The sequence below is a fragment of the Paenibacillus chartarius genome, assembly GCF_042432825.1.
GTDB lineage: Bacteria > Bacillota > Bacilli > Paenibacillales > NBRC-103111 > Gordoniibacillus > Gordoniibacillus chartarius.
Genome location: NZ_JBHLWN010000121.1, coordinates 1 through 57671, shown reverse-complemented (window position 1 = coordinate 57671; position 57671 = coordinate 1). Strand labels below are relative to the sequence as shown.

Annotated in this window: 52 protein-coding genes (1 of these 52 running past the window's edge); 3 read left to right on the top strand and 49 right to left on the bottom strand. The window is 55.3% G+C overall.

Translation table 11 applies throughout. The annotated features are described in order from the left end of the window. From ACFFK0_RS29195 to ACFFK0_RS28995, 41 genes are all read right to left on the bottom strand, one after another. A protein-coding gene (locus ACFFK0_RS29195) for a helix-turn-helix domain-containing protein (protein ID WP_377474698.1) crosses the window boundary here: on the bottom strand, window positions 1-271 show its 5' portion. 65 nt of this gene lie to the left of the window's left edge; 271 of the gene's 336 nt are visible here — the first part of the coding sequence; it begins with the start codon at window positions 269-271; the stop codon falls past the left edge of the window. Further along, window positions 268-1434: a DegT/DnrJ/EryC1/StrS family aminotransferase gene (locus ACFFK0_RS29190; protein ID WP_377474696.1), complete on the bottom strand. Its 1167-nt coding sequence runs from the start codon at window positions 1432-1434 to the stop codon at window positions 268-270. Before ACFFK0_RS29190 ends, ACFFK0_RS29195 begins: the two co-directional genes overlap by 4 nt. 42 nt (window positions 1435-1476) lie before the next feature. After that, on the bottom strand, window positions 1477-2328 hold the full coding sequence (locus ACFFK0_RS29185; protein ID WP_377474694.1) for a metallophosphoesterase: 852 nt from the start codon (window positions 2326-2328) through the stop codon (window positions 1477-1479). Between the two features lie 4 nt (window positions 2329-2332). Beyond that, complete coding sequence (locus ACFFK0_RS29180; RefSeq protein ID WP_377474692.1) at window positions 2333-2965, bottom strand: acetyltransferase; 633 nt, start codon at window positions 2963-2965, stop codon at window positions 2333-2335. 18 nt (window positions 2966-2983) lie between these two features. After that, complete coding sequence (locus tag ACFFK0_RS29175; protein ID WP_377474793.1) at window positions 2984-3583, bottom strand: sugar transferase; 600 nt, start codon at window positions 3581-3583, stop codon at window positions 2984-2986. A 21-nt stretch (window positions 3584-3604) separates the two neighbouring features. Then, window positions 3605-4672 (bottom strand): EpsG family protein, encoded by a 1068-nt coding sequence (locus tag ACFFK0_RS29170; RefSeq protein WP_377474690.1) that lies wholly within the window; start codon window positions 4670-4672, stop codon window positions 3605-3607. Continuing rightward, window positions 4669-5565 (bottom strand): glycosyltransferase family A protein, encoded by an 897-nt coding sequence (locus ACFFK0_RS29165; protein ID WP_377474688.1) that lies wholly within the window; start codon window positions 5563-5565, stop codon window positions 4669-4671. Before ACFFK0_RS29165 ends, ACFFK0_RS29170 begins: the two co-directional genes overlap by 4 nt. 14 nt (window positions 5566-5579) lie before the next feature. Further along, the gene (locus tag ACFFK0_RS29160) at window positions 5580-6653 is read right to left on the bottom strand and encodes a glycosyltransferase family 1 protein (protein ID WP_377474686.1); all 1074 of its coding nucleotides are present in this window, start codon (window positions 6651-6653) and stop codon (window positions 5580-5582) included. A gap of 47 nt (window positions 6654-6700) precedes the next feature. Next, complete coding sequence (locus ACFFK0_RS29155) at window positions 6701-7768, bottom strand: glycosyltransferase (RefSeq protein WP_377474684.1); 1068 nt, start codon at window positions 7766-7768, stop codon at window positions 6701-6703. Then, complete coding sequence (locus ACFFK0_RS29150) at window positions 7731-8897, bottom strand: glycosyltransferase family 4 protein (protein ID WP_377474682.1); 1167 nt, start codon at window positions 8895-8897, stop codon at window positions 7731-7733. The genes ACFFK0_RS29155 and ACFFK0_RS29150 overlap by 38 nt, the downstream gene beginning before the upstream one ends. Beyond that, window positions 8897-9778: a UTP--glucose-1-phosphate uridylyltransferase GalU gene (gene galU / locus ACFFK0_RS29145; RefSeq protein WP_377474680.1), complete on the bottom strand. Its 882-nt coding sequence runs from the start codon at window positions 9776-9778 to the stop codon at window positions 8897-8899. Before galU ends, ACFFK0_RS29150 begins: the two co-directional genes overlap by 1 nt. Before the next feature lie 48 nt (window positions 9779-9826). After that, window positions 9827-11650, bottom strand: a complete 1824-nt coding sequence (locus ACFFK0_RS29140) for a polysaccharide biosynthesis protein (protein WP_377474678.1) — start codon at window positions 11648-11650, stop codon at window positions 9827-9829. A 282-nt stretch (window positions 11651-11932) separates the two neighbouring features. Continuing rightward, window positions 11933-13498: a lipopolysaccharide biosynthesis protein gene (locus ACFFK0_RS29135; protein ID WP_377474676.1), complete on the bottom strand. Its 1566-nt coding sequence runs from the start codon at window positions 13496-13498 to the stop codon at window positions 11933-11935. Between the two features lie 24 nt (window positions 13499-13522). Next, window positions 13523-14029: an acyltransferase gene (locus ACFFK0_RS29130; protein ID WP_377474674.1), complete on the bottom strand. Its 507-nt coding sequence runs from the start codon at window positions 14027-14029 to the stop codon at window positions 13523-13525. A 104-nt stretch (window positions 14030-14133) separates the two neighbouring features. Continuing rightward, the gene (locus tag ACFFK0_RS29125; RefSeq protein WP_377474672.1) at window positions 14134-15321 is read right to left on the bottom strand and encodes a glycoside hydrolase family 88 protein; all 1188 of its coding nucleotides are present in this window, start codon (window positions 15319-15321) and stop codon (window positions 14134-14136) included. Window positions 15322-15357: 36 nt separating this feature from the next. Further along, complete coding sequence (locus tag ACFFK0_RS29120) at window positions 15358-16548, bottom strand: glycosyltransferase (RefSeq protein WP_377474670.1); 1191 nt, start codon at window positions 16546-16548, stop codon at window positions 15358-15360. A 10-nt stretch (window positions 16549-16558) separates the two neighbouring features. Beyond that, entirely contained in the window at window positions 16559-17761 is a 1203-nt protein-coding gene (locus ACFFK0_RS29115; protein WP_377474668.1) for a glycosyltransferase, read from the bottom strand. 13 nt (window positions 17762-17774) lie between these two features. Continuing rightward, window positions 17775-18941 carry a polysaccharide pyruvyl transferase family protein gene (locus ACFFK0_RS29110; protein ID WP_377474666.1) on the bottom strand — a complete coding sequence of 389 codons (1167 nt, stop codon included), beginning with the start codon at window positions 18939-18941 and terminating at the stop codon, window positions 17775-17777. 17 nt (window positions 18942-18958) lie between these two features. Continuing rightward, window positions 18959-19990 (bottom strand): glycosyltransferase, encoded by a 1032-nt coding sequence (locus tag ACFFK0_RS29105; RefSeq protein WP_377474664.1) that lies wholly within the window; start codon window positions 19988-19990, stop codon window positions 18959-18961. Then, window positions 19987-21192 carry a glycosyltransferase gene (locus tag ACFFK0_RS29100; RefSeq protein WP_377474662.1) on the bottom strand — a complete coding sequence of 402 codons (1206 nt, stop codon included), beginning with the start codon at window positions 21190-21192 and terminating at the stop codon, window positions 19987-19989. Before ACFFK0_RS29100 ends, ACFFK0_RS29105 begins: the two co-directional genes overlap by 4 nt. Window positions 21193-21202: 10 nt before the next feature. After that, a complete protein-coding gene (locus ACFFK0_RS29095; RefSeq protein ID WP_377474660.1) occupies window positions 21203-21934 on the bottom strand; it encodes a glycosyltransferase family 32 protein in 732 nt (243 codons plus the stop codon). 69 nt (window positions 21935-22003) lie between these two features. After that, window positions 22004-23839 carry an ABC transporter ATP-binding protein gene (locus tag ACFFK0_RS29090; protein WP_377474658.1) on the bottom strand — a complete coding sequence of 612 codons (1836 nt, stop codon included), beginning with the start codon at window positions 23837-23839 and terminating at the stop codon, window positions 22004-22006. Continuing rightward, window positions 23836-25038 carry a nucleotidyltransferase domain-containing protein gene (locus tag ACFFK0_RS29085; RefSeq protein ID WP_377474656.1) on the bottom strand — a complete coding sequence of 401 codons (1203 nt, stop codon included), beginning with the start codon at window positions 25036-25038 and terminating at the stop codon, window positions 23836-23838. Before ACFFK0_RS29085 ends, ACFFK0_RS29090 begins: the two co-directional genes overlap by 4 nt. Before the next feature lie 14 nt (window positions 25039-25052). Then, window positions 25053-25508, bottom strand: a complete 456-nt coding sequence (locus ACFFK0_RS29080) for a lasso peptide biosynthesis B2 protein (protein WP_377474654.1) — start codon at window positions 25506-25508, stop codon at window positions 25053-25055. Between the two features lies 1 nt (window position 25509). After that, window positions 25510-25803 (bottom strand): lasso peptide biosynthesis PqqD family chaperone, encoded by a 294-nt coding sequence (locus tag ACFFK0_RS29075; RefSeq protein ID WP_377474652.1) that lies wholly within the window; start codon window positions 25801-25803, stop codon window positions 25510-25512. Beyond that, on the bottom strand, window positions 25796-26746 hold the full coding sequence (locus ACFFK0_RS29070) for a phosphoenolpyruvate carboxykinase (ATP) (protein ID WP_377474650.1): 951 nt from the start codon (window positions 26744-26746) through the stop codon (window positions 25796-25798). Before ACFFK0_RS29070 ends, ACFFK0_RS29075 begins: the two co-directional genes overlap by 8 nt. A gap of 93 nt (window positions 26747-26839) precedes the next feature. Next, the gene (locus tag ACFFK0_RS29065) at window positions 26840-26983 is read right to left on the bottom strand and encodes a paeninodin family lasso peptide (protein ID WP_377474648.1); all 144 of its coding nucleotides are present in this window, start codon (window positions 26981-26983) and stop codon (window positions 26840-26842) included. 17 nt (window positions 26984-27000) lie between these two features. After that, entirely contained in the window at window positions 27001-28953 is a 1953-nt protein-coding gene (locus tag ACFFK0_RS29060) for an asparagine synthase-related protein (RefSeq protein WP_377474646.1), read from the bottom strand. Window positions 28954-29101: 148 nt separating this feature from the next. Continuing rightward, window positions 29102-30097, bottom strand: coding sequence for a nucleotidyltransferase domain-containing protein (locus ACFFK0_RS29055; protein ID WP_377474644.1), 996 nt, complete (start codon window positions 30095-30097; stop codon window positions 29102-29104). 17 nt (window positions 30098-30114) lie between these two features. Beyond that, window positions 30115-31971, bottom strand: coding sequence for an ABC transporter ATP-binding protein (locus ACFFK0_RS29050; protein WP_377474642.1), 1857 nt, complete (start codon window positions 31969-31971; stop codon window positions 30115-30117). Continuing rightward, on the bottom strand, window positions 31968-32525 hold the full coding sequence (locus ACFFK0_RS29045) for a S24/S26 family peptidase (RefSeq protein WP_377474641.1): 558 nt from the start codon (window positions 32523-32525) through the stop codon (window positions 31968-31970). The genes ACFFK0_RS29050 and ACFFK0_RS29045 overlap by 4 nt, the downstream gene beginning before the upstream one ends. Beyond that, window positions 32422-32694, bottom strand: coding sequence for a PqqD family protein (locus ACFFK0_RS29040; RefSeq protein ID WP_377474639.1), 273 nt, complete (start codon window positions 32692-32694; stop codon window positions 32422-32424). Before ACFFK0_RS29040 ends, ACFFK0_RS29045 begins: the two co-directional genes overlap by 104 nt. Continuing rightward, window positions 32694-33479 carry a hypothetical protein gene (locus ACFFK0_RS29035; RefSeq protein WP_377474637.1) on the bottom strand — a complete coding sequence of 262 codons (786 nt, stop codon included), beginning with the start codon at window positions 33477-33479 and terminating at the stop codon, window positions 32694-32696. Before ACFFK0_RS29035 ends, ACFFK0_RS29040 begins: the two co-directional genes overlap by 1 nt. A gap of 94 nt (window positions 33480-33573) precedes the next feature. Then, window positions 33574-33753 carry a hypothetical protein gene (locus ACFFK0_RS29030; RefSeq protein WP_377474635.1) on the bottom strand — a complete coding sequence of 60 codons (180 nt, stop codon included), beginning with the start codon at window positions 33751-33753 and terminating at the stop codon, window positions 33574-33576. A gap of 69 nt (window positions 33754-33822) precedes the next feature. Beyond that, window positions 33823-35553, bottom strand: coding sequence for a hypothetical protein (locus tag ACFFK0_RS29025; protein ID WP_377474633.1), 1731 nt, complete (start codon window positions 35551-35553; stop codon window positions 33823-33825). Window positions 35554-35594: 41 nt separating this feature from the next. Next, entirely contained in the window at window positions 35595-36869 is a 1275-nt protein-coding gene (locus tag ACFFK0_RS29020; RefSeq protein ID WP_377474631.1) for an efflux RND transporter periplasmic adaptor subunit, read from the bottom strand. Window positions 36870-36904: 35 nt separating this feature from the next. Next, window positions 36905-37570, bottom strand: a complete 666-nt coding sequence (locus ACFFK0_RS29015) for a CpsD/CapB family tyrosine-protein kinase (RefSeq protein ID WP_377474629.1) — start codon at window positions 37568-37570, stop codon at window positions 36905-36907. After that, window positions 37554-38315, bottom strand: a complete 762-nt coding sequence (locus tag ACFFK0_RS29010; RefSeq protein WP_377474627.1) for a YveK family protein — start codon at window positions 38313-38315, stop codon at window positions 37554-37556. Before ACFFK0_RS29010 ends, ACFFK0_RS29015 begins: the two co-directional genes overlap by 17 nt. A gap of 160 nt (window positions 38316-38475) precedes the next feature. Further along, window positions 38476-38820, bottom strand: coding sequence for a hypothetical protein (locus tag ACFFK0_RS29005; RefSeq protein WP_377474625.1), 345 nt, complete (start codon window positions 38818-38820; stop codon window positions 38476-38478). A gap of 1264 nt (window positions 38821-40084) precedes the next feature. Further along, complete coding sequence (locus ACFFK0_RS29000; RefSeq protein WP_377474623.1) at window positions 40085-40633, bottom strand: hypothetical protein; 549 nt, start codon at window positions 40631-40633, stop codon at window positions 40085-40087. A gap of 33 nt (window positions 40634-40666) precedes the next feature. Then, window positions 40667-44548, bottom strand: coding sequence for a glycoside hydrolase family 44 protein (locus ACFFK0_RS28995; protein ID WP_377474621.1), 3882 nt, complete (start codon window positions 44546-44548; stop codon window positions 40667-40669). A 252-nt stretch (window positions 44549-44800) separates the two neighbouring features. On the opposite strand from ACFFK0_RS28995, the gene ACFFK0_RS28990 reads away from it, so the two are divergent. From ACFFK0_RS28990 to ACFFK0_RS28980, 3 genes are all read left to right on the top strand, one after another. Next, window positions 44801-45460 (top strand): response regulator, encoded by a 660-nt coding sequence (locus ACFFK0_RS28990; protein WP_377474619.1) that lies wholly within the window; start codon window positions 44801-44803, stop codon window positions 45458-45460. Between the two features lie 231 nt (window positions 45461-45691). Beyond that, the gene (locus ACFFK0_RS28985) at window positions 45692-46312 is read left to right on the top strand and encodes a PdaC/RsiV family protein (protein WP_377474617.1); all 621 of its coding nucleotides are present in this window, start codon (window positions 45692-45694) and stop codon (window positions 46310-46312) included. 1054 nt (window positions 46313-47366) lie between these two features. Further along, entirely contained in the window at window positions 47367-47801 is a 435-nt protein-coding gene (locus ACFFK0_RS28980; protein WP_377474615.1) for a VOC family protein, read from the top strand. Window positions 47802-47872: 71 nt separating this feature from the next. Here the strand turns inward: ACFFK0_RS28980 and ACFFK0_RS28975 are convergent, their stop codons facing one another. The 8 genes from ACFFK0_RS28975 to ACFFK0_RS28940 form a co-directional block, all read right to left on the bottom strand. Then, window positions 47873-48298 (bottom strand): SRPBCC family protein, encoded by a 426-nt coding sequence (locus ACFFK0_RS28975; protein ID WP_377474613.1) that lies wholly within the window; start codon window positions 48296-48298, stop codon window positions 47873-47875. Window positions 48299-48375: 77 nt separating this feature from the next. Beyond that, window positions 48376-49332, bottom strand: coding sequence for a sigma-70 family RNA polymerase sigma factor (locus ACFFK0_RS28970; protein WP_377474611.1), 957 nt, complete (start codon window positions 49330-49332; stop codon window positions 48376-48378). Window positions 49333-49596: 264 nt separating this feature from the next. Next, the gene (locus ACFFK0_RS28965) at window positions 49597-51267 is read right to left on the bottom strand and encodes an extracellular solute-binding protein (protein ID WP_377474609.1); all 1671 of its coding nucleotides are present in this window, start codon (window positions 51265-51267) and stop codon (window positions 49597-49599) included. A gap of 14 nt (window positions 51268-51281) precedes the next feature. Further along, window positions 51282-52397: a response regulator gene (locus ACFFK0_RS28960; RefSeq protein WP_377474607.1), complete on the bottom strand. Its 1116-nt coding sequence runs from the start codon at window positions 52395-52397 to the stop codon at window positions 51282-51284. After that, on the bottom strand, window positions 52397-54184 hold the full coding sequence (locus tag ACFFK0_RS28955) for a sensor histidine kinase (protein ID WP_377474605.1): 1788 nt from the start codon (window positions 54182-54184) through the stop codon (window positions 52397-52399). Before ACFFK0_RS28955 ends, ACFFK0_RS28960 begins: the two co-directional genes overlap by 1 nt. Before the next feature lie 126 nt (window positions 54185-54310). Further along, the gene (locus tag ACFFK0_RS28950) at window positions 54311-55240 is read right to left on the bottom strand and encodes a manganese-dependent inorganic pyrophosphatase (RefSeq protein ID WP_377474602.1); all 930 of its coding nucleotides are present in this window, start codon (window positions 55238-55240) and stop codon (window positions 54311-54313) included. An 82-nt stretch (window positions 55241-55322) separates the two neighbouring features. Beyond that, window positions 55323-56855: an MDR family MFS transporter gene (locus ACFFK0_RS28945; protein ID WP_377474600.1), complete on the bottom strand. Its 1533-nt coding sequence runs from the start codon at window positions 56853-56855 to the stop codon at window positions 55323-55325. Window positions 56856-56873: 18 nt separating this feature from the next. Further along, a complete protein-coding gene (locus ACFFK0_RS28940; RefSeq protein ID WP_377474598.1) occupies window positions 56874-57500 on the bottom strand; it encodes a TetR/AcrR family transcriptional regulator in 627 nt (208 codons plus the stop codon). Window positions 57501-57671: the final 171 nt, after the last annotated feature.

Sequence of the window (57671 nt, the reverse complement as noted above, 5' to 3'; positions counted from 1 at the left end):
CAATGCCGCAGGAGACGGCTTCCATGATAAGCTGCCGCCACTCCGGGTCGAGCTCTTGCTCGGCAGGCTCGGCCCCTTCCTGATCGAGAAACCGTTCCATCGGAACCTTCAGAACCGATGCGATCTTCTCAAGAAATTGAATGGAAGGATTTTTCTGCACGTCCCGCTCCAGGGAGCTGATGTATGACTTCGCTACGCCGGCCCGCTCCGCCAGCTCTGACAAGGATAGCCCCTTTTCCTTGCGCAGCTGCTGTACACGATATCCGATCATGAGGATCTTCCCTTGCGAATCAGATTGGTCATGCACTCGATGACTCGAGCCTGGTCTTCCTCCGTCATGTTCGAGCCCGAAGGAAGGCAGATGCCCGTGTGGAACAGCGTATCGGACACGCTGTCCCGCTCGGCATGCGCGTAATAAGCGGCTCGCTCGAAGAGCGGCTGCAGGTGCAGCGGCTTCCATACCGGCCGGGCTTCAATGTTCTCTGCAGCCAGAGCATCGAGCAGCGCCGCAACGGATACGCCCGCTTCCCGCTCGTCGATCGTCGCTGCCGTCAGCCAGCGGTTCGAGCTCGTTCCCTCCAGCTCCGGCATCATGCGAACGCCCGGCAGCCCCCCCAGCTGCTCACGATACGTTTCAAAAATCGCTCTGCGCGCCTTCACCCGTTCATCCAGCACCTGCAGCTGCGCCCGCCCGATACCGGCAAGCACATTGCTCATCCGGTAATTGTAGCCCAGCTGGCTATGCTGATAATGAGGCGCCGGATCTCTTGCCTGCGTTGCGTAGAAGCGGGCGGTCTTCATCGCTTCGGCATCGTCCGAGACAAGCATGCCGCCGCCCGATGTCGTGATGATTTTGTTCCCGTTGAAGGAGTAGATGCCGTATTGCCCGAAGGTCCCGCTCGCCCGTCCCTTGTAGGTTGAGCCCAGCGACTCCGCGGCATCCTCCAGCATAGGAACGCCATACTGGTCACACAGTGCCGTAATCTCGTCCATCTTGGCGCTCTGCCCGTACAGGTTGACGACGATAACCGCTTTCGGCAGGCGTCCGCTTGCCTTGGCATCTGCCAAAGCGCGCTCCAGCGCCTGCGGCGACATGTTCCAGGTGTCGGGCTCGGAATCGATAAACACCGGAACGGCTCCCTGGTATACAATTGGATTCGCAGAGGCGACGAACGTCAAGCTCGAGCAAAATACGATGTCTCCCGCGCCTACCCCCATGAGCCGAAGCGCCAAATGAATCGCCGCCGTACCGGAGCTGACCGCAGCGGCCGCCTTCACGCCGACATAGGCCGCGAACTCCGCCTCAAACGCGTCGACATGCGGTCCCAGCGGCGCGATCCAGTTGGTCGCGAATGCTTCTGCTACGTAGTCTTGCTCCCGTCCGCTCATATGCGGAGACGAGAGATATATTTTGGATTTTACCGCTGTTGTCATAGACACACACCCTTCACGCCGATCGGCGGTATTTATGTACCCTTACATGAGATGAAACAATGTAACCTCCGGCCGGCAAAACATCCGAATCGGCAGGAAGCTCGTCCCGATGCCCCGATTCACGTAGAGCGGCATCTTCCTGTCGCCGACGCTATACAACCCGTCCGTATATTTCTTGCCGAGCTCCGGCGTGAAGAACGGCTGCGAGAACGGCTTCCGGATCTGCCCTCCGTGGGAATGGCCCGAGAATTGCGCGTTAACGCCGTATGTGGCGCTGATGTCGGCCAAATCCGGCTCATGGGCGAGCAGCAGCACGCAATCGTTCGCCGCCTTCCCTTCCAGCGTCTTCTTCATATCGAAGCGGCCGAACATGTACTCATCCGTTCCCGCGATGCATATCCGCTGCCCCTGCTCCTCAACGAAACCGTTCGCATTAATCAGCACGCGGAAGCCCGCTTGCCGGAGCAGCTCGATCGCCTCCTGCCTGGCCGCGTAGTCGTGGTTGCCGAGCACCGCCCATTTCCCTCCGCGCGGCGTATGCAGCTCCTGCAACGCAGGGAGCACCTTGGACGACGGCGTGTTCAGCCATTCCCGGTCGATCAAATCGCCGGTAAAGAACACGATGTCGGGGTTATGCCCGTTAATGATCCGAACCACATTGCGGAAATGCTCCCCGTCATAATGAAAGCCGAAATGCGTGTCGCTGAACTGTACGATGCGCCAGCCCTTGAACGGCTCCGGCAGCCCCCGCACCGGCAGCTTCAGCTCGCGGGTATGAACCCAGAACCGTTCCAGCCCTGCATCCAGCGCCCCCAGCGCACCTGCGCTCAGCAAGCCTAATCCGGCCCGCTTCAGAAATGTTCTGCGGCTGAATCGAATCTTCTCTTCGGCCATTGCGTTAAGCCGGCGCCTTGGCGATCACTTTGGCCGGCGTGCCGACCGCCGTGCAGTATGCCGGGATCGGCGAAATGACCGTTGCCCCCGCACCGACAACCGCCCATTCCCCTACCGACATGCCCGGAATGACCGTCGCCCCTGCACCGAGCATCGCCCCTTCGCCGATACGTACGTCCCCGGTTAACGTAGCTCTTGGAGCAATATGGACGTAATCCCCTGTCCTGTTGTCGTGCTCGACGATCGCCGCCGTATTGATGATCGCGTGATGGCCGATCGAGGCGTCCGCTTGAACGACGGCGTGGGCCATAACCACCGTCCCTGGCCCGATCGAGGCGCTCGGGCTGATGACCGCCGTTTCATGCGCGAGCGTCACATACGATTCGTTCGGCAAATTAAGTCTCGCAACCAGCTTCTTGCGAATCGCGTTGTTGCCGATAGCGATAATGAATTTGATCCCGTTGAAGCGCTCAATGAGCCCATCCGCCGCCGAGACCGGTCCGCACCAGACGCCGTTCTGTTCGGCAACCTCCGCAAACCTGTCGTCCAGCAGCGCCCGCACCTGATACCCCTTCGAGGCGATCATGTCACAAATCACTTTGCTGTGTCCGCCCGCTCCGACTACGGCGATATCCAAGGGCGCCGCCTCCTTTCCTTAGCCGCTAAGCTTCGTACCCGTAAATTTTTCCATCGTAACATGATTGGTCTGACTAACCCCTTCGGATTTCAGCACCTTGGCGAAGGTGAGGAACAAAATCTTCAGGTCCAGCAGAAAGCTCCGGTTCTCCACGTACCAGACGTCGAGCTTGAACTTCTCCTCCCAGGAAATCGCGTTGCGCCCGTTGATTTGCGCCCAGCCGGTAATGCCCGGCCGTACGTTGTGGCGCTTCGCCTGCTCCTCGCTGTACAGCGGCAAATATTCCATCAGCAGCGGCCTTGGGCCGACCAGGCTAATATCGCCGCGGATCACGTTGATCAGCTGCGGCAGCTCATCCAGGCTCAGCTTGCGCAGCAGCTTGCCGAACGGCGTCAGCCGGACATGATCGGGCAGCAGGGCGCCCTCGCGGTCTCTGGCATCCGTCATACTGCGGAATTTATATAAATAGAACGGCTTTCCGTGCAAGCCAGGACGCTGCTGCTTGAACAGCACCGGCGAGCCGAGCTTCGTCCGCACCAGCACTGCGGTTACCAATATGACGGGGGACAACAGCAGCAGGGCCGGAATCGAGACCACCAGATCGAACAGACGCTTCATCATGAATCCCTCCCCGCGGCGTCATAGTTTAATATAATCGCTTGTGTACCTGATATTGAGACTGATGACGTTCTCATAGTAGTAGTAGAACAAATAGCAGAGCATAATGGCGTAATAGACGAGCTTGCGGTCGCGCGGTACGAACACCTGCAGCAGCCAAGGAATCAGAATCAGGCTGTATAAGCCGAAATAAATGCTGAATCTGGCGAAAATCCACTGCTGCGTCGCGATCAGCATGACAACCACATTGATCAGACACAAATTCACGACATAATCGCTCTGGGGGAAAATTTGCCGCAGCTTCTCTCTCCCCAAGTAAGCCAGCACAAGCGGCGCCGCCGTCACGATCACCCGCAGCCCGTTCGCACCGTTCGTCTCCAAGTTCTGGTACTCGCTGTACTTCGTGTCTTGAATGGCGGAGAAGAGTATATCGGACAACGTCCCGTAACCAAATACGAACAAGACGGCCAGCGCCAAAATCAGATACGTTTGGTACGTCCATGCCTGCCGTCTGACGACAAAATAAATCGGAATGAGCATCAGCGCGGATTGATGGATCGTCGACGCGAAGAGCACGACAAGCATATAAGACTTCCACTTGCCCTCGAACAAAAACTTCGATGCTGCGAACAAGAAGGAAGCGGCCAGAAACTGGCGAATCCCGTTCATGGAGACGAGATATTGACCGCTGGTTATGTATAAAAAAACACTGAGCTCAAAAAGCCTCGCATACTTGTAAAGAACGACGATGATCAGCACATTCGTAACCATCGCCACAAAGAAGATGAGCAGCTGCGGGTCATCCGAAATTTGCTGAAGCGCCATCTGCAGCAGGTTAAAGCCGAAATCCTCGCCGAACATGGCGGTGAGCAGCGTATAGTGCTCCAGCCGGTACGAATACATGTAGAAATACGTATCACCGATGCCGTTGCGCAAGCCCGAGACAAGCACCATAATTGCAATGACCAGGAACGCAAACGGTTTGTTCGGCGTAATCGGCAGCGGGCCGAGCGGACGCGGAGCCGCCGTCATTCTCGCCAGCAGCCCCAGCACAAATGTCATAGCAATCGTCAGCCAAAATACCGTCATCCGGTCATCGCCTTATTTTTGCGTTCGACATACAGATACAGAAGCACGCCAAGCGGTGTCGCCAGTACCGTCGTCAGCTTGCACGGCGATTCCAGCACGTAGCGGTAATTCCTGACGAGCATCGAGCTCGACACGTAATGGATCGCTTCCCGGAACCGCTCCTTATAAGAGACGGCATGCTTCATCGCCACCTTGCGGAAGAACGCGAAGCCTCTCGGGTTCCGCTTGTACTGCCGGAACATGTTCAGACTTGAACCGTCGGCCAGGTACTCTACATGGCAGAGCACCTCGTTCATGATCAGCAGCGGATATCGCTGGTCGATCAGCACATATTTGTAGCTGAGCGGACAATATTTTTCTCCGGGAAAGATCGGATACGGCGGGCATTCGCTCGTCAGCTTCGTCCGGTAAACCAGCTTCTTGTCGCCCTTCACACCGTGCTTTGCGTACAAGTCGGTCAGCGACGACGCCTTCAGCTGCTCCGGCATGCGCGTGCCGATGACTTCTCCTTGAAACGTGGCGTCGAGGCCGACGATTCCCGCGTAGTCGCCGCCGCCGTGCCGCTTCCAGAACGAAACGATCTTCTCCACGGCATCGTCCGTCATATAATCGTCGGAATCGATGCAGACGTTCAGCTCCGTATCGATCCGCTCATAGGCCGCGTTATGGGCCCCGTGCATACCTTGATTCGCCTGGTAATGATAACGGATATTCACGAGCCCTTCGGCGATCCACGAGTCAACGAGCTCCTTCGTATTGTCCGTGGAACCGTCATCGATGATGAGCCATACGAAGTCTTTGCTCGTTTGCCGTACAAGGCTTTGATAGCAAAGATGCAGTGTATAAGCCCGGTTATAGGTAGGTGTGAACACGGTTAAGGTTGGAACACCCATAATGACCTCCGGTGTTACATACTTTTGGCTTGCAAATAATAATCGGTCAGCCAAGCCGCCATCGTCTGCGTATCGTAGCCGCGCGCCTGCAGCTGCCCGGACGTATCCGCGTGTTCGGTGGAGCAGCTGACAATGTGCTCGGCCCACACGGCGGGAGAATCGTTCAAGCCGAGGAACTTTACTCTGCCGGTAACGTCGGTTTCCCGCGTAATCGTGTCGGACACGATACACTGCAGCCCCGCCGCCTGGGCTTCGACCAGCACAACCGGCAGCCCTTCGAAGAGCGAAGGAAACAGGAACACATCCATCGCCTGCATGAGCTGCGGGATGTCGCTTCTCACGCCGAGGAAGCGGACGCTGTCCTGCAAGCCGAGCTGGCGAACCTTGCTTTCCATCGCCGGACGCAAATCCCCGTCACCCGCCAACAGCAGCACGGTGTTCGGATCCTTCTGCCGAACCGCCTGGAAAATATCGATCAGGAACGAGTGATTCTTCTGCTTATTGAATCTTCCGATATGGCCTATAACACGGCGGTCTTCGATACCGAGCTCCGCCCGGAGCGCCTCCCGCACCGCTTCATCGAATTGAAACTCTTTTACGTTAACCGCATTGTTCAGCACCTTCACCTGCTTCCGCGCCGACCTCTCGCGTCCGAACAGCCATTCTCCCGCTTTCTCCGAGCAAGCAAAATATTCGCTCGGCTGCCCTTTCATCGCATAACGGGCGTATAGACGAAACGGGAGCTTCCAATCGACGCCCAAATCGCTGAGGTGACTGTGCGCGATGCGGCACGGCACTCCCGCTTTCTTGGCGGCACGCAGGACGAAGGAGCTGTTCTCGTTGATGTGGGAATGAACGACGCGGTATTCGGGGTGCTCGCGGAAGAATGCATCCAGCAGCCTGAAATATCTCCGGTAATTCCCGGGCCGAATTTGCGGCATCCGGTAAATACGTCCTCCGAGACGCTCGATCTCCCGATCGTAATGCCCCTCGGCAGAGCGGTGCACCATGAAATCGAATTGGACTCGGCTGCGGTCCGACTGCCGGTAATAATTCATGAGCATCGTTTCGAGCCCGCCGCGGTTCATATGGGTCACGACCTGCAATACGCGAATCGGTTCCAGTGTAATCGCTCCTATCTAGCCATTCTTCTCAGCCGGTCCATGGCTACCAGCAACAAGTAAAACGCCGGTACAACCCGCAGCTTGGCGCTTCCGTAAAACACTTTCCACACGATGGAAAAATGCTTCATATCCAGCTGGCGAAACGCACGCCGGACGGCCGGATCATGGAGTATGGTATGAAGCTTACGCAGCTTACCCGGCACGGAGGCAGTATTCCCCGGACTGATCGTGTTCAGGCCCAGTCCCAGCACGTTCAGGCAGATCCGGTTGCTCAGCGCCCTGTCGTAATCGGCATTCCGCTCGAGGCTTCTCAAGAAGCCATCGATCATCGTGTAAAGCACGGACCACTGCTGCTGCAAATTCGGCTTGTAGCCGGACGTGACCGAAGCTTCGTTCGCTCTCCAGTAGTGGTAGAGAGGCCGGTTCACAAATACGAAGCCCCGGGCGTGACCGAAGGCGTGAATGTTAAACAAGGAGTCCTCATTCGTTCCGATCACGCGAAGATCGACAAATTCCAGCTTATGGCTCTTGATCAAGTCGCTGCGGTACAGCTTCGACCACACGGTGCCCCATGCGTCAAGCAGCTCGGGATTGCCGATCTCCTCCCCAAGCGGACCGACCAGTCTTCGCATTAGCTTCGACTGTACATCGCCTTGACGGTAACTGACCTTCTCGGGCAGGTGAAAGTCTTTCACCTTCGCGTGCGTGCCGAACTCTCTCGTATACCCGCACATCGCGATATCCGCGTCTTCCATCCTGGCTTCCTTCAGAAGGGTTTCATACATTTCCTGCTCTACCCAATCGTCCGGGTCGACGAAGCCGATGTAGCGTCCCCGGGCCGCCGAGATCCCGTCGTTGCGAGCCGCCGAGACGCCGCCGTTCGGCTTGTTGATGACGACCAGCCGCCCATCCTTAGCGGCGTATTGCTCTAGTATAGCTGCAGATCCATCGGTAGAGCCGTCGTTAACGGCGATAATCTCTAGGTTCGTTAAGCTTTGTGCCAGTAAGCTATCCAAGCATCGGCTCAAATAGCGCTCCATATTATAAATGGGCACGATGATACTGACTTCTGGAATCATCCGGCTCCCCCAGTAAACATCGGGTATATATTTCCGTCATTTCCGCACGAACGCGGTTCAAGCTATAGCGCTCGACTCGCCGGAGACTCTCGTCGCCCATGCGCTTTCGCTGCTGCGCCGACATGGCCAGCTCCTTCAGCCGGCCGGCCATGAGAATATGATCTCCCGGCGCAACGAGATAGCCGTTGACACCGTCTCGAACGAGCTCGTCATGGCCTCGATTGTGTGTCGCTACAACGGGCAGACCGCAGCTCATCGCTTCCATAATGTTGACCGGCAAGCCTTCCCGCAGGCTGGACGCAACCGCAATATCGCACAACGGCAATAGCTCGTCGATATCGGTGCGGTAGCCCAGAAATTCGACTTGCTCCGCAATTCCAAGCTGCTTCGCCAGCGTCTTGGCCGTTTCCTGAAGCGGCCCTACTCCCGCCAGCAGCAGCTTGGCATGCGGAAGCTCCTGCTTGACCTGAGACAGAGCCTGCAGGAGCAGCTGCTGGTTTTTGTTCTTATTGAATTCGGCGGCATAGAACATGAGGACGTCATCCGGCGCATACCCTCTTGCCGCTCTCGCTTCCAGCTTCCGCTCCGGAGTAAGCGGCTTGAAGCGGTCCGTATTGACGCCGACACCGTGAACGTGTTCGATTCGCACAGCGCCGAAGCGATCGTCCACCGCCCTCCGATAATCCTCGGCGTTAATCGTCAGCAGCCGGTCCGTGAAGCGGGCGAGCAGCTTCTCGATCGGGTAGTATACCAGCCAGTTGGGCAGCGGCGCTCCCTTGCAGAAATGGAATCCATGCGCCGTATACAGCACCTTCGTCCCTTTCCGCCTTGCCGCTCGAGCCGCCAGCCGTGCGAGAACGCCGCCTACGGGCGTATGGCAGTGCACGATGTCGTACTGCTGCTCGTTCATGATCGACTTCAGCTCGCGGTACGCCTTGACATTGTGCAGGCGGAATGGGGAACGGTGGAACGGCAGATCGAACTTCCGGTCCGTATACGGCAGCTCCAGATTGCCCCGGGCAGCAACGTGTACTTCCCAGCCTTGCTCCTGAAACCATTGCATATGCGGCAGATGGAACGCCCGGAAGTGATAGTCCACCGTCGCCACGAACAATACTTTCCTCGGCATTACTGTCGAACCGCCATTTTGCTCACGACGCTCTCCATATACTCGAGCAGGCTATCCCGCAAATCCTCGCGCTGCAGCGCGAACTCGATCGTCGTTTGGATAAAGCCCATCTTCTCGCCAACATCGTAACGAGTGCCTTCGAATTCACAAGCGTATACCGCTTCCCGGCGGTTCAGCTCCGCGATCGCGTCTGTCAGCTGGATCTCGCCGCCTGCACCCGGCTGCTGGCTTGCGAGCACGTCGAAAATACGCGGACTTAAGATATAGCGGCCCATAATGGCAAGGTTGGACGGCGCCGCTTCCAGCTTCGGCTTCTCCACCAAATTCGTGACGTTATGAAGGCGCTCGTCGATCTTCTTCCCGGCCACGATACCGTAACGGGACACTTCCTCGTCCGGCACATGCTTAACTCCGATAATCGAAGCTCTGTAGCGGTCGTATTGCTCGATCATCTGCATGAGGCACGGCTTCTTGGCCGTCACGATGTCATCGCCCAGCAATACGGCGAACGGCTCGTCGCCGATGAACTTGCGCGCGCACCAGATCGCATGGCCGAGGCCGCGCGGCTCCTTCTGCCGGATATAGTGAACGTCGACCATGTTGGAGGACTTCTGCACCTCGCTCAGCAGCTCGAACTTCTTCTTCTCCAGCAAGTTTTGCTCCAGCTCGAAGGAATTGTCGAAGTGGTCCTCGATCGATCGTTTCCCTTTGCCCGTTACGATAATAATATCTTCAATGCCCGATTCGACTGCTTCCTCCACAATGTATTGAATGGTCGGCTTATCGACGATCGGCAGCATTTCCTTCGGCATCGCCTTTGTCGCCGGCAGGAACCGGGTGCCCAAGCCTGCAGCGGGGATAATGGCCTTTCTTACTTTCATGCTCGTATTCGCTCCTCTGATCTGGTTGGTCTCGTCCTCGTCCTAGCCTTAGCCTGCGGTCACAAGCTCGGTGTGCCCCACTCTTCCGTTCGCAACATCCAGCAGCTTCTTGCGAAGCGTGTGGATATCGAGCCCCTCATAGGTCTGAATAATTTCCTCGATCTCCGCGATATACAAATCGGACGTCTTGCCGATATAAATTTTCGGGAACACCTGCTTCTTGTGCACCTCGTCTTCGCCGAGCAGCTCCTCGTACAGCTTCTCGCCGGGACGCATGCCGGTGAATTCGATACCGATATCCTCCACCGTGTGTCCGGACAGCTTAATCAGGTTGCGCGCCAAATCGACGATTTTGACCGGCTCGCCCATATCCAGCACGAAGATTTCTCCGCCTCGCGCCAGCGCCCCGGCCTGAATTACGAGCCTGGAAGCTTCGGGAATCGTCATGAAATAACGCACCATGTCCGGATGCGTCACCGTCACCGGCCCGCCCTTCTGGATTTGCGCCTTGAAGCGCGGGATGACGCTGCCCCTGCTGCCCAGCACGTTGCCGAATCGAACGGCTACGAACGTCGTGGAGCTGATCGTGTCCATATGCTGAATGAACATTTCGGCGAGGCGCTTTGTCGCGCCCATGACGCTCGTCGGGTTCACCGCTTTGTCGGTCGAAATCATGACGAACTTGCCGACGCCGGCACGGCTTGCCGCCCGGGCCACGTTCATCGTCCCCATCACATTGTTCTTGACCGCTTCCTCCGGGTTCCGCTGCATGAGCGGCACGTGCTTATGCGCAGCGGCGTGATAGACGACATGCGGCTTGTGGAATTCCATCACGTCGATCATTTTCTTCGCATCCTGGATATCCGCAATTTCGGTATAGAACTTAATGCCGGTGTGGGCGAACAGCTCTTTCAATTCGATCTCGGCCGAGAAAATGCTGTTCTCCCCATGTCCGAGCAGCACGAGCTTCTCCGGATTAAATTTGGAGATCTGGCGGCATATTTCGGAACCGATCGAACCGCCCGCACCGGTTACCAGAATTACCTTTCCCTCCACGTACTGGGAGATGCTCGTAATATCCAGCTCCACCGGCTCGCGTCCGAGCAAATCCTCAACCTGCACGTCGCGAAATTGGCTTACGGATACTTTGCCGGTGACCAAATCTTCGAGCATCGGCAGGATTTTCGTCTTGGCCTTCGTCTTCGCGCACTCTTGGAAAATGGTGTTCAGCTGCCGTTTGCGCAGCGATGGAATCGCAATCACGATGTTGTCGATGTTCAGCTCCTCCGCGGCCTTCTCGATGCGATGAATACCGCCGACGACGGGAATGCCGAGGATATCGAGATTTTGCTTCTGCGGGCTGTCGTCAATGAAAGCGACCGGCTGCAGCTCGGAATCCGTGTTCTGCAGCAGCTGGCGGGCCACCATCATCCCCGCCGATCCCGCACCGATAATCAGCGTACGTTTCTTGGAATTGTCCTGTTTGATCACATTATCCCGAAACAGCCGCCAGCATAATCTCGAACCGCCGATGAGCAGCATATGGAGCATCCATGTCACGGCGAGCAGCCGCAGAAATGCCGTCTGTACCATCAGGATTTGGACGACGCCGGTGATCAGAATCGAGAACGTGACCGCCTTCAGAATGATGATCAGCTCTCCGACACTGGCATATTCCCAAGCCTTCTTGTACAGCTTGTAATAGAGAGCAAAAGCGTGATGACTTACGAGCAGCACCAGCGAGCTAACGATGATCGGGACCGTGAACACATCTATGGTTGCGTTGACAAAGAAGCTGCTGACGAACACGGCAGTAAGTACAATAAACGAGTCCAGGAAAACGAGAAACGAATACCTCTGCCTAAACGTCACAAAAGCTCATCCTTCCGATAAGGAGATGGAACCGTCCTATTCATTCTTTATAAAGAACGGCTGGGCAAAAAAAGAAACACTTGCAGTTGTATATAAAGCTATCTAGTACGAAATTTGCGCAAAACAAAGCGGTTATAGGCGCACAGTTTTTAGTCCCGTTTGCCTTTACCAACAATTGTAGTTCTTTATAGAGAACATGTCAATACACGATGATAGCGACTCGGGCAGCGGGTGGGGGGGCAGGGAAGATAAACCTCCTGTTCCCTGCTGTGCTGCCCCCAGTCAGGCGTTCTCCGCTTTCTTATTGACGCCCGCTCTTCTGAATTTTCCGAGCATCGTCTCCACAATTCCTTTGGCAACCGTCCATATGTAAGCGAACTCCGCCGTCTTATGGAATATCGCAACAAAAATAGCATTCGGTATGACTATAGCGAGGATTACGATGATGGCCAAATGAGGCACTTCTCCCAGACCGGCAGGTATGAGCGAGCATACATATTTCGTAACGGCGCAAACAGTAAGGCCGATGAGAGCGTAAAGCACATATGTTTTCACATACTTTAGGAAAGGCTTATGAAACACTTTCTTATACACCAAATACGGTGTTCTCCATATCGGTACTAGCACCGCACTAATTAATGTCCCCAGGAACACCCCTGCAATTCCCCAGACCTGCACGAGCCAAACGGAAAACCCAAGATTGATGGCCGCCTGAACCAAAGGAGCGTAGCGGTCCTCGTGGAAGATACCTGCTGTATTCTTAACCGTGGAAATTGCATTTCTCATACCTCTTTCGAAAAATACGATCATAATCACGATAAGAACGGAATTTTCCATCAAGAACGACGGTCCGAGCCACAATTTTATGAAAGGTTCCGTTACGACGTATAGGAAAATCGTGAAAAATCCATATAACCAAAAATTCACTAGCCAGTAAACCTTGTAAACGGAAAATATTTTCTCGGCACTTTCGCTGGCGACTAAATTCCCGATACTATGGTAGATATTGTTAAATACCTGATTGATAAACGTACGGCATATTTCGATTAACATATTATAGTTTGAATATAGCCCTACGGCAGCCACACTTACAAATGAGGAAATAATGATGTTGTCTGTCCCAAATATAAGATAAGTTCCGATATTCTGCAAGACAATGGCTTTTACATTTTTGATGATGTCTTGCTTCACTAACGGGTCCAACACACTTTTAGTTTTGTCCCTTAGGAAGGGGTACATACGGTTTACGACGACAGCAACAATCGCACTATTAATGAGTGTAATGACACAGTCAGTAACTAGATATAAAATGTAGTTATTCGTATAATACAATATTCCAATTTTCAATAACAAAGACAAGATAGAGGAAACCGAAAAGATTGCAGTGGCAATATAACCTTTTTGATTCACATTAAGAAACGAGCTCTTGTACTGGAACAAATACGGAATGACAGTATTAATAAGGAAAATGAAGTAAATGAGGTGCAAACCTTCTACGTGTGTATCTTTAACGAACAAATGGAGAAAGGGCATCAAAGCCAAACCCAGTACAAAAACAACGGCCGCTATGACCGCATACGCCCTTTTATATAAACGCATTAAAGCATTAATCTTCTGTATATCGTTATCGGCAACAGGCTTAAATAAACTATATATAATGCTTGATCCGATTCCGGCCTCTGCCAGAGTTAACATAGCAAGTACACTCGTAAATAGGCCGTTGACCCCTAAGTATTCAATACCGAGAGTTTGAATAAATACCGTTCTTGAAAAAAAGCTTAATAGGGTAATGATGATCTGGTTGCCTAATCCTACTGAAATATTGATGATTGAGTTTTTTACTCTCATGCAAGTTCTCCGGGAATGTAATATCTATTCATCATAACCATAGTCATGTTCAAGGTCATTTCGAATTTTTTCGATCTGTTCCCTTGTCTTATAGGGCCAATAAGTGTCATATACCGGCTTTGTCTTTAAATTTTCTCTATGTTTCTCCATATAGTCGGAAGTCTTACCAATAATTCTTGCAGGGTTTCCAGCAACGATGGAATTGTCCGGAATATCTCTGGTGACAATGGACCCGGCAGCTACAATAACATCATTTCCTATGCGTACATTACAAAGGACAACACTGTTATACCCGATAAATACTCTATCCCCTATCTTGACCTTTCCGATCTTTGATTTTCCGAATTGCAGCTTTGTACTTGCGTCATGCGCAAGAATTGTGCTGTTCGTGATCGTTACATCATCGCCGATTTCCACTAGCCAGCAGTGGCCATAATCGATGTGGCTGTTAAAGAAATTGAAGTTCTTCCCAACAATGAGTCCTCGCTCTTTCAGAATATCCAGTTCGGTCTTCGGATTCAGCTTATTCATGATTCGTGCCTTTATAGATCTAAATATTCTCTCAAGCATGTCCTCACCTACTTATTTTCTTTTGATCATATTTCATACTACCTCTCAGGAAGTTCTTCAGTTTTCTAACCAACTAAATCTCCCCCTAAATCGACGTTCGAATTCATCAACCGCATACAAAACCCTTGCGTGAACGGCATAATGCCAAACAGCATCGCATAAACGCCGATATCCTTCGTGTCGCCTTGGGAAAAGTCGACTGCGCCGCTGCGCCTTGTAACCTTCATTAAATAGTGTACCGCCCGTTCGGCATGCCGGCGGCATTCGCCGGCGATCCCCTCCACCCGGGAAGCCTCCAGCAGATACCAGCCCAGCACCGCGGTAGCGGACGAATCGGCCCGTGCTTCCGCGCGGGTCACCGTCCAGTTCCAATTGCCGCCAGGCTGCTGGTACCGCATGGCTGCACTAGCAAACCGTGCAACGCTCGTCTCCAGCAATGACTTATATTTATGTCCTGCAGGGAGCTCCTTCCAAGCATCCATCAGACCTAGCGCATACCAGGCGAGGCCGCGGCCCCAGCCATACAGCCCGAGCGGCGCTTTATCTTCGGTTCTGTAGGCATGGCACGGGATAAAATGCTCCTGCAGCATGCCGTGCTCTTCATAGGCTTGAATTTGTTGGACGGCCAGCTCGATGCATTCCGGCTTTCCGTATCGCAGACCGTATGCAACGAGGAACGGGCAAATAAATCCGATCGTATCGACATAACGGTACTGCTGCATAAACTTACGATAGGCTACGGTTCCATCCGCTCCGATGTGGTCCTGGATTAAGTGCCAGGTGGCGTCCAAGGCCGGTTTGTAGGTGTCCGGGTTCGTTCCTTGAAGCTTCATAACGGCGTAGGCGACAATGGCCGAATCCACGTGAGCCGGGGCTTGCCGCCATTGTCCTTCGGAGTTGAAGGTTCGATTCAAATAATTACGGATTTCCTTTGCAGTCCGCTCATCTCCAGGCCCACCGGAAGACAAGCCGAGAAGCAGCGCCGCTTCCTGCCAGTGCTGGATCGTCGAGCTGGAATAATGCCCTTTCCACATGTCGATAGCGATCAGCCTGGTATTGTCGGTTACCTTCATCTTGGGTGTCCGGTTCAGCCAAGCCAGCCCGACATTCACGATGGCCTCCTTCCATCGCCGCTTATCCTCGAAGCGGCCGATCTTGATTCTCCCGAGCCAGTCGCCGGCGATCGGAATGGCATCAATAAGCAATAGGACGATAACGATACTTAACGCAATCCAGCCAATAACATGAATCATCGGGCTCTTCCTCTCTCCGCTCCGTACGCTACCTGTTTATCCAACCCATTCGTACAGCTTGTCAATTTCCGCTTCCGTCCCCAGCTTCTCGGACTGCAATTGCCGCACAAGCTTATTTCTAAGCGCTTCGTCATCGACGACCTTTCGAATCCCTTCCGACAAAGCGGTTGCGTTCATGTCTACGATATATCCGTTCTTCTCGTGCTCAATTTGATCGTGTACGGTGCTGTAATTGGTGACTACGATCGGTTTATGGAGAATTTTCGCCTCGTCCAGCGCGATCGATTTGCCTTCAAACCGGGACGGTTGAACATAGACGTCTGCCTGGCGCAGGAACGGATAAGGATTCTCTCGTATACCGAGTAAAACAAAAACATCCTGCAGCTGATGACGTGCGATCTGCTCCTCCAATTGGGCGCGATTCTCGCCCTCCCCAATCACATACCAGGTTACCGGGTATCCGTCACGTATGAGTTCCTTGCAGGCCTCTACCGCCATGTCGAAGCCCTTCTGTTCCACGAGTCTGCCCACGGATACGAGATTCACCCGATCCTTGGACATGAGCTTGGCATCGGAATCCGACTCGGCCAATTGATGAATCATTGCGGGCGATACGATATTGTACATCACATCGATTTTATTCTTCTGCGCCGGAAACCGGTTCTTGAGCACCTGAGCGCATTGATCGGATACCGTTACGATGCGGTCCAATTGCTTGAAGTAAGGCAAGTCGCGTTCTGCATCCATGCCCAGTTTGTCGTAATCGTTATGAATAAATCCGATTTTCACACTTGCATCGATCTTATCGACACAGTAATAGATCGGGTTCTTTTCCAAGTAAGCAATTGCAGCGTCATACTTTTTCTTGACAGGCTTCATTGCGCGGGATATGTGCGGCCATACACGCTGGTCGCAGACTGCACGATTCGTTTCCGTTTTAAATATGTAACCGAATGCTGCGCGGGACACAACGGTCCCTATCTTTCCTCTCTTCAAGCACTCCGTTAAAGCCTGTTTAAGGGACATATCGAAGTAAGCGTACTCCGGCGGCTCCTCCAGCAGGCGGACCTGCTTCGGAAGGTTTGCAAAGAACAATCCATGATGTTTGAAAAGAAACAAGTCGACTTCATAGCGGTCGTAGTCAATCGTTTCGAGCAAGGAGACCAACGCCTTCTCTGCGCCGCCGCAATCCAGGTTATTCATAATAAAGAGCAGTTTCTTTCTCACATCAAACCACCTATTGAATGATTTCGTACAGCTTCCGTATCTCCTCTTCGGTACCTAACTGCTGTTTGCTTAAGTTCAGCGTCAGCTGCTCTTGAATTCGCCGATCGCGGATGAGCGCTTCGAGCCCTTCGCACAGCCCCTCTTCGTTCATGGCAACGATCATCCCATCGACACCGTCTTGGATTTGGTCCTTAGCCGTTTCGAAGCTCGTGACAACGATCGGCTTCAGGAGAATTTTCGCTTCGTCCAGCGCGATCGATTTCCCTTCATATCTGGAAGGCTGCACGTAAATATCCGCTGCCTGAATATACGGGTACGGGTTTTCCTTCGTACCCAGCAGGTGAAAATGCTCTGTCAAGCCGCTGCTTTCAATGAGCATCTCCAGCTTCTGTCGTTCCTGTCCGTCGCCAAGCACATACCATTGTACAGCTGCGCCCCGTTCGACGAGCAAACGGCAAGCCCCGATAGCCAGATCGATTCCCTTCTCATCGCTCAATCGGGCCACGCTAACAATCTTCGTGAGCGAACGGTCTCTCGCCATCTCCGCCGCCTCCCCCGCTTGGGCCAACCGTCTGACCGTAACGGGGGATACGATGTTGTAGATCACCTTAACCTTATGTTTGAAATCCGCAAAATGGCTTTCCAAAGACCTTGCACATTCCTCGGATACGGTCACGATATGATCCAGCTGCTGGAAATAGGGGTAGTCAAAATGCTGATCCATCCCCGACGTCCCGTAATTCGTATGAATCCATCCGATCTTCTTCTTCGCTTTGACTTTATCGACGACGAAGTATACCGACGACTTCTCCAAATAGCCGATCGCGGCGTCGTATTGGGTTCCAAGCACCTCTAGGCTTCTCGCAAAATATTTCCATGTCCGCTGCTCCGACCGGGCGCGCTGATGCCGCATGGTGCGGTTCTTCAGGCTGAACATAAGACGGGAGTAAGCCAGCGTGAGCCGGCCCTGCTTGATGAACGACCCGATGGAACGAGGCAATCCGCTGCAAAAAGTCCGATGAGACTCCGGCAAATCCAGAAGCCGAACCTCCTCCGGCAATGATGCGAGAAAGAGCCCGCTTCGGTTAAACAAAACCAAATCCACTTGATACCGGTCATAATCAATTTGCGATAATAGATTCATCAAGCTCTTCTCGCCGCCGCCCGCCGTCAAGCTCGGTATGACGAACAACAAATGGATTTTACGGTTCATGGCTAATCCCATCTCAGTGCGTATTTGTTAACTCGCTCAAATACTCGACTGCTTTATAAGACATGCTTTGAATTTGCGGAACGGCCTCCCGCAACCGAGCCTGAATCGACTCTTCTTCACGAACCATTTCGCCGAATTTGCCGATCAGCTTGCTCGAGCTTGAAATTTCGTCGATCCCGAGCACCAGCTTCTCTTCTCCGAACAAATCCTTCGCAATCCCCTTCGACTTGATGCTGTACCCGAGTACCATTGTCGGAACGTAATTGGAGTACGCCGCAATCGTTGCATGCGTTCTCGCGCCGATGAAAAAGCGCATGCGGGCGATATAGCCTTTATATTGGATGGCGTTCAAATTATTCGGCAGCAGGATGACCCGGCCGGTATGCTTGAACTCTTCGTAATAACGGGACAGCACCTCCGAATCGTCGTTGCCGGCCTCGATGACGTGTGGTGTCAGCGCAATCGTCATGTTCGACGTATCCAGAATGTGGCGAATTAAATCGCCTACAGCCTGCTGTGAGTCCTTGTTTCTTTTCCACACTAAAGGGCTGAAGTTGAGGCCCACGGTATTGCCTTCCTGCCAGCCTTCCGGCAGCGGCAGCTCTTCCTTGCTCATCGTGAAGGCCGGGTCGGCTACAAGACGCACGTTCGTCAGTCCCTTGCTCCGCAGCAGCTCGTACGTCAGCGTTTCCCGCGCCAAAATCAGATCGAACAGCCGCAAGTCAGCCAGCTTGCGCTCCGAGAGATCCTCCGGTCCGATCGAACAGCCCCATAGAACAAGCTTCTTGCCCTGTGACTTGACCCTGCGGTCGATTTCGTACCAGCCGGGCTGTTCGCCGTAGCAGTAATTATCGCCGCCGATGGACATGCATACGTCGACTTGCGGGATGCGCTCAATGATTTTGCCGTGGATTTTGCCGAGCGCATACGTTTCGTCTTGAAACAGCTTTACCTTGAACGAAGAGATCAACCAGTCCATCGAATAAGGCTTGATGGAATTCGGAGAGCCGTCGAAGATGCCGTCTAACTGTCCCAGCATCCGGTCTGTCTCCGGCTTGCCGGAAGCCAGAAATACTTTCGCTCCGCTTATCTTTTCCTTAATTAGCGCCGTGGAAGAACGGACGATCGCCTCACAGCCCCGATTCAAGCTGCCGTCGTGGGCGAACATTAATATTTTCATCACTGTGAACCCCCTCGTTATTTGCTTCTGAATCTGCTATAAGCTGTAAGTACAACAAGCCCGTACGTCCACTTTCGCTCCATCAGCTTCAGGATCCAGCGGTCATACCGCCCCAGATTACCGGCCATCGCTTCCAGATAATTCGGAAGCGCTTCTTTGACAGCGTCGTGATTCAACATGTTCCTGACATAGGCGTACCTGCTGCCGAAGCTGATTTCGGCGGATGGTGCCAGGTACGTATGGATATACGACTTCACACTGTGAATCAGTCTTATCGACTTCAGCCGCCGGATGTGCGAATGATCGACGCGATCGCCGATCCAGCCGGATACATCCTGCCGGTATACCTCCAGAGCCCGCCCAAAATAATCTTTGCTCAGCAGATTGCGCGTCGCACTTCCGGCCACTTCCCGGTAATAATACCCTGTGTAGTCAACATATAACGCCGAATCCGCCCCAGCCAGAAATGCCATAGTAAACATGCCATCCTCGCCTAAGGCGACGTTCTTCGGGAATGCCGCGCCCGTTCGAAGAATGACCGAGCGCTTGAACAGCTTCGTACACACCGTATTCAAATCATCGCTCTTCAGAAAATACGGCAGCAGCTCCCGATCGATGAAATCGCTCCCGAGCACCGTATTGACCGGAAACGGATATCGTGTCACGACAAGATGCCTGCCCATCTCGCTTCGGAAATTGGAGAAGGCGACATCGCAATCGGTCTGCTTGGCCGATGAATATAACACCTCGAACATATCCGGCTCAACCGTGTCATCGGCATCGACGAAACCGACGTATTCGCCCGTCGCCCTCTCTAGCCCGTGATTCCGCGCCATGCTGACACCTTGATTGCTTTGGTCGATCAGCAGGATTCTGGAGTCCAGTTCCTTCCACCGATCGATGATCGCCTTACTGCCGTCCGTAGACCCGTCATTGACGAAAATAAATTCGCAAGCCTGCAGCGTCTGCTTCCGCAGCGATTCGATACAAGCTTCCAAATACGGCCCGGCATTGTACACCGGGATAATTACACTCACTTTGACTGTCATCGCTGGTCTCCCATTAATCGATACAGCTTCGTCAATTCCTCGCTGTTGCCGTGGTCCCGGCGGTTCAGGCAAGCTGTCAGCTCATTTCTCAGCCGCTCGTCTTCGTACAGCCTTTCAATACCTGCGGCGATCCCTTCCACGCTAAGCTCGCAAATCACGCCGTCAACGCCATCCTCGACCTGGCTCGCCGCCGTCGTGTAATTGGTGATGAGAATCGGCCTGCCGAGAATTTTCGCTTCCGTTACCGTAACGGCTTTTCCTTCGTAGCGCGAAGGCTGTACGTATAAGTCGCACGCCCCGATATACGGATACGGATTCGTCTTCTTCCCGAGCAAAATAAAGCTGTCCTCCAGTCCATACTGCGCAATAAGCTCCCGTATGCCCGCTTCATCCCCGCCGTAACCGACCACGTACCAGGCGAGCTTGCCGGCGAAGCCGCGGTCGTAAAGAAGCTTCATGGCGTGTACGGCTTGATCGATGCCCTTGGCATTCGACAAGCGGGCGACGGTGACGAGCTTGAAGCGCGGATCACGGGAGATGGCGTCTTCGACAGGCTGGCGGGCCATGCTTCTCACGAACTCCGGTGAAGTGATATTTTCCATTACCGTGACCTTGCGCTCCAACGGTCCGTACTTGGCCAGGAACGACGTCCTGCAAGCTTCCGACACGGCGACGATGTGATCGAATTTGTCCCATACTTTCAGATCCAGCGCTACATCGGTCTCCACCGTAGAATAATCGGTATGGATCCAGGCTATTTTCTTCTTGGCGCGTACTTTCTCGGCAACGAAATCATGCGGCCACAAATAGCTGATCGCAATTTCGTATTCCGTCTCATGCTTGGGGAGAACCGGCAGAGCGTATCGCCACATGAGCTGCATCTGATAGTAGCCCGGCTCCGCCAAGCCTTTTCTCTTCCCCATGTAAGTGGCGGCCAGCTTGGAGACGATCCGCGAAATGGCAATACCGTATTTGCGCTCCCGGACGACCTCACCGACCGACATGCGGAACGTCGCATAAGCGGCGTTCTCTCCCAAGAGCTTTACTTCGGACGGAATCATGCTCATGAAATCGCCTTGATGCCGGTACAGCATCAAATCAACCGCATAAGCCCCGTAGTCGAAATTTTCTAACATACTGATCAAGCTTCGTTCTACACCGCCGACTTCCATATCGTAGGATGCGATTAGTATTCGTTTCATCGTTCCGCTCCTAAGCCTTCGTTACCCATTTGCGCAGCCGCGCGATATTGTCGCCGCCGATCACGAGAGCCGCCGCTTTCTTGATGCTGCTCTTGAGCCGGACGCTGGGCGGAAGCCAGCTCTTATGGAAATGATGCATCGCATAGGTGTTCTCGGTAATGAGCTTGCGGTGATTGATATAATCGTAAGGGGAAAAGTACGTTTGCGGATAAAAGGCGCCGATGCCTTCGAGCTCCTGGTATTGTCCGTTGAGCAGCAGCCCGTGTCCTTCCAAAATGCGCGAGATCATCGCTACATTCGTCAGATCGTTGTGGCTGCCGTCCTCCTTCAGAAAGCTGATGCACTCGTAAGAGTCGACGAACTGCTTCATCAGCCGGTTGCCCGGTGCGCAGCCGATCGTGGAGGTGGCGATAAAGTCGGCCTGCTCGAATCCCCAAAACGATTCGTGATGCAACAGATCGTCGAAGGGCTTGAACACCTCCACGTCCGTGTCCAGGTAGATCCCGCCTTGGCTGCACAAGGCATGCGCCCTCGCATAGTCGCTCACGAAGGCGAACTTGCGGGCAGCGTATGCCTCCTTGACGTAAGCGTTGCACGATATATCAAAGTTGCTTTCGTTCCATTCCACGAACCGGTATCCCGACAAATGACGCTCCCAGCTGCCGATGCACTTCTTCACGATGTCGGGTTTATCGTTACCGCCAAACCAGCAGTAATGGATGGTCTTTGGTATGAGCTCCACGGTCAAAGTCCCCCTAGATAGCTTCCTAGCCGTTCTCCAGAGAGAACCACTTCTACAATTGTCTTCATTTTAGTTCTTTATAGAGAACGTGTCAATGACCGGATCCGGAACCATCCCCTGGTTCTTCAGCAGCTGTGCGAACTTCCCGGACCGTTCCGCTGCAAGCTTCTCAAACGCACCGGCTTGAATAACCTCGCCTTGCTCCAGCACGACGACTTGGTCCGCATTTCGTATCGTCGACAGACGATGGGCAATGACAATGAGCGTCGTCGTTCCTTTCAGCTTCTCGATCGCCTGCTGGATCTTCACTTCATTCTCCGTATCGAGCGCACTGGTTGCCTCATCCAGAACGAGGACGGCTGGCTTTCGTAAGATGGCGCGCGCGAGAACAAGACGTTGCCGTTCCCCTCCCGAGAGGCGGACTCCGCGATCCCCGATCAGCGTATCGAGGCCTTGCGGCAGGCGCCGCACGAGTTCGGCAATGACCGCAAACTCCAATGCTTCCCATAGCTCCGCTTCCGAAGCTTCCGGTGCGATGAGCCGCAGATTGTCGCGAATCGTCGCATTGAACAGGAACGGGTCCTGCGGAACGTAGCTTACCGCTTGCCGAAGCGAGAGCAGCGTACTGCCGCTTAATGGTTTTCCATCCACATGCACCTGCCCGCTCTCCGGCGTCAGCAGCCCCATAAGCATATCGATGAGTGTGCTTTTGCCTGCACCCGACTTGCCGACAACCGCCGTCATCCGATTGGCCGGGAGGAACAGATTTACATTTTTCAAGGCATAGATAGGCTGTGAACGATCGTAGCGGTAGGTTACTTCCCGGCACTCCAGTCCAATTTGGACTTTAGCCCGCTCCGCGGAATCCGGTAAAGCCGCCGGCGTTTCGCGGAACTCCCGGGAAGCCGCACATTCCTCCTGCAGGTCAGTCAGCGTTCGGAACGCGGGCAGCATCGATGCAAGCGACTCCAGGTTCGATTGAATCCCGGTAAATCTTGGCCATAGCCGCGAGAAAATGATGATGATAAGCAGCAGCTGCTCCCGTTCCGCGTGAAACCAGGTTACGGAAATATACGCGAAGATCGCGATCAGAATGACGGAGGCCCCCCGATATAGCAGCTGAGACTTCGTCGACAGCCGGACCTGCTTCATCCGTTCCGCCTCGATCTCGTCCGACCAGCGGCGAAGCCATTCATACCTGGGCTCTTCCAAGCTATTGCTCTTAATATCCTTCATTCCGTTGAAATGGTCGGTAATCCCGGCCAGGTAGCTCTTCCCCATTTCCAGCAGCCGTCCGCCCGCCGCCTTCGAACCGTAAATGAACGTTCTTGAGCAGAGCAGGAGCACAACGCCGCAAATCAGGACAAATGCGGTCATTCGGGCAGACAGCCAGAAAGCAATGCCGAGTTGGATGGCCGTAAAGGTAACGGAGTTCAGCATTTGCAGAAACAGCTGCACCCCGCCGGTCACTTGCCCCAGCTCGCCGGTCATGGAATGAATCAGATCGGACTTTCTTTTCTTGACGAAGAAGCTCCAATTCGCCTCCAGAACCGAACGATAGGTTTCTAGCCGGAGCCGGTTAATGAACCGTGTGTGAATGGCGGCATCCTGTATGGCCAGCCCCCGCTGCAAAACCGCTTGACCCAGCAGCAGCACAACGTAAACGGCCAGAATGACAGGCAAGCCCAGGCCTTCCGGTATCCATTTCAGAAGCTGCACGACACTCGCTGCCGGCGTTGAACCGGTGCTCACATTCAGTATGCCGCTCATGCCGATCAGCGGAATCAGAAGCATGATACCGAAACCATCCAAGCAGCTGACCAGCATCATTCCCGCCGTATTCCAAAGCAGCCGGCTGCCGGTATAAGCATACAAACGCTTCGTAAGGTGAAGGATCAGCTTCATCCTATAATCCCCTTGCCTGTAACATATTTCTTGGCCGTTCTCCACATCCACAGCATCGGCCGTAACGGGAAGTACAAGAAATGCAGCGCCTTCGGCAAAGGCAGCGTATCGGCATCGATCGGATAAGGATAAAGAAGATTCAGCAGATACAGCAGCTTCTGACGGAAGCCCATTAACGCGAACAAGTAGCCCTTGTGATACTTGGCAATGGGCAGCGGCACCGGTTCGTGATGCAGGTTGACCATTTGCTTAATGTAAAATATAGCGTCCTCCGCATGCCTGACCGCTCTTCTCTTCAGCGCCAGCGGTTTAAGACCGTCAGGAAGGGAAGTAGCCAGAAGCCATTCGCACAGCGTCAGTGCTTGACCCGCTATATGGAGGACACCGTACTTTTCCAGCAGAGGGAGCAGGATTGACGTGTTCAGCGGCTGCTTCAGCAGCCGGTCCACATCGATAAGCCAGCGCAGTCTGGACCAGCCGTGACGTGAGCCATGAGTGATGAGGAACAGGAATAAATCCTCGCGGCCGAGCCAGCAGGCCGACACGTTCCTGATCGGACTCGGACGCCTTCTGGCCCAAAGCTCCTCGAAGCCGGGTTCAAGCGACGGACCCGGATTGCATCTCCAATGCACTTCAATCTCGACTCCGTGCTGCGGATGAACGAAATTCAGATGATGCCGTCTCCACTTCCACTCACTGAATCTTGTCGAGAAGGTATGCTCCTTCGTGTAGCCCATTCCGAGCAAGACTCGCTCCGTTCGTTCCAGATCGGCGAACGGGACGAGAATGTCCAAATCGCAAGAGGTGCGAAGCGAAATATCGCCGTATAAATCCTGCGCCAGAAGGGGCCCCTTCAGGAATAAACAACGGATGTCCGCTTCGGCAAGCCGCCGGCTGACCCGCTCCGCTTCGCCGCTCAAGTGCAGCATATCAAACATATTTTGCCTGTTCTGCCGCCGCAGCCGAAACCTGATATCTTCGGGAAGAGGAAGATCGGCCGAAGAATGGACTGCGGCTTGGATTAACGGAAATACTCGATGATGGGCGGCCAGCTCCAGGAACCGTTCCCAATCGATAGGGCTGAACGAATCCACTGACGTGTCCCCGGAGTGACTTCGGCTCTGAGAACCGATCATGGACAGCAATAAGCGTAATTCCTCAGGGAACTGCTCCATGCGGAGACGTCCTCGATTATCCATCGTACACTCCTTCCTCAGCCGGTGCGCACCCTCTTGGCAAACTTCCCTACCACCGTGAATTTCTCCGCGCCGTTTGCTCCCGTTACATAATATGGTCCGCTTCGCAGCCAAGCATGTGCAATCATTTTGCCTCTTTCATCTCTTGCCGTTCCTAGGTAAAGCGTACAATCAATCCGTCTGCGAGCCAGCATGTTCATGCCGGCAATCGCTTGAACGAAGCATTTGCTTTCCCAGGGCGTGTGCCTGCTCATGGCTTCGATCGTGTTGTTGACATGGACCAGCGCGGCAAGGTGCTCCGGATTCGCTTCTTCCGCCGTTTCCTCCATGCCGCTTCCAAGCATAGGCGCCAGCTTGGCAAACGGCGTAATGGCCAGCTGAAGCCGTGCCCAGCCGAGGTGGATGAACGCTTCCGCATATCCGGCCATCAGCTTCGCATTCATCGAACGCAGTGCCTTGAGCTTTCTAAGCATACTACTCTCCCACGCGAATAAGCCCTTCCTGCAGCAGCTGGCGGAGGAATGCAAGCAGATGAGCCTCGCATTCCGCAGGATCCACATTATACTTGTCCAATAGGGTGTCGAGCATGCTCCGAACCGTTGCGGACTGCTCCATAAGCGCCCAAATATCCCCGCCGATGTCACCCAAATTGTAATATTTTCCGTTCTCGATGCTTAACATGACCTTCTCGCCATCCATATCGCTAACGACCGTACCACCGCTCTGGCGCACTGTATCCTGCAAGGTGATGGTTATCGTGTTACTCATGAATTGTTCCTCCTGAGATCGTATCTACAATCATTTGTTGCAGCCGGTGGGCGCTGAAGCCCGTCGCCGCACGCTTGAGGCTGTGCATGGTGCAGTGCCGGAGAAGCTGGACCGAAGTCGTGAAGTGCCACTCCTGCAGGTCCATGCGCGGTACTAAAAACTGCCGGTACGTATGCGTAAATAGCGTTTGTATCCGTTCCAATTTGCCGAGCGGACGAATGACCGGCGCTGCGCCGTCCATCCCCTCCGCCTTCTCCAGGATGAAGATTCCGGCAAGCGGAAGCGGGTCCTCCCGAAAGCTCGTCGCCACCGGAACCGAATATTTCGTTTCCCTGCCGAAGATCGGTTCATAGGGGCGTTCCGCAACTCCGAGATGCTCGAGGCTCTCCTGCCACAGCTTCTGCTGGGGATAGGACGGAATGGCGATCGGTACCTTCTCTTCCTGGGAGATGCTCACCGCGATGATATCATCGCTAATGAGGCGGTACCCGTTATGGATAAACACCGATGCCAGCGTCGATTTGCCCGCACCGGAATCTCCGACAACGGCATAAGCTTTGCCGTCGATCTCGACGGCACTGCCGTGAAGCGGGAGCAGGCGTCTCTGCAGAAGGAGCGCTCCCATGCAGGAGCCCAGCACATAGAGCCGGACCAGCCGGATGTCGGCTCCGGCCAGCGGCGTGATGGCTATGGTCCGTCCGGCTTCAATAGAAAAATATGCATGATCCGGAACATAGAAAAGAACTTGGCCGTTCTTCACCATATGTTCATACGGGTTATTGTCCAGTTCAGCGGTGTATGCGGTATGGGGAGCCAGCTTAATCTCCGCATCGGCGCTGCCGTCTCCAAACGGAAGTGCCGGCAGTTCAGGCAATTCCATCTCACTATGAATGCGTAAACCAAAAGCATAGTAGCTGTATATGTTCATTGGACTCGAGGTCATGTTCGGTCACTCCATCGTTTCGCCTAACCAAAATGAGAGGCCCCCCAACAGAAGGCGTTGTTTATAGGGACCTCTCATGCGCATACTTGACGTTTAGCTCGTAAAACGAGGATTTTTGTTACGAACACCCGGCACGTAAGCTTCATCGTTGAAAGGGCCGTCAGTTGTGGAAGCTTCTGTCATTTGTACCGACAGCACTTCCAGAACCGGCTGCTTCCATTCCTTCTTTTCTGTCATGTATGTTCACCTCCTCCCTAACTTTCCCTTGTCTTCAGAAACCGATATACGATGACACTGCGCATCAGCATTCGGTAATTCAAATCGTTCGACCGGTCCGGACGCGGGCCGTCTCGCATCACTTTGGCCGCCGTTTCTTGGATCAGAGGGCCGTTAAGGTATTGCAGTGCCCTTTCGTCCGCCGTCAGCTCCTGCACTTCATTCAGGAAGCCGGTCCATCGCGGCAGCATCCGATGCACCCAGTCCGCTCCCTGTATGCCTTGAACCCGCTGATTCAGTCTAACGGTATCGGGCAAATACGACTCCGTCGCCCTGCGAACGAGCGCCCGGTCCATTCCGTCCATCACATACTGGTCTTCCGGCACGGACAGACAGAAGCGAATCACGCGCAGGTCGTTCGTCGGATCGCGCTTCCAGACGCCGTATGGCAGAGACAATTTACAAGCCAGCGTATTGCTCGCATTCCAGTAAAACAGCTCCTCAAAATGCTGACGGCGCTGCTTGTAAGCGTCCTGCTCGCCAAGCCATCCGCTTTCATCGATTCCGTAATGGCGAAGCTTTTCATATACGCCGGTCTTTCGGGCTAACCGGGGACTGACGATGGAGGGAGAAGCGAACGATGGCCGGGCGCTCCGCATACGGGCAAAGGAGGGATAGGCGATTTCAGCAACATCCGGAAGGCTCCTCAGCCGGCTTCCCCCTGTACGCAGGCTGAATTGATGCAGCTCGCGCGCCAGCTTCAGCCATCTAAACTTACGCAGTAAGACTGCATAATAATCATAGGCCGGTCCCCATGAAATCGATAGATTGCCTCTACCGCCGTTCAGCAGGATGCCCGCGCCCGCTTCACTCGCTTTCTCGAACATCCCCTTCAGCCAGAAGGAATTCTCAAAAAACTTGTACGGCATCTCCATAATCGGCAGCAGCTCGCCGATCTCGGAGAAGGAATCCTTCCCTGCGAAGTCGCAATACTCTGCTTTAACCCCTCCGCCTACATACCGGGCCGTAGCCTCAATATAGGGGCTTTCATCCGCCATATAGTGCCTGGAGGTAAAGTCGACGAAATCTTGTACCGGCACGTAGCTGAACGTATGCAGCGGCTTCCCTTCCGCCTTCAGCTCCCTCGCTGCAAAGCTGACGACTGCCCCGGAATCCAATCCTCCGCTAAGCTGTGCGGCGACACCCTTCCGTGTTCGAAGCCGGGAAGCGACAGCCTCACGGAACACGTCGCGAAAGGCTTCAACATATTCCTCGTCGCGCTTTAGTCGAAGGGGCTCACCCGGTGTGACGGTTACATATCTGGCGAGCTCGATTCGGCTTGCTGTTACCGAAATACAATGAGCGGGCGGAACCTGTTCCACGGCCTGATATATGGTCGACGAAGCGGATACGACGTCAATCATGCCGGTAATAGCCAAGTACTCGGCCATCCATTGATCATTGATTTGCCTATTCACGCCGGGAAGCCGCAGCAGCGGCTCCATGATGGTACAGAAGGCGAACCTGCTGCCTGAGCGCGAATAGTACAAGGTCCGTCCTCCCGAAAAATCGCGCGCCCCGAACAGCCTGCGCCGACTCTCGTCCCAAATCATAAAAGCGAAATCCCCTGCAAAATGCTTGGGGGCATCCTCCCCCCATTTCACATAAGCAAGAAGAATGAGCTCGCTGTCGCTCATCGCAGCACGCAGTTCTTGCCCGACGTTTAGCTTCTCGAACAGCTCGCGACGATTATCCAGGATGGCGTCTGCCGTTATCGCGAGACGCTTCTCTGCATCATAGTAAGGCAGCAGGCTTAACACCGATTCCGGAGTGATCCATTGGGCGTGACAACCTAGGAAGACGGGCCCCTGCTGCCAGCAGCGTGAGTCGTCAGCGGGATACGCCCGAAGGGCTTGCATGAGAGTGCCGCCCTGTCGACTGATTGGTTCCGCCTCTTCGGCTTCACAATATATTCCCGCTATGGCACTCACAGGCTGCCCTCCCGACTTCGCACGCTTGTTGTCTACATATGACTTGTTGCTTATACAGAACAATTTACATCCATTCGTTCGTTATCAAGAACATGTTTTCAGGATATCATGATGTGTTACTGCTGTCAATGTCCCCCATTTGCGGACTTCAGCGAAATGTCCAGGCCCATATAGCCTTTACGCTGTGCCAGATGGAGTCATAAAGAAATATTTGAGCATAGGCCTGGTTCCAGGCTCGTCTGACCGCACGATCGTTCGGGCACGCCGGCGCAGCAGAGGCTCCAATGAAACAGAGCTTGTTTCCGAATGGAAACGGCTTGATGCCGACAAGGCAAGGGAATATCCGATACACGGCGCCGAGGGTCCACGCCATACGCCGGAACGTCTGATGCCGCTTCGCTTCGTCCAGCAGCCTTCCGCAATCCAGATCGTCCCCGAGCACCGCCACCATCCGCGCGATATCCAAAACGTACTTCATCGAATCCATACTATGCCGCCATCCGTGCAAACAGATCATATAGAACGTATGGTACGGGGACAGCTCCTTCACATGGCGGTATCCCGGCATACAGCGCGCCTCCTCCCAGAACGGCTCCAGCGGGAGCGAGGAGCTTCCCGGACGCAGCAAATCCCAATGCAGCTCAACGGTCAGAGGGATCGGGGAATGCGGCAGCGGCTTGCTAAAGCTCCAGTGAAAATGGCCGTCCGCTCGTGCTTCCTCGACATTAAACCCTAATTCCCGCACGCACGCCGCCGCCTTCCCGCGATCCTGCGGCTGAACAAGGAGGTCGATATCCGTCGTGGCGCGGGCCCCTATGTGGCCGAAATACGACTGGGCGAAGTTCACCCCCTTGAGCGGAATGACCTCCACCCCCGCCGCTTCCAGCTTAGCCAGAATCGCTTCCTGCTCGCTCTTTACGAACAGGTTCAAATACAGGCCGGCGTTGAACCGCTCTTTCAACCCCCGCCGGAAAAAGCCCGGCGTCTTCTCCAGCTTTCCTTCCTGCTTCAGCAGCCAATACAGCTGGGAGGCCACTGCGTGCGCTTCGATTTCCATGAGGGCACCGCGATAGAACGCTTCTTCCGCCGGCAGCGGCGCCGACCGGTCGATACCGTATAATTGTTGGATGTACGTCGCCGACACCGCCGGTCCCTCCTTATCTAGCTGTGAAGTAATGTTCCGTGCAGCTGCCGGTACGGCCCCTCCACAGCGATGAGCTCCTCGTGCCGCCCATCCTGTACGATTCGTCCGTGCTCCAGCACGATAATCCGATCGGCCGATTGCACGGTAGAGAGGCGGTGCGCGATCAAGATGGTCGTCCTGCCGCTCATGAGCCGCTGCATCGCTTCCTTCAGCTCCCGCTCCGTCTGCGGGTCCAGCGCCGAAGTCGCCTCGTCCAGCAGCAGAATCGGCGCATTCTTCAGCATCGCTCGCGCGATCGCCAGCCGCTGCCGCTGGCCTCCGGACAATTTGACGCCGCCTTCCCCGATCTCGGTGTCGTACCCGTCCGGCAAAGCCTTAATCACATCATGCAAATTCGCCGCTTCGGCAGCCGCCTGCAGCTCTTCCTCCGATGCGTCCGGACGCGCCAGCAGCAAATTGTCCTTCACCGTACCGCCAAACAGGAACGTATCCTGCGGAACGTAAGCGAAGCAGCATCTCAGCTCCGTCGGAGCGTAGGCCGCCAGCGGCCGGCCGTTCAAACGAACCGTTCCCGCTTCCGGCGCATATAAGCCTTGCAACAGGTTCATTAAGGTTGTCTTCCCGGCGCCGCTTCTTCCGACGATCGCCAAGGTCGTTCCCGCGGGCACGTGCAAATCAAAGTTTTCAAAAACGTACTGCTGCCCGTCATAGCTGAAGCTCAGCCGCTCCGCGTCCAGTGCCGCAGGGCCGCATGACGGATGATCCGCCGTTTCTTCCGTTAGACGGAAGCCATCCTGCATCTTCGAGGGCCTTGGCGTCCCCTGTGGTCCAAGTGGCTCCTGCAGCTCTATCGGTTCCTTTGGCTCGAGAACAATGTGCCGGAGCCGCTCGACCGCCGCCACCGATCTTTGAAACCCCGCCCACTGGGCGGCAAGCCCCGTTAATGGCGACACCAGATGACTGATTAAACTAATGAACGTCAGCAGCGTGCCGACGGTCAGCTGCCCGCCGGCTATCCACTGTGCGCCGATACCGAGGCAGGCGAGGTAAACGAGCGTACTGACGGCGTCTCCGCCGGCTGCGAATGTTCCGCGCAGCTTCGAAGAGGCCAGCTCCAGCTTGAAGAGCCGCCCGGTTTGCTCGGACCAAATACGCAGCATCCGCCGTTCGAGTGAGAAGGAGCGAATGATCGCCCAGCCGTGCAGCGACTCGTTCAGGTGGACGCTTATGCGGCCTTGCCATTCGCTGGCCAAGCGGCTGTTGCGCCGAAGCAGGAAGCCGAATACGGCCCCGAGCGCCAGCGCTGCCGGTGCGGCCGCTATACCGAGCAGGGCGAGCTGCCAGTGGAGCTGGCATAAATAAACGAACACCGCAAGATAGATCAGCGGCAGCTTCAGCAGCTCCAGAAAGCTCCGTCCGACCATCCCTTCGATGCCGTGAAGATCGTTCGTCAACCGGGAGAGCAGGTCACCCGCTGCATACTGCATGCGCCTCAGCGCCGGCAGCAGCAGCACGTGCCGGTATACATCGGTTTGCAGTTCATACTTGACGCGACCCAGCGCGACCGCCTCCAAGTACATCTGTCCGTACGTCGTCAGCAGACTGGCCGCCAGCAGTCCGACACCGACTGCGGCCTGCTGTCTAACCCGAGTCATGTCGGCGAGGATCGCCGCATCCGTCATCGCTCCATAGAACCAAGCAAATCCTAACGTCAGCCCGATATCGATCCACAAGAAGAAGAACAAGCACCCGTACGGCTTCCAATTCCGCAGCATATAGGGCGCCAGCATCGAGAACGCGCGGCCTGCGTCGGCAGGCAGCACATATCGGCGAACGGCCGATAGAAATTTCAGCTTTCGGCTGTCTGTAATCACGATCCTGCACGCCCCCATCGGCCTCGCCCAAGCTTGGAATGAGCCGCCTTTCTTAACAGCCAGGACAGCTGCGGGACAGCCATGACCGTAAGCCCCCACCATCGCACTGCCGTGCCGTCCGCAAGAAGCCTAAGCCTGCGCTTGTTGATCCGAACCAGCTTGCCCAGAAGCTGCTCCGGCGCGACCGGTTCATCGCAGCCCAGATTGGTGTCGCCTTTGCACACCAGCAGAAGCCTGCCGCTCTCAACTCGCAGCAAGCGATGCGCCACAAGCCGGCCGGAAGCGGAGCTATACAGCACGACATCGCCGCGCTCAAGCTCCCCGGGCCCGCATGCAGCAAAGCGGCAAATATCCCCTTCGCAAATGAGCGGAAACATGCTCGTCCCCTGCGCCGGAAGCTCGATCCAGCCCTTCCTGTGAAGGAGCTCCGCCGCCGCCGGCCCGCTCAGGTCATTCGTCCGATACATGACGCAGCAGCCCGCATGCCAGCAAATCGGCGATGAAAGCGTCCAGATCGATGGCGGCATCGTCCGCCACGCCGTCGTACCGCTCATGAAGCGCCTCCTGCAGCGACTGGATGCTCTGCGGCTCGGCAAGCAGCGACCAGCAGAAGCCGCCGACCTCGTTAAGCTTGGTTACGGTATAATCGCTCGTATTGAGAACGATCCATTCCCCGTCCATGTGAACCGTCTCATAGCGTTCCTTCTGGATGTACCGATTCATTAGGATATCAACTCCCAGAATTGATCATTCTTTTGAAAATACAAATCGTACACGTCGGCATTGTCCGCCAGCTTCTTGAGCTGCCCGAGCACCCGGCTTGTGTCGCGGGCGTTGGAGGGCCAATAGAAAATTTTATCCATCAGCTTCAGGAAAGCGTCGGGCTTGCGCACCGCTTTTCTCTCGTGGGCCGGAGCTTGGTGCAATATGTGTACGCTGCCGAGCGGATACGGCGTCAACAATCGGCCGGACGAAATGTCGCTGCGGAAAGGAGAGTCGTAGACGAAGACACCGTCTTCCGCCAGCTTGACGATCGCCGCTTCGTCGGACAGCAGCAAGCGGGGCTGCGACAGCCGCGCCGCCGTCGACTTGCCGGCTCCCGACGGCCCGGTAAACAGATGCGCCGCCCCGCCGTCCACCGCGCTAGACGCATGCAGCACCAAGCCCCATCCGGTATGGACAACATAAGCGCTATAGAAATGGACGAGCGCGTGCTTCAGCGCAAACGCATTGTGGACCAGCAGCCTGGCCTTCCTGTATGAAGGCTCCGCCTCGATCCGATAGTCGGCCCTCGTATATATAGTCAGCCCTGCCGAATGTTCCACGCCAACATCATAGTCCCGAAACGGTACACCGTAGCCCGGCTCGATCTGCAGCCGAATATCCGGCGCTTCATCCGGCCGGAAACCGGAAAGAATATAATTGGTCTGAAAAAATTCGGCCAGCTCCCCGGATGGGCAGCTCAGCTCGACCCGGTGCTCGCCGATACGGGTATGGATGATCGTCATCGCTGTTCTCCCATGGTAGTATTTGGTCTGAATCCCGCCTTATCCCCTGTAAAAAAAAGGCCAATGGCAGCTTGAACCATTGACCTCTATGTTCTCAATAACCGTTCCCGCCCGGCTTCTTGGAAGGCCTCGGATCGTTCGGATAATATACGCCGCCGTTCCCTTTACCCGGATGATCCTTGTTCCCTTGCCCCTTGTTCCAAGACTGTGCCGTTTCGAACCGGATCGGTTGGTGATGCAGTACCATCGGACTGGAATACATCGGTTTATTCATCAAAGGCCACCCTCCGTTCAACTCTTTACTGTTCATTATAAAGAACAACCTCTACCCTGTAAAGCCGATTTAGTGGGACAACGTCTTCAGCAGGCGCTTCGCCTCTCCGAACGGAGTGTCGACCATTTCATAGAAGCGGATTGTATACTGGCGTTCGTATTCTCTTGTTTTGAAGGTGATCGTCTGCTCACCACGGGAGATCCGCTCCGCACCGGTCAAGGAGTACGCTTCAGCCGCCAGCAATCTGTTGTCTTTATCCGTAACCTCCACGAGCAGCTTGGAGAAGTTCTGATCTACGACGGATTTCGTTTGCGTCATATCGAGGTCCAAGGTCAGTTTGTTCGTATAAATCCATTCGGTCGGTTCGAGCTCCACCGCTATCTTCTTGTCCTTGACCTTGATCTTGAACGGATAGAGAGAGATGTCGGCGTCCTCCGTCGTTTCCTGAACTCCCGTTTGCAGCGCTGCGACCGGAACCCGATACGGCGCCGCACTTTCCTCGTCAACCAGATTCATGACAAGCCGGCTTCCCATTTCCGTGCTCGGGACGACAAACTCGTAGTAAAACACATAGTTCAAGTTCGGAATCAGCGTTTGAATGCTCATGTTCTGCCTTGTTCCCAAGTAGCTGATGCCGTCCGCAATTTTGAGCTCCGCTCCGAATTTCGGGATCATCACCGGGCTATCGGATTCGTTGCGAATCATATATTTCGCTACGATCGTCTTATACAAGTCTCCTTCGCCTTCGTGGATGCGAAGCTCCTCGAGAGACAGGGCGACCCGGGCCGGGAACAGCTTGCTTAAAGGGTCGATTGCAATGGCCTTCCCCATCGTATAGGCCGCCGCACCGATACCGGAGTAGGCATCCTGGGTCACCGATATGCTCACTCGACCTACCGTATATTCGATAACATCCTTTGCACTGCTATCGGCCTTGAATGTCTCGGTGGTGAGCACGTTCAAGCTGCCGATCCGTTCCCGAACGTCGACCGGTATCGCATAATGAACATACTGCCGGTCTCCCGGCTCCAGCTCAATGGCCGAGCCCCCGAGCCGCTCCCCATGGACGATTTTGTTGCCGGCCTTGCCGTCAATCCGGAAATCGGGGACCGTCTGCTTCAAGGTGCCCTTGTTCTCCACCAGCAGCGTTACGACGTCTGCCGCACCTTTGTCCGTTCTTTGTCGCGACAACGCTATCGGCTTATACTCCAGGCTGCTTGATTGAGTCGCAATGGTGAAGGACTCCCCCCAAGCTTTCGGAGCCTCCGGCACGACAGTCGACTGGCTGCCCTTCCATTCCAACGCTGCAATCGGCAAGGTTAGCAGCGTCTGTTCGCGCTTCGGATATACGGACGCGTTGACCTCGACCCAGGACAGCTCGGACAGCGTGAAAGGCTCCTTGCGATTCACGACCACCATATAAGAGAAATCCATCTTCTCCTTGGGCAGCACGGCATCCGTGTTATCTGCGCTAGGTCTGAGCGTATACTCGACTCCGTCGGCCGTCCTTACCCTCAGCTCGCTTTCAGGCAGTCCGGAAATCCGATCGCCCATGTTCGTAATCGATACAACGATGCCGATCCTGGTACCTTCGGACGTTTGTTCGTTCAGAACACTCTTTACTTCCGCGTACAGCGAGTCAATCAATATATGGCTTGTCGTCGGCGGGGCGGCAGCGATGACCTTCGCCGGCAGTGCCGTGATCCCTGCCGACGGCATCAGCATAACCGAAGTGATCACGAGAGCGGCCGCTATTTTGCCCGTCATTCGTTGCTGCCGTCGTTTGCGTTTACGTCTCAATCTGCTCACTCCACTTCCCAATTGTCCTTACTTTGCCAGAATCAGGGCAGCTTCACTTTCTCTCTGTCCGACAACAAATTTTGGCCGGAGGTAACGACCAGCTCGCCTTCCTTCACACCGGACAGCACTTCCTGATAGGGCTCCAGCAACCGTCCCGGCTGAATCTTGCGCTTTTCCACCGTATCCCCGTTCAAAACAAACACAAAGGCGTCGTCACCGTCTTTAATGATGCTGTAAGTCGGTACTGCCGGAGCGATCAGCTCCTCCTCCTTCGTCAGCCTTAGCTGCACCTTCGTCCCCGGCTTCAATCCGTTGTCCGGGTTCGCGATCTGCATAACGATTTCGTATAGTTTCAATTCGGTATCGATAATGTCGGATAAGAAAATAACCGGCGCCGGTTTATAGGCTTCTGTCGCGGACAGGCGATACTCCAGCTCCGCCTTGCCGCGAACCAGCTTGGCATCCTTCTCCGCGAAGCCGGATTTAATGTAGATCGGATCGAGCTTCTGAATCGTCCCGATGGCATCGTTAGCTTCCAGCGGCAAGCCGGCCTGAATCGTCTGCGCACCGGTCAGCACTCCGCTTATGGGAGCTTTGATCTGCAGCGCCGACGCCGCTTGCTCCGCTTGCTCCTGCGCCAATAAGGCCTCGCGGACGGATTTCTCCAGCTCATCGAACGAAACCTGCTCGAGAGCGCTTTGCTTCCGCTGAAGCTGTTCCAGCTCCGCCTGCGCATCTTTCCATTCCCGCTCGGCCTGCTCCAGCTTCGCCTTGGTCGTGAGCCTTACATCATAGTCGTTCCGCAGCCGATTGTAAGCCTTCTCCGCATCTTCCACCTTCTGCTTCTGCTTGGACAGCGAATAGTCAAACTCCGCCCGGCTGATCTCCCGGTCCTTCAGCGCCTTGCTCTTCGCCCGATTCAAAGCATCCTGAGCGTCCTGCAAGGCAGCAGCCGCCTTCTGCAGCATTTGATTTACTTCTTCAGATTCCAGGGTAAGAACAGTATCGCCTGCTTGAACCGTGTCGCCTCTATTCTTGAAAACCTCTTTAATGCTCCCCTTGTACTTGCTCTTCAGCTCCACCTGAGCCGAAGCACGCGCTTCACCCGTACGCTCTTCGGTTTCGGCCACTTTCTGCTTCGCTACGGGCTCCGCTTTCACCGTCTTGACCGCCGATTCCACATTCCCGCTGTCCGCTTCCGGAGACGGGCTCCCGCCGAAGCAGCCGGATAACACCGTGGAGCTTAGGACAAGCATGCCCGCAGCGAATAAGACTGCAGCGGCCGATTTCCTCCCGCCCCTAGACTTCCGCATCATCAACGTTTCTCCCCTTCGATTGAGAGCTTAGCCATCTATATTTCTTTGGGATTCGCTTGGCTTAATACGATCCCCAGGATGTTCGCTTTATTTTGCAGCAATTGGTCATTCAGCTTCTCAGCGGCCGCCCGTTTGAGCTTGCCTTGAGCAACGACCAGCAATACGCCGTCGCAGCACGCAGCTATGATTCTTCCTTCGGTATATGCAAGAGAGGCGCACGTATCCGCTAAAATAATATCGTAGCTCCCTTTCAGCCCGGAAAGCAGACGGTCAACGACGCTCTTGGACAGCATCTCGAAGGAATCGCGGGCCGATTGTCCGGCCGGGAGCACGTGCAGCCCTTCCAGCTCGGTAAGTCCTATCGCCTCTTGAATCGTACACTGCCCATGCAGAATATTCACGAGTCCCGGACGAACATTGCGTTCATCCGTACTGCCAAGGAGACGGTGAAGCTTCGGACTGCGAAGATTGGCGTCCAGAAGCAGGACCCGCTTCCCGGTCTTCGCGAAAGCTCTGCCCAAATTGACGATCGTTGTCGTTTTCCCTTCAGCCTGATTGGCGGAGGCGACGGCTATCGTCGTAAGCTCCTGTTCGGCCATGAGGCATTCCAGGTTAAAACGAAGCGTTCGATAAATCTCCGCGTGCTCGGACTCCGCCACTTGCCGAAGAGATAAATAGTCGTTGTCAGCTCTTTGCCGCATAAGTATCTCCCGATCTTCCTTTCTTTCTTAAAGGAAACGGCCATAGCCTCTTTAGCCCTCGCTCCCTGCGCTTCGGCACTACAGCAAGCGTAGGTGCATGAAAGACCGACTTGACGTCCTTCACGGTTCGAATCGAATCGTCCAGAAAATCAAGGACCACAATGATGCCGACACCGATGACGACGGAGGCTGCCGCTGCCAGTGCGATGTTGCGGCTTGATTTTTCATTAATAGGCTTCGGATTTGGCACGCTCTTGGCTTTCGTGAGAATCTCGATATTGTCCAGGTTCAGCAGCTTGGGGACTTCCGCTTGAAACACTTCCGTCACCGAATTGGCAATGCGGACGGCCTTTTCATGAGACGAATCCGTGGCCACAATCGCCATCAGCTGAGTTTCCCCTATGGAAATGAGGCTGATCTTGGTGGCAAGCTGATCCGCCGTAAGATTTAAATCCGGATGGCGTTGTACGACTTTATCCATAATGAGCGGCAGCTTGATGATTTCCTTATATGTACCGATCATCGACGTATCTACACTCATCCCCCCGAAGCTGAACTGACTCGCACTGAAGGCGTCCGCGCTTGCCTTCTCCGCGATAATAATCTTCGACGAGGCTTGATAGACGGGCTGGTAATTCCTATTGCTGTAATAATTTGCAGCCAGCGTAAAAATGGCCAAAGTTACAACAACGATCCAAAGACGCTTGCGAATCATGTTGAGATAAACTTTCAAATCGATTTCCATTGGTACCTCCGTATCGCCATTCACCTGCTATCTAACATTATGCATGAGCCTAACGGACTAGTCTATAACCAAGGCGACTGAATTTAGTTAAAGAATTCATTAGGTTCTCGGGGAGCGGCCGCTTGACAGAAAAATGCTCCTTGCAAGTTCCAAGGAGCATTTAGTCGTCGTAAGTATACCAGCGACTCCAAATATCGCCGGATTCGCCGTCGGGGCAATTTTCCCGGTTGCTCTCGTACCATTCCTCAAACTCCTTCTCGTGCTTCCGCTTCTTCTCCTGGTCTCTCTCCCGCTCCAGTTGCTTGCTGTAGTCGGACTCGTAGCTCCCGGTTCTGCTATTGCTGCCAAATATGCTGAAAAATTGCGCAAGCAGCTGACTGAAGTACGATTGGGTTAATGGCATGGTTTGCACGGAAGAGCCGGCTGCCGCAAACGCAGAGCCCGGGAATAAGAACGAACAAGCGATAATGCCGATTATAATGCACTTTTTGGTCGTCGCCATCATGATCCCTCATCTCCGTTGACCCGTAGTTTCAATGCCGGGCTCAATCGTAGTTGCGAACGGATTTCGTCCTTTATAGTGAATTATAGGATGGATGGTATGGGTTGGCAAGTGATTTTAGCAAAAATCATAGAACTTTGGAACTACTGTCGTGATTTCTTGTAATTCATTAGGACTATTACAGAATGCGCCCCCTAGTGAAGCGTATTGGCGAGGCTAAGGTCGCCTGGCGAAAAGTCGCCCCAGGCTGTGCAGGTTGGCGAGAAAGTTGGAGGGAAAGGGTGTAGGTTTCGCACGCTCTTACCATGATGTACCGGTCGCAGTACTGTTTGTTCATTGTGAGTGAACGTTGCAGGTAATATCGAGTGCATTTCGAGGAGTATTGGACGCTGCAGAGCTTATATGCAGGGGTGGCGAGCTTTTGGGGTCGAGTCCTTAGGCGGGTGCCAGCAGGCGGGTGCCAGCAGGAGAGCCAGCAGGAGAGCCAGCAGGCGGGTGCCAGCAGGCGAGCTAGCAGGAGAGCCAGCAGGGCCGAGCCTCCGGGGGCCAGCCTTAAAGGTCACCTCACACCGGGGCCCTACGGTCCGCGGCCTCAATAAGGGAGTTTGAAGGTTCTATTTTGCTTGTTTCCCACTGGAAATTTGAAATAGCGGATCCTCGGGGTCTTATTTTTCCCGAGTTACCCCAAAATGCCCTCATTGCTCGTTTTTGCAGGTAAATAAGAGTCTGAGGATCCTCTATTCCGGGGGCCATCGACCAAATCGATAAAATAGCTCCCTGTCGATCCTCTATTTCACTTGTTCATTCGGATCGGCTATCGATTCTTTCGCGGCAGGAAACCGGATTCCAAGGAAGCATGAGGCATTTGCAGTCGGCTGTGCGACCCAGCTTGCGGATATGAGCCAAGGTATCCCTGCAAATGTCAGCCATTTGGTATAAACTGATGTTCTCCGGTCCGAACCCTGAAATTATACGGTAATTTTAGTTAAAATCAGCCCAGCGAAGGGTTAACCCCTTCGGATTCCTGCGCTTTCGCATGAATCTGCCCCACATGTCCGCGATAGGATGATAATTCCTCCCATTATTTACATTAACGGTCGGAAAGCTTTCAGCTATACATAATGTGACGCTAAAATGGGCAGCGTGTGACGTCGCATCATGATGTTAGGCCACCAGCGCCGTGTGCTCCCATGCCCCCCTCTATACAAAAATAAAACTACCGGCCCCGGCGGGTCGGTAGTTTCATGGAAAGGAGCTTGGAACCGGGCTACCCTTTGACGGAAAAGGACGACGCCCGCTCGCGTTGTCCGAGCCAGACCGGCAAGCCGAGTCCGACGTAGGACAGCCCCCAGAGGAGCGTGACCCAATCGGCCACATAAGGGAGGAAGGAGAGGAAGGGCCACACGAGGAGCAGCACTGCCGCCCAACGGGGCAGCAGACCGCTTCGTATTGTTGCGATCGAGCTGATGAGCAGCCCGACCGAGGAGGCGACATTGTTGACCATCTGCAGGAGCTCGGCGGCTTGGCCGTCCCCCGGGGCACCGGTCATCGTACTCCATACCAAGCATGCGGTCATCATATTCCCGAAGGAGAGGAGCAGGAAGCCCGCCCCTCCGATCATACCGATGCGCGGCAATTGCCCGAACCACAGTCCGAGGGAGCCGATCGCCATCAGGAAGCAAGCAATGAGTCCCGGGACCAGCTCCTGCATGCTGTCCGTGCCCCATATTGCGGCAGCGGGAGCCATGAGGGCCCGAAGCGCACCTCCCAGTACGGCGAACATTCCGAGCCAAGAGACTGTACGTTCCCAGTTCAAAGCGAAGTCACGCTCCTTTGCTGACGAGACGCATTATTCGATGACGACCAGTGTAGCCGAGCGGGCCGGCAGCTTCAGCGACAAGCCTTCCGCCGTACCTTGCACGGTACCGGCCGGAGCGAGCCGCGTCTTTGCATCGAAACGATACAGCTGAGCCGGACCGTTCAGCGACAGATCGCCCGCAACGCCCGCAACGCGCGGGGCCGTATCCTTGTTGATCAGCAGAACGAACTTCTTGCCTTGCTGCGAAACGAAGGTATAAGCGCCGACCGTATCGCCGTTCGAGCTGAACGTGCTGACGATTTCGCCTTCGACCTTGGAGCCTTGACCGTCATAGTTCAGGAAAATCTTAAATGCATCCTCGAGCGGCGTGTTGCTGTCGAGCGCGCCCCAGCGCATTGCGTAGTCGACGCCTTCGCGGGCGAACAGCGCGAGCGCTTCGGCCTGCGCGAGCCCGCTGCCGATGCCTGTGCCGTCACCGAAATTGTATTCGGAAATCGACAGCTTCGTTCCCGGCGCGTTGCGCTCGATCATGTCGCGCATCCGCGGCAGCAGCTTTACCGGCTCCTGTATCCAGGAGGACGGGTCGACGAACGCCGGGTCGTACAACGACTTCAGCGAGTTGAAGCGGCGCTTCGTCATCGCCGGGGATTCGTCGGTCGAGAACGGGATGTTATCCTCTGCAGGGTAGTAGTGAATGTCCAGCACGTCGACAAGACGCTGTCCGGTCTGCTGGCGATGCTCTTCGACCTTGCTCAGGAACCATTCCAGGTAAGGCTTGTCGCCGTGTGCGGCCATGTCCTCGCCCGGATAGCAGCCATCCTTAGCGGAATAGAAGTATTCGCACCAGCCCCAAGGTACCGGACCGAAAATTTCCGCCTGCGGATCGGCAGCCTTAATCGCGGATGCGTATTCCTTCGTGTAATTCCATACTTCATCGTACGTCGTCATCTGCGGATGAACGTCCCAGTGAGAGTGCGGCCACAGCATCGGCTCGTTGTCGAGCGCGTACTTGTGCACGTAGCCGCCGAACTTTTCCTTCAAATGCTCGATCCAGCGGGTAATGAAATCCGGTCCGACCTGCTTCGACGTGTCGGTCGGGTCGTTGCCGGTCATATAGCTGCCGTCCGGCTTGCGGCCGTTGCCGGCGTCCCGGCGGCACCACGCTTCGCCCCATGCGCATTCGTTGCTTTGCTGCGCGCCGTACTTCTGGATGGAGAAGCTCCAGCCGATGTCCCGGCTCTTCGGCGTCCAGCCGATCGTCGGTACCTGCAGCAGCACGTCGGCTCCTTGCTGCTGCTGCCCGCCGATGAATTGATCGGCCAGCGAGCTGCCCTGCTCACCGTACGGCACGTTCAGGAAGAACCAGTCGCCGCCGCGATTCGTCGTATCGAGCTCCCAGTTGTAGCGGGTCATCGCATTGCCGCCCCAGCGCTTGATCGGGAAGCCTAGCGTCGAGCGCTCCTCATGGTACGTATCTTCGAAGTTAATACCGAAGATGCCCGGGCTGAGCGTCCGGCGGCCCTGCGTCGAATCGATCGTCACGTTCACGGACGGAAGCTCCGGCTCCGGGAGATCGACGACGTCGTTATTTTTCAGCATGTTGATGTCGTCGAAGTATACTGTGCCCTGGTCATGCTCGCCCCACGCATGGACGACAATCCCGTCGAACGACAGCGCATCCACGCCCAGATCAGCGAATTTCAGCTTCACTTCGGTCCACTGGCCGGCGGGAATTCCGTTCGGCAGCACTTGAGCCAAATCGAACGAGCCAACGTGATTGCGGCCTTCGTTCAAATTCACATGCAGCTGCTGGCCGCCGTTCGTGCCGCCGTGCACCTTCATCGAAATTCCGTAGTAGCCGTTCATGTCCATCATCTTATCGCGGTGCAGCCAAATCCCCTGGTAACCCGCTGCCTGGAACGAGATCGACCGGCTGCCGGATGCGGCAGGAGTACTGTTGTCGAAGTTCGACGTGCCCCAGCTCCAGTTCGAATAGCCCTCAGCCAGCCCTTCGATGTATGCCGCCTCCGGCGTATACGAAATGACTTGGACGTACGCCGAAGAGGTGGTGCTGCCGTATTGACCTGTGATTTTCGCAAGTCCGGTTCCGACCGCCGTCAGTACGCCGTTGTTCACAGTCACGATATCCGGGTTGTTTGAGGTCCATGCCGCCTTGGCGGATACATCCTCGCTCGTGCCGTTCGAGTACCGCGCCTCGTACGTCAGCTTGGCCGTATCGCCCGGAGCGATCACCATGCCGTACTGCGACAGCACGCCTTCCGTCAGCACCGGCGGCGCCACATACTTTTCGAGCAGGCGAATGTCGTCCAGATAGACGTTTGGCTGTGCGCCGTCGGTTAAGCCACGGAACACCAAAGCGTCAAAAATACCGTTCTCAATGCCCAGGCTCGGCAGGTCAAGCAGCACCTTCGTCCAGCCGTTCGCCGGAATGCCGCTCGCGCCGATCACGCTGCCGATATTGACACGCCCCGCCGCTTGGCCCCCGGAGTTAAATACCAGTTCCACCTGCTGGCCGCCCGCTTCGCCGCCGTTGATCCAAAACTCAAGGCGGTCGTGATCCTTCACGTTCACGGCACCGGCTCCCCGGTAGAAATATAAGGCGCCGTTGCTGCTTGGGTCAAAGGAAATCGACTTCGTACCGGTATGCACCGTATCCGCTTCGTTCAAATCCCGCTGCGCCCAGCTGTAGTCGGCAAATTCCGGATTCAATTCGTCATCGAATACCTTCAATGCAGCCTGGCCGTCGTCTTCGATCGGCGGTACGTTCTGCGCTTCGGTAACGGTTACGGTTGCAGTCCCCGTAAAGCCGCCGCTTCTAGCCGTAATGACGGCCGTTCCGGCCTTCACCGCATAGACGGCACCCGACGCTGTAACCGCAGCAATTTCACTGTCGCTGGAAGACCATTGAACGGCTCCAGTAAGCGGTCCGGTCGTGCCGTCGGAGTATATCCCCGATGCCGTTATCGAGCCGGTGGCGCCTTTCTTCAGCTGCAGCGCCGAGCTTGAAAGCGCGATGCCGGTCAGGACCGCCGCATCTTCCGTAACCGTCACGGTCGATGTTACCGTCAGTCCGTTATGCGATGCCGCAATCGTTGCAGTACCCGCCTTGACGCCGATGACTCTGCCCTTCTCCACGGTCGCCACAGCCGGATCGCTGGAGCTCCACTGCACCCCTTCCGTCAGCTCTGTCGAGGTGCTGTCGGAATACGTGGCGATCGCGAACAGCGTATTGCTCGCCCCCTTCTTCAGCTGCACCGTTGGGGCGGACATAACGACTCGAGTAATCGTCCTTTCCGCTACAACGCCGCCGTTCGTCAGCGTAATGTCGTCGAAATAAACGTCAGGCTGCTCGCCGGAGACCGTGCCTCGAATCAAAATGCCGTCGAACAATCCGTTCGGGACGTTCATTTTGCCAATATCGATCATCGCCTTCTGCCAAACGCCTTGCTTCACTTGCTTGTCGGGCAGCGCCTGGTCCAGCGGCATCGCCGCGACCGGCTCGCCTCCGGCTTGCAGAACGACCTCCAGCTTCTGTCCGCTGGCTTGGCCTCCGTTCACCCAAAGCTCGAGAACCGGGTAGTCGGACACCAGAGCGATGCGATCCTTGTACAAGTACAGTCCGTCGTCGCCACGCGGCTTCATCCGAATGGAATGGCTGCCGCCGTGAACGGTCGTTGTATCGGTGAGCGTATGATCGGCCCAGCCATAGTCCGTGAACTCGCTGTTCAGCTGATCGTCATACACCGCCAGCTTCTGCTCCGCCGCTTGCGCCTTTGGTGTCGTTATCGTACCCGGTGCACCGGCCACTCCCGTTAATGCAACCACAAGCGCCGTCATGAACGACAACTTCGGCTTCATCTGCGGGGACATGTGGAATAAGCGTTTTTTCAAAATTACTGTCCCTCCTTAGTAGAACTGCTGCTTGTTTGAATCGGCATTGATTAACGCCTTGTATGGTTATTATCGTAAAATCAATCCACCCCCTAAGAGGTGCTAAGTTCCCGATTTGCTGGGTGACTGCGTCATGAAATTGGCCGTGACCGGTCACGAGTTCGGCGCGACGCCGCTTTCGGCATTGTCCGGGGTCAGGGGTGCGGGATATACTGAGTACAGATTGAAGAGCTTGAGCGGGGGTAGCCGGGTATGATCAAAATTTTAATTGTTGACGATATGACGCTGATGCGCGATGGATTGCATACGATATTGGCGCTGGAAGATGACATTGAGGTGGTAGGCGACGCCAAATCCGGGGAAGAAGCGGTTGAGCTTACGCTCTCCTTGCAGCCGGACATCGTCCTGATGGACATTCAGATGCCGGGGATCGGAGGCATTGGCGGGCTGAAGCAGATTAAGGCGAAGCGTCCGGAGACGATCGTGCTGATCTTGACCACTTTCGCGGAAGATGACTACATCCTGGATGCGCTTGCCGCAGGAGCGGCCGGCTTCTTGCTGAAGGACATGCCGGGCGATAAGCTGATCCAGTCGATCCACGATGCCCATTCCGGCCATCTGATGCTGCCGGCCTCCGTGGCCTCGAAGCTCGCTGCGCGGCTGCTCAGCGTATCGAACGGTTCGCCCGCCGGTCTTGATGCCGTGCGCAAGAAAGCGGAAACGGCCAACCTGTCCGAAAAGGAGCGGCGTATCGCGGAGCTGCTGCTGGAAGGCAAGTCCAACCGGGAAATCGCCGGGGAGCTGTTCATGAGCGAGGGCACGGTGAAAAATCACGTCAGCTCCATCTACGGCAAAATCGGCACGAACGACCGGACGATCGCGATTATGACGCTGCGGCAGCTGCTGGGGTAGCCATTTGGGCAGCTGCCGGGGCAGATGACCGGATACTTGAGCGGGTTCACCTCATTTCCCTTCACACTTCGGCCGAATACTTATAAGCGAACCCGCCGGCTAGTCCTATCATGTAAATGAACGGATTCAAACTATTTTCCGGCGGAGATCGTATCACGCTGCAGGAGGACGGGCGGCAGGCACATATACTCATATCGATGTGAATGCTAACGGAGAGAGGTGTGAGTGAAGGTGAATCTCGATCAGTTGCCGTTAGGCGTAACAACGCAGCTTATGAAGGGGCCGAAGCTGGAAGTATGGGTGCCGCAGCTGCGCGGACATGGCAATGTACCTCCGCACAACGTGCTGCAGGAGTGGAACCGGGCGATCCGCGAGCAGGCGGAGACGCTTGTCCGAAGCCAAGGGTATCCGGGTGAAGGCGATACGGAGGTTAGCGGATACTACGAGCTGAAGACGAACGAGCGCAGCGTCCTCAGCCTATCGCAGTTCAATTACGCCTACACCAAAGGAGCTGCGCACGGACTCACCGTACAGAAGTCGCTGACCTTCGACGCCAAGACCGGCCGGCCCGTGTCACTCGCCGACGTGTTCAAGCCAGGTGTCGACTATTCGAAGAGGCTGTCCGCCATTGTCCAGCAGCAAATCAAATGGCGGCAAATGACACTGCTCGTCGAGTTTCCGGGCGTCCGGCCGGATCAAGATTTTTACATTGCGGATAAGTCGCTCGTGCTCTATTACCAGCTGTACGAAATTACCGCCTATGCGTTCGGGTTCGCGTATTTCCCGATTTCCGTTTATGAGCTGGCGGATATCGTTGCTGAGGATGGGGCGCTCGGAAGGATGATGTATTGATGGCTCGGAGGCGGTCTTATAGGATCATGTCGCGGTGTATGGGGCGTTGGGGAGGATGATGGGATGGATTTTCTGAGGCGGGCTTAACGGATTTTTCCGGGTTAGCCGGCGCGCGGTTGGGACGGATTTTCCGAGCCAGGCTTACCGGATTTTTCCGGGGTAGCCGGCGCGCGGTTGGGGCGGTTTTCCGAGCCAGGCTTACCGGATTTTTCCGGGTTAGCCGGTGCGCGGTTGGGGCGGATTTTCCGAGCCAGGCTTAAGGGATTTTCAAGGTGTTATTTGGGGTAGTATGCCGGGTTGTGACTATATTGCGGACTTTGGGGGCGCTATTGAGCCTGAATTGGTAAAACACTGCCGTTTTTCCCCGTTTTTTCAAAATTAGCACCCTCAAAATCCGCTATTTTTGCTTTTCTGCCACCCTAGGGGGATTTAGCGGGTTCAAAATCCGTTATTTCCTCTCCCCATGGCAAAACAGCGCCGTCCTCCCAGCCAATCCTTCATTCCGACACTCCCCCACCGCCCACCACTGCTGCCGCACCCGCAACTCGCCCTACCATCCCCGCAAGACACCTCCTAACCCACAAAGCGGCCCCTACTCCTTAACTAACTTACTGACTTCCATCCCCGCAAGACACCTCCTAACCCACAAAACGGCCCCTACCCCTTAACTAACTTACTGACTTCCATCCCCGCAAGAACCACCTGACCCACAAAGCGGCCCCCTGCCCCTCAACCAACTTACTGTACCCTGACGCTGCTACCGGCGAGACGGATGACAACAGCGCGGAATATGAGAGAAGAAGTTAGAGAACCCTTTGATTTTAAACGTTTCGCTGTCATAGACGGCTCATCGCGCAGTTCAAGATCTTTCATCTGATCCCCTGAGAAAAGAAAAGTCTGCGCTATGGGCGAACACGGATGGCATTCATACCGAATTATTTTTAAAATTCACGCTTCCCGCGCAAATAGACCGATGAATTTCCGAATCAGCTGTCGTCTAATTAAACGAAGCATCAATGACAACCAAATTCATTTAACGATGGGGTGTATGAAAATGGCATTAACGTCCGCATTCACGAGCTTCAACCTGCCTGTAAAAAACGTAGAACAATCGAAGGAGTTCTTCACAGGACTCAGCTTCGAGTTCAACCCGCAGTTCTCCCAGAAGGACAAATCAGCAGCCATCGTGATCGGCGACAACCTGCAGGTCATGCTGATCTCCCAAGACTTCTTTAACACCCTCACGCAGAAGGAAACCGTCGATACGGACAAGTATGCGCAGTTGACGATCGCGCTCTCCTTCGAGAGCCGCGAAAAGGTCGATGAAATCGTGAATACAGCGGTCTCCCTGGGAGGGAAAATACACGAAGATCCTGAGGATTATGGGTTCATGTATCATTGGGGCTTCGTAGACTTGGACGGCCATATGTGGGCCATCAACTACATAAACAACAACCCCTCGGAAGTACAGTCCAACGAGGCGGAATAACGTTAAAATGTCGTTTTAAAAAGACGCTGGGCGCATTGGCCCGGCGTCTTTATCGATCCTCTACCAACGGATCAGGATTGCTCGGTATAGGCTTTGAAGTTGTTCATAATCGCTTGCCAGCCTGCTTGCTGGAACTCTACGGGGTGGCTGCTGTCCGCGTCAAACGTTTCAATGACCTTCGTCTCGTTGCCTTGATCGACGAATGCAATATCCACTCTTCTCTCGTCTCCGAGGGTGTAGCCGATCGCCTCGTGGCGTTTCACGACGTCGTAGACGCCTGCAAAATCAAAACCCATGCTGCCATCCTTCGCTTCCATCCGTGTCAAAAACTTGCCGCCGACCCGCAGATCGTTTTCGGCTCTCGGCGCATGCCAGTCCTCGGACGCTTGGTTCCACTTCGTAATATGGTCCGGCTCGGTCCAATAGCGCCATACCTTCTCGACAGGGGCTTGAATGACGGCCTGCACGGTTACTTTCGTCGGTTGACTCGTTTCCATTTTAACTGGACACCTCTCTCGTAAAATTCGTCGTTTGGTTTATTCTCAATGATATAGACGTAAGCCAATGACGAAATTCATCGGTCGAGTCGCTCAGGCAGCCCAAATCGCGAAAATAATTTGGCGTTGATGAAGTTTTGAACGTGCAGGATTTGATCTTCTTTGGTTTCGATGACGTGGATGCCCCAGGGAACCAGTACGGCGTCCTCCTTGCCCGGCATATACTGGGCCAATGCCGGATAACCGCCATTCACCGTAACGGGCACAAATCGCGAACCCTCGCAATGCCAGCGCGTAAGCGAATAGAAGGCGGATAAATCGTCCTTGCCGCGAATCCACATTTCGAAGGGGGGCATCGACATGCAGCCTTCCTCGTGAAACAGCGCGACAAGCGCAGCAATATCGAATCGCTCGAAGGCCTCCACGTACCGGGACAGAAGCTGCGGCTCCGGCTGGGCGTCCATCCTGCTGAGTTCATCGGAACGAAGCTGCGCCCGGTCCATCGTCTCTCGGGCTCTCTGCAAGGCGCTGTTCACCGCTGCGGGCGACATCGCCAACGTTGCCGCGATCTGCTTGGAGGACCACTCAAATACATCCTTCAAAATGAGCACCGCACGTTGCCGCGGAGGCAAAGTCTGCAAGAGAGCGATGAAGCACAGTTGAAGCGTATCTTTGCGGACGAGCCGATCCTCCGGATTGCCTCCAAAGTCGGGACACGGCCAGATCCACGAGGCGTCCGGCTGCGTATCGCGCGGCTCGGCGATGGCAACGGCCGGATCGAACAAGTCAACGGGAAGCGCGCGGCGCTTGGATTGTCTCAGCTTGTCCAAGCATATATTTGATGCAATCCGATAAACCCAAGTTTTGAACGAAGATTCCTGTCTGAACGTGCTCCCGCTCTGCCAGACCCGAATACTCGTCTCCTGAACGGCATCGTCCGCATCGTCCATAGAGCCCAGCATCCGGTAACAGAACGACATTAAGCCCGGCTTCAAGCTTGCAAATAAAGGTTCGTCAAATGCAGTCTCGTTCATCGCGGCCTCCCTTAACGATATCCCCGAAGGGCGGTACATTCATTATAATTCAAGCAAGCGGAGAGCCTCAATTGAATTCGTAGGCGGGAGCCTGAAGCCTTTCCGTGCACCATTATTGACGCAGCCGCTTAGTGCTACCGTACACCAGTCGAGGCCAGAAGACAGCCCTCATAAAAACTGTCCAGTTAATGTGTTGACAATCCAGACTTCCATCCCCTCGCGACACCTTCAAACACATAAAAGGGGACCTCCCGGCCCCCTCAACTACCTCTTCCCCGAGCTCCGATACCACTCGTTCACTTCCTTCGTAACCGCGTCCCCGCCCAGCCGGCGCCACTGCTCCACAAAGCTGTCGAACGTATCGAGCGGCTCTTTGCCGTAAACGATCTTCAGCAGCGCCTCTTTCTCCTGCTTCTGCAGAAGCGGCCAGGCGAGCTTCATCGTCTCCGTGTGAGGACCGACAAATTCGTCCCGCTGCGCATACCGGAGCTGCTCTTCGCTGACGATGAGTCCTTCCAAGTAGCCTCGGGAGCTTGTGGCCGACAGCTTCTTCTCATATGGAGTGCGGATCTGGCCTTGATATACCCGGCGTTCAAGACTGTCCCCCTTCACGATTCCCGGAGGCGTGCTGCCCGGCGCCACCAGCAAATAGTTGGTCACCCCGGTCGTTATTCCCTCGAAATCATACACCGGTTCACCGTTCTTCATGATAAAATCGTACCCATCGGCAAAGCCATACCGAAATTCCGATTCGGGATCCTCGATCAGCGTGCCGTAAATGATATCCCAGTACTGGAAGATGGCGTCCATATGTTCGAAGCCTTTACGGAACACATAGGCGCCATATGACAATCTGGACCCGATGCGCCCGATTTTGCCGTCCGGCCCGGCAGGGAAAGGCAGCGGCTTAATGACAGCCCCCGGCACCTTCCCCAGCGTATCGGAAAGCGGCCAGCCTCCCATCCAGCCCGGTCCGGAGATCAACCCGGCTTTGCCGGAGGTGAACAGCTCCGTCGCCTTCACTTCATCGTGAGTGCCAAAATTCTTATCGATGTAGCCCTTAGAGTACCAATCCCGCAGCCGAGCCAGAGCCGTCTTCGTCTCCGGCTGCACGGTGCCGTAAGCGAGCTGACCGTTCTTCATCCGGTTCCATTGATACGGCTGATCGCCGAAAGCCCCGAACAGAAAGCTGGCGTTGCTCATATATGCATTGAGCGTATTTTTGCCGGAATAGGCCAGTGCAACCGTGTCCTTCGCCCCGTTGCCGTCCGGATCGCGATTTACAAAAGCGTCCATCACTTGCTCCAGCTCATCGAGCGTCTTCGGGGTCTTAAGCCCAAGCCTCTCGAGCCAGTCCTGCCGTATCCACAGTACCGGATCGCCTACCTTGCCGTCGGAAATTTGCGGAAGCCCCCATACCTTCCCGTCCATGGCGACCGTTCTCCAGACGTCCGGATTGCCCGCGAAGGCTTCCTTCACCCGCGGCGATGCATAGTTCTCGAACGCTTGGCCCATATCCATAATTTCCCCCGAGCCGACGAGCTCCGGCAGCAGCTCCGGCAAATCGTGGTTCGACAGGAACAGGACGTCCGGCAGCTCCTCGCCACCGGTCAACGCCAGCCTTACCTTCGTCGCGAGGGCATCGCTCTGATCGGTTACCGTCCATTTGTACGTTTGAATGATGCCCAGCCTGTCCCGTGCCCAGCGTGACATCGGATTGTCGTCGAGCGTGTCCCCCGGCTTTAGCTTATCCGAACCGCTTAGCGCCTTGGCCGTCGTTATTGTAATCGGGGGATCGAATTTTCCCGCGTTTCCCTTCTCCGATGCATTGTTCCCGCTCTGCGCCGCGGGTTCCGTACCTCTTTCGCAACCGGCCAGCACGGCGGCAGTCAGCAGCGCCACCACCGTCATACCGCCTATCCACCGCTTTCCCATCCGCCTTGCCCCCTCTATATCGGAAAACGAATCGTCAAATACGTCCCCGCCGGTTCCTCGGTCGCTTCGATCCGCAGCTCGCCGCCCGCCTCGGCCGCGCGCTCCATCATCGCCCGCAGTCCGAAGCCCGGCTCCGTTCCTGTCGGATACGCTTCACCGTTGTTCCATAGTGCAAATTCGCAAACCCCCGCGTCCACCGTCACCTCACAGCGAAAATGCGTCGCGCCGCCATGACGGATGCCGTTCGTCAACCCTTCCTGCAGCGCATGGTAGATCAGCTTCTTTCGCAGCGCGTCAAGCGGCGGAAGCGGATCGCACAGCTCCCGTTCTACGGTGATCTCGGCCGCCGTCTCCGTATGCCGAATCAAATGCTCGAGCGCCGCGCCAAGGTCCGTCTCCGCTTCTACCTGCTTCATTCGCCGCACCGTTTCCCGGATATCGTCCAGGCTCTTGCGGACGAGCTCCTGCGAGTAATCCAGCCGCTGAAGCCCCTCCTCCGGCTTCTTCTCCAGCATCCGCTTCGCCGACTCAATCTGCACCAAGGTCGCCGTCAGCGTATGCCCGACCAGATCGTGAATATCCTCCGCAATGCGGTTGCGCTCCTCGCGAATCGAGCTCTCCGCCATCGATCGGGCCATGAGCAGGTCGGCCTTCAGCTGCTCCAGCTGGATGCGCATGAACGCAGCTTCCCGCTCCTGTTCCTGCGCAGCAAGCCGCTTGCTCTTGCGCTGCACCATGATTCGCCGCAGCACCTCGGCAAGCTCTTCATGCCGAACCGGCTTCATCAAGTAGCTGACCGCTTGCAGCTCAATCGCTCTTCTGGCGTATTGAAAGTCCGCGAAGCCTGTAATGAGGATACAATCTATGTCCCGCCGCTGCCGCCGAAGCGCCTCGATCAGCTCAAGGCCCGACAAGCCCGGCATGCGGATATCGGTGAGCACCAGATCAATCTCTTTGCCGCCAACACTGCCGCTATAGCCACCGCCGCCGATTCGTTCGATCAGCTTCAGCGCCTCCTCGCCGGAAAACGCCTGGTACACCGAGGTCACGCCATAGTCCCGCCAAGGAAACGTCGTGGCCAGATCCTCCACCAAATGCCGATGATCGTCCACGATCAGCACCGAAAACATCACACATCTCCTCCATCCGCGCGCAGCCGTGCCTGACCCTCGCGCAGCCCCTGCTCCTTGCTCCAAATCAAGACGACCCGGAAGCCGCCGGATGCGACATTGTCGACCGATAAGCTCGCATCGTTACCGAAAAAATAGCGCAGCCGCTCATGTACGTTCCATAAACCATAGCTCCGGGCCACCGCATCGCCTTTCTCCGGCTCGGCAAGCTGCCCGCGCAGCCTCAGCAGCGCTTCTTCAGGCATGCCGACGCCCTCGTCCGTGACGATAATGCGGAAGCACACCGTCTCCTCCACAGCCTCTAACCGAATACTCCCCCCGCCCGGCTTCGGCTCCAAACCGTGAACGATCGCATTCTCCACAACCGGCTGAATCAGCAGCCGGGGAATCGGGAGACGTCTCATCGAAGGGGCGATGTCCGCCGTGTATGCGATTTTGCCCAGCTGATAATTCATTATATCGACATAAGCGCTGACGAACTTCACCTCTTCCTCTAAAGTCGTCACCATCTCGTCATTGCGCGTCGTGTACCGGTAATAGTCCGCCAAGCTGTGCCCCATAGACACGATCGGCTCCGTCCGCCCAAGTCTCGCCATACTGACGATGAAAGCCAGGCTATTATATAGAAAATGCGGATTGATTTGCGACTGCAGCTGCTTCATGACGGCTTCCTTCGAGCGGATTTCCTCCAGGTACACCTTCTCCACCAAATGCTGAATTTGCGCCGCCATATCGTTGAACTGCAGGATGAGCTTGCGAAACTCGTTGTTCGCCCTTTCCACAATCCGCGTGGAGAACTGGCCCTTCTTGACTTGATGAATGCTCTGGGTGAGCAGCCGAATCGGCACCTGCACCTGGATGTACAGGAAGAAGGCGCAGATTGCGCCGCCGAGCAGAAGCAGCACGCTGGTTGCCGTAAACAGATTCTTATAACGCGTCACGGGCTCCAAAATATCCTCTAAAGGCACGTAATCGACCAATGTCCAGCCCAGCTTCTTCGAAGTAAGCGCGTACACCAAGTATTCCTTGCCTGCGAGCTCGATCAGCTTGCGCTTGCCGACGCCGCCATCCGTACCGACATCGACCGATCTCAGCAGCTCCTTCACCATCGCTTCGTCAGAGGATGCGTTAAGCAGGTACGTTCCGCTTCCGCCGCCCTCGCCCGCCCGGAACAGGAACGGATCGTTGTTGCCCTGTGTCTTAAACCGATTCAGCAAAGATACGATATTGTCCTCCATCAAATCGACCTCGACGATGATGGAGGTTTTCCCCAAATCGGTCACTCCCGAAGACGGCCCTACAAAGTGCCGTGTGAACGCGCGCTTCGGGATACCGCTAACCGTCACATTCCGCAGAGTCCAGTTGGTGGTAATGCCGGTCGACAAATACGTTTCGTCATACGGAATCGAACCTTGAGACGACAGGCCGAGCTTCATCGCCGGAAAATACACACTGATCCGATTCATCCACGACGTCGACAAACTGAATAAGCCCAGCTTGCGCTCGACCGAATCGACCATCGCCGAATAGTCATATCCGCTGACAACAGCGGCATTCGCGGCGAGCTCGGTGAAATCCGGATCCTTCGTAACAATATTGGCGTACACCGACACCTGTTCCATCGTCTCTTCGATGCTGCCGAGAAAGTGCGACAAGCGATTCTGGTTGGCGATGTTAATCTGATCTTCAACAACATTAATGCTTGTTTGGTTGGAGTACATGTAAAGAGCGATAATGGGCGTCATCAGCGCGAAAATGAGGAGCATTACCTTCGTGACGAGATTCACGTGCGGGGTCACCTGCTTTATGTTGAGGGCGTAGTCGTAGTGTCGAATAGTATCATCATACCGCAAAATGAAAAGACTGCCTAGCTTTTGGCCAGGCAGCCGGAAACATTTTGTATGAGGTGCTGCTTATTTCGTGAACGCTTCGGTCAGAACCGGTACGATTTGCGACTTGCGGGAAACGACGCCCTTCAGCAGAGCCGTGTTATTTTCCAGCTTGACGTTGTACGCCTGCTCAACGACGCTCGCCTTGGAGCCAAGCGCAAGACCGATGGAGTCGTTGTTCAGAATGTCCGTTACGACGAGCAGGAACAGGTCGAGGTTCTTCTCGGCAATGATTTTGTTCAGTGCGTCTTCCAGCTCGGCTTGGCGGGACAGCACGTCGTTCGTGTCGACTGCGTTCACCTGTGCGATCTCCACTTTCGCGGAGCCCATTGAGAACTCCTTGGAGTCCAGGGAGATGAGCTGGGCGATCGTCTTGTCGCTCAGGTCGGCGCCGGCTTTGAGCATTTCCAGGCCGTATGTATCGGCGTTGACGCCGGCGATTTCCGCCAGCTCGCGAGCCGCGTCGATGTCTTCCTGCGTGCAGGTCGGCGATTTGAACAGCAGCGAGTCGGAGATGATTGCGGACAGCATCAGGCCGGCGATTTGCGGCTCGATAGCGATGCCGTTCTCCTTGTACAGCTTCTTCAGAATCGTCGCCGTGCAGCCTACCGGCTCAGCGCGGTAGTACAGCGGACCGCTTGTCTCGAAGTTGGCGATACGGTGGTGGTCGATAACTTCGACCACGCGCACTTGATCGATGTCGCTTGCGCTTTGCTGGCGCTCGTTATGGTCAACGAGGATGACCGTCTTCGCTTCTGCAGCAACTTGCTCGACCAGGCGAGGTGCGGTCGCCTTGAACTGGTTCAGCGCGTATTGCGTCTCCCCGTTCACTTCGCCGAGGCGGATCGCCTCAACGTTCTGGCCCAGCTTCGTCTTCAGATCGGCATACGCCAGGGCGGAGCAGATCGAATCCGTATCGGGATTCTTATGACCGAAAATCAGTACTTTTTCCATGGTTTCTCTCCTCATCAGTTCATGTGCTACGAAAAATATACCCTAATTCGATGGGTTTAATCAAGTGCAGCGATAAAGTCGCTTACACCGCCGCCTCCCGCCGCTTGCGCTGCTCGATGTAGGCGGCTTGATCGAAGCGGGCGCGCCCCATGAAGAGAGCGACTATCGCACCAATCGCAGCTATGAACGTCAAGAACCAGAAGCCCAGATGGATGGAATCGATCAACACACCCTTAAGCATCGACAGGACCGCGGAGGGTACTTTTCCGTCGGCATGAAGCAGCACCTGCGGATTGGCGAACTGGGCCAATTGGTCTTCCGGGAGCTTCAGCTTCGCCGCACCGTCCGCAATGCCGGCGGTCATCTGACGGTTGACGATGGCCGCCATGACTGCAGAGCCGAGAACACCGCCGATATTGCGGAAGAACGTAACGAATGAATTGGCGACCCCCTGATAACGCTCATCGACGGCCGTCGTCATCGCGGTCTGCGCAATCGGCATCAAGAGTCCGATTCCGACGCCAATCAGCGCCATGTCGAAGCGGACGGGCCAAGCTCCGATTTCGAGCGGGAACGTGGTCATAATGTAGATGCCGACACCCGCCACGATCATGGACAGCAGGCTGCTGACTCTCCATGTTACATAACGCATGAGCACGCTGCTAATCATCGCTCCGATCATGACCGAGAGCATCATCGGCGTCAAGGCGTTGCCCGCATCGGATACATCGCCGCCGAGACCGCCCTGCACAAAGAGCGGAATGTAGAGCAGCGAGCCGAACATGAGCGCCCCCTGCATGAATGTCACAGCCGATGTGCCGGCAACGACGCGGTTGCGGAACATCCCAAGCGGTACGATCGGTTCCGCCGCTCGGCGCTCCACGAACAGGAAGCCGATCAGGGACGCCGTCCCGACGATGAATAAGCCGATAATTTGCCACGAGGACCATGCATACTCGGCGCCGCCGAGCTTCATAGCCAGCAGAATCGATACGGTCGTCAACACGAGCAGGACCGCACCGGCGTAATCGATTTTCAGCTTCTCCGCTCCTTGCTTCTTCCCTTCGACCAGAGACCAGCTCACAATCGACAGCGCAATCAGGCAAAGCGGAGCATTAATGTAGAAATTCCATCTCCAGTCAAAATGGCTCGTAATAAACGCCCCAATGGTCGGTCCCAGCACGGACGAAAGCGCCAGCACGCTCATGAACGCCGCTTGATAACGGCCGGCCTTCTCCATCGGCATTAGCGTGAACAGCAGCGTAAACGTGTTCGCCATCAGCATACCGCCGCCTATTCCCTGTATCCCGCGGAAAATGATCAGCTGCGTCATCGACTGGGCGGCGCCGCAAAGCGCGGAGCCGATTAAGAAGACGAGCAGCCCCGCAATGTAGAACCGCTTCCGGCCATACATATCGGACAGCTTGCCGATGATCGGCATTACAGACGTGGACGTTAGCATGTAAATCGTAAACACCCAGGAAATATGTTCAATGCCCCCGAGCTTCTCGACAATCGTCGGCAGCGCCGTGGAAACGATGGTCTGGTCTAACGACGATAGAAACAAGCTGATCAGCAGCGCAGCTATCGTCCAGTTTAATTTAGTAGGGTTCATGACTTGGTTTGCACTCCTTTATTTGGCAGCTGTAATCATACGCAGAAGCATATCCAGAACATCCCGAATATGCGGCTCCGCTTCTTCCGGGGTCAGGGCCCGCGTCCCAAACTCCGCCATCGCTCCGGCCACGCAGCCCCAGAACATCTGCGCAAGCAGACTCGTGTCGGCTGGGACAATTATTCCCATGCGTGCTCCTTCTTCCATCGTGCGAATCAGCGGCATCGATATGTTCGCCATGAAATCGTCGAGCACTACCTTCGCCCGCTCGCCGAACACGTGCGGGATATCTGCGGGAATGTTACGGTATAAGGCGACTAAGTTCGGGCGCGTGACCGCATTGTCGAGATAAAACCTTGCATACCTCTTCAGCCTGTCGAGCGGCGGCTCTTCCGTCAGCAGTGTAGCGGCGACGAACTGCTTGGCCCCCTCCAAATAGTGAGTGAAGACGAATTGGAACAGCTCCGTTTTATCTTTGTAGTAATAATAAACAAGACCGCGTGCAAGCCCGGCCTGCTTGGCGATATCTCCGATCTCGGCACCCTGGTAGCCTTTTTGCAAATACACTTGTACGGTTGCAAGGCGGATTTGCTTCATTCGCTCTTCGCGGATTTTTTCGTTCTGCTCTTTCGTTCTTGGCGACATGGTTGCGGATCACCTCTTTATTTTGACTGACATGTATGTCAACTGAAACGAGTATATCTTTAATTGACGTCTGTGTCAACATAAAAATTGGAGGTTTATTCCAACGGGAAAAGGAGCTGTCCCAAAAGCAGCTTTTGGAACACCCTCAGCAAGAAAATAAGTAGATTTTCG

Bases quoted from the DNA above. Each gene is read 5' to 3' on its own strand.
- ACFFK0_RS29190 (WP_377474696.1), bottom strand. From the start codon at position 1,434: ATGACAACAGCGGTAAAATCCAAAATATATCTCTCGTCTCCGCATATG.
- ACFFK0_RS29185 (WP_377474694.1), bottom strand. From the start codon at position 2,328: ATGGCCGAAGAGAAGATTCGATTCAGCCGCAGAACATTTCTGAAGCGG.
- ACFFK0_RS29175 (WP_377474793.1), bottom strand. From the start codon at position 3,583: ATGAAGCGTCTGTTCGATCTGGTGGTCTCGATTCCGGCCCTGCTGCTG.
- ACFFK0_RS29170 (WP_377474690.1), bottom strand. From the start codon at position 4,672: ATGACGGTATTTTGGCTGACGATTGCTATGACATTTGTGCTGGGGCTG.
- ACFFK0_RS29165 (WP_377474688.1), bottom strand. From the start codon at position 5,565: ATGGGTGTTCCAACCTTAACCGTGTTCACACCTACCTATAACCGGGCT.
- ACFFK0_RS29160 (WP_377474686.1), bottom strand. From the start codon at position 6,653: ATGAACCGCGGCGGGCTCGAAACGATGCTCATGAATTATTACCGGCAG.
- ACFFK0_RS29155 (WP_377474684.1), bottom strand. From the start codon at position 7,768: ATGATTCCAGAAGTCAGTATCATCGTGCCCATTTATAATATGGAGCGC.
- ACFFK0_RS29150 (WP_377474682.1), bottom strand. From the start codon at position 8,897: ATGCCGAGGAAAGTATTGTTCGTGGCGACGGTGGACTATCACTTCCGG.
- galU (WP_377474680.1), bottom strand. From the start codon at position 9,778: ATGAAAGTAAGAAAGGCCATTATCCCCGCTGCAGGCTTGGGCACCCGG.
- ACFFK0_RS29135 (WP_377474676.1), bottom strand. From the start codon at position 13,498: ATGAGAGTAAAAAACTCAATCATCAATATTTCAGTAGGATTAGGCAAC.
- ACFFK0_RS29130 (WP_377474674.1), bottom strand. From the start codon at position 14,029: ATGAATAAGCTGAATCCGAAGACCGAACTGGATATTCTGAAAGAGCGA.
- ACFFK0_RS29125 (WP_377474672.1), bottom strand. From the start codon at position 15,321: ATGATTCATGTTATTGGCTGGATTGCGTTAAGTATCGTTATCGTCCTA.
- ACFFK0_RS29115 (WP_377474668.1), bottom strand. From the start codon at position 17,761: ATGAACCGTAAAATCCATTTGTTGTTCGTCATACCGAGCTTGACGGCG.
- ACFFK0_RS29110 (WP_377474666.1), bottom strand. From the start codon at position 18,941: ATGAAAATATTAATGTTCGCCCACGACGGCAGCTTGAATCGGGGCTGT.
- ACFFK0_RS29105 (WP_377474664.1), bottom strand. From the start codon at position 19,990: ATGACAGTCAAAGTGAGTGTAATTATCCCGGTGTACAATGCCGGGCCG.
- ACFFK0_RS29100 (WP_377474662.1), bottom strand. From the start codon at position 21,192: ATGAAACGAATACTAATCGCATCCTACGATATGGAAGTCGGCGGTGTA.
- ACFFK0_RS29090 (WP_377474658.1), bottom strand. From the start codon at position 23,839: ATGAAGCTGATCCTTCACCTTACGAAGCGTTTGTATGCTTATACCGGC.
- ACFFK0_RS29085 (WP_377474656.1), bottom strand. From the start codon at position 25,038: ATGGATAATCGAGGACGTCTCCGCATGGAGCAGTTCCCTGAGGAATTA.
- ACFFK0_RS29080 (WP_377474654.1), bottom strand. From the start codon at position 25,508: ATGCTTAGAAAGCTCAAGGCACTGCGTTCGATGAATGCGAAGCTGATG.
- ACFFK0_RS29075 (WP_377474652.1), bottom strand. From the start codon at position 25,803: ATGAGTAACACGATAACCATCACCTTGCAGGATACAGTGCGCCAGAGC.
- ACFFK0_RS29070 (WP_377474650.1), bottom strand. From the start codon at position 26,746: ATGACCTCGAGTCCAATGAACATATACAGCTACTATGCTTTTGGTTTA.
- ACFFK0_RS29065 (WP_377474648.1), bottom strand. From the start codon at position 26,983: ATGACAGAAAAGAAGGAATGGAAGCAGCCGGTTCTGGAAGTGCTGTCG.
- ACFFK0_RS29045 (WP_377474641.1), bottom strand. From the start codon at position 32,525: ATGAGCGGTACGACGGCGTGGCGGACGATGCCGCCATCGATCTGGACG.
- ACFFK0_RS29040 (WP_377474639.1), bottom strand. From the start codon at position 32,694: ATGAATCGGTACATCCAGAAGGAACGCTATGAGACGGTTCACATGGAC.
- ACFFK0_RS29035 (WP_377474637.1), bottom strand. From the start codon at position 33,479: ATGACGATCATCCATACCCGTATCGGCGAGCACCGGGTCGAGCTGAGC.
- ACFFK0_RS29030 (WP_377474635.1), bottom strand. From the start codon at position 33,753: ATGAATAAACCGATGTATTCCAGTCCGATGGTACTGCATCACCAACCG.
- ACFFK0_RS29020 (WP_377474631.1), bottom strand. From the start codon at position 36,869: ATGATGCGGAAGTCTAGGGGCGGGAGGAAATCGGCCGCTGCAGTCTTA.
- ACFFK0_RS29015 (WP_377474629.1), bottom strand. From the start codon at position 37,570: ATGCGGCAAAGAGCTGACAACGACTATTTATCTCTTCGGCAAGTGGCG.
- ACFFK0_RS29010 (WP_377474627.1), bottom strand. From the start codon at position 38,315: ATGGAAATCGATTTGAAAGTTTATCTCAACATGATTCGCAAGCGTCTT.
- ACFFK0_RS29005 (WP_377474625.1), bottom strand. From the start codon at position 38,820: ATGATGGCGACGACCAAAAAGTGCATTATAATCGGCATTATCGCTTGT.
- ACFFK0_RS28990 (WP_377474619.1), top strand. From the start codon at position 44,801: ATGATCAAAATTTTAATTGTTGACGATATGACGCTGATGCGCGATGGA.
- ACFFK0_RS28980 (WP_377474615.1), top strand. From the start codon at position 47,367: ATGGCATTAACGTCCGCATTCACGAGCTTCAACCTGCCTGTAAAAAAC.
- ACFFK0_RS28975 (WP_377474613.1), bottom strand. From the start codon at position 48,298: ATGGAAACGAGTCAACCGACGAAAGTAACCGTGCAGGCCGTCATTCAA.
- ACFFK0_RS28970 (WP_377474611.1), bottom strand. From the start codon at position 49,332: ATGAACGAGACTGCATTTGACGAACCTTTATTTGCAAGCTTGAAGCCG.
- ACFFK0_RS28965 (WP_377474609.1), bottom strand. From the start codon at position 51,267: ATGGGAAAGCGGTGGATAGGCGGTATGACGGTGGTGGCGCTGCTGACT.
- ACFFK0_RS28960 (WP_377474607.1), bottom strand. From the start codon at position 52,397: ATGTTTTCGGTGCTGATCGTGGACGATCATCGGCATTTGGTGGAGGAT.
- ACFFK0_RS28950 (WP_377474602.1), bottom strand. From the start codon at position 55,240: ATGGAAAAAGTACTGATTTTCGGTCATAAGAATCCCGATACGGATTCG.
- ACFFK0_RS28945 (WP_377474600.1), bottom strand. From the start codon at position 56,855: ATGAACCCTACTAAATTAAACTGGACGATAGCTGCGCTGCTGATCAGC.
- ACFFK0_RS28940 (WP_377474598.1), bottom strand. From the start codon at position 57,500: ATGTCGCCAAGAACGAAAGAGCAGAACGAAAAAATCCGCGAAGAGCGA.